This window comes from Streptomyces shenzhenensis (assembly GCF_021462265.1).
Classification (GTDB): domain Bacteria; phylum Actinomycetota; class Actinomycetes; order Streptomycetales; family Streptomycetaceae; genus Streptomyces; species Streptomyces shenzhenensis.
In genome coordinates this window covers 115,344-172,537 of sequence record NZ_JAJONF010000021.1, presented here as the reverse complement: position 1 = coordinate 172,537, position 57,194 = coordinate 115,344, and the positions used below count along the sequence as shown (strand labels likewise).

Here is a 57,194-nt window from a genome sequence, read left to right as displayed (position 1 = left end):
CAGCCCCCCACGCACCCGCAGCCGGAACGCGGCCTCAGCCCACCGTGTACTCGTCGGCCAGGCTCAGCGCAGCGTCCAGCGCAGCGAACCCTTCCTTCAACTCGGCCTCACTCACATTGCACGGCGGCACCACATGCGTCCGGTTCATGTTCACGAACGGCCACAGGCCGTGCTTCTTCGCGGCCGCCCCGAACGCGGCCATCGGCGCGTTCGCCTCCCCGGCCGCGTTGTACGGCACCAGCGGCTCCCGGGTCTCCCGGTTCCGCACCAGGTCGAGCGCCCAGAACATGCCGACCCCGCGCACCTCGCCGACGCTCGGGTGCCGCTCGGCGAGCGCGGCGAGCGTCGGCCCCACGACCTCGGCCCCCAGCCGCTTCGCGTTCTCGACGACCCCTTCCTCCGCCATCACGTTGATCGTCGCGACGGCGGCGGCACAGGCCAGCGGATGCCCCGAGTACGTGAGCCCGCCCGGGTAGGGCCGCTTGGCGAAGGTCTCGGCGATCTTCGGGCCGATGGCCACGCCGCCGAGCGGCACGTACCCGCTGTTCACACCCTTGGCGAAGGTCATCAGATCGGGTACGACCCCGAACAGGTCGGCCGCGAACCACTCCCCGGTCCGTCCGAACCCGGCCATGACCTCGTCCAGGACGAAGACGATCCCGTACTTGTCGCAGATCTCCCGGACCCCCGCGAGATACCCGGCCGGCGGAACCATGATCCCGGCGGTCCCCGGGATGGTCTCCAGCACGATGGCCGCGACCGTCCCGGGCCCCTCGAAGGCGATCGTGGTCTCCAGGTGCTCCAGCGCCCGCGCGGTCTCCTGCTCCTCCGTCTCGGCGTAGAAGCGGGAGCGGTAGAGGAACGGCGCCCAGAAGTGCACGACCCCGGCGGCGGCACCGTCGGAGGGCCAGCGGCGCGGGTCGCCGGTGATGTTGATCGCCTGCTGGGTGCCGCCGTGGTACGAGCGGTAGGCGGACAGCACCTTCGGGCGCCCGGTGTGCAGCCGGGCCATCCGCACCGCGTGCTCGATCGCGTCCGCGCCGCCGTTGGTGAAGAAGATCTTGTCCAGGTCGCCGGGCGTCCGCTCGGCGATCAGCCGGGCAGCCTCCGACCGTGCCTCGACGGCGAAGGCGGGCGCGAAGGTGGTCATCTTCGCGGCCTGCTCCTGGATGGCGGCGACGACCTTCGGGTGCTGGTACCCGATGTTGGTGAAGACGAGCCCGCTGGTGAAGTCCAGGTAGCGCCGGCCGTCGTAGTCCCAGAAGTACGACCCTTCGGCGCCGGCCACGGCGAGCGGGTCGATGAGGTCCTGCGCGGACCAGGAGTGGAAGACATGCGCACGATCGGCCGCCTTCACGGCGGCCCCGGCCTGGGCATTGGGCTGAGGGGTCATGGCCGGGAGCGTAAGAGGAACGGGCAGGGGAGCGATATCGGCGACATGTTCCGTGGTCAGGGGGATTCCGCGACAGGTTGTCCACAACCTGGGGACGCGGCCGGGGCGGCCGGCATTGGTGCCTGTTACGTAACCGTAGACATGGCGCTGCGCGATCGCCGGAACGTCCGCATTATTCTCGGCTCGATCACGAGTGTGAGCGAGGAGCGGATCTGCCATGGAGAAGCTGGGGCCGGGGGATCCGCAGCACATCGGAAGCTACCGGCTGCTGGCGCGGCTGGGCGCGGGCGGCATGGGGCACGTGTACCTCGCCCGGTCGGAGCGCGGTCGTACGGTCGCCGTGAAACTGGTGCGCGCGGAACTCGCCGAGCACGAGGAGTTCCGGGCGCGCTTCCGGCAGGAGGTCCGCAACGCCCAGCGGGTCGGCGGGTTCTGGACCGCGCCCGTCCTCGACGCCGACACCGAGGCCGCGGTGCCCTGGGTGGCCACCGGGTATGTGGCCGGGCCGAGCCTGCAGCAGGTCGTCGAGCACGACCACGGGCCACTGCCCGAGCGGTCGGTGCGCATCCTCGCCGCCGGGCTGGCGCACGCGCTCGGCAACATCCACGCGGCCGGGATCGTCCACCGTGACCTGAAGCCGTCCAACGTGATGCTCACCATAGAGGGGCCCCGGGTCATCGACTTCGGCATCGCGCGGGCCCTGGAGACGCTGCCCGGCGAACGGCTCACCCAGACCGGCTCGCTCCTCGGCTCGCCCGGGTTCATGGCCCCCGAGCAGGTGCGCGGCGACCGGATCACACCGGCCTGCGACATCTTCTGCCTCGGCTCGGTGCTCGCCTACGCGGCCACCGGCCGGCTGCCCTTCGGCTCCACGGAGAGCGGCGCACACGCCCTGATGTTCCGCATCGCCCAGGAGGACCCCGACCTCTCCGGCCTCCCCGAGGACATCGCCGACGTGGTCCACGACTGCCTGCGCAAGGACCCGGCGGCCCGCCCGTCGCTGGAGGCCATCCTGGCGCGCACGGGAGCGGGCGCCACCGTCTGGGAGGGCCGGTCCAGGGACCCCTGGCTCCCGGGCGCCCTGGTGGCCCAACTCGGCCGTCACGCGGTGGAGTTGCTGGAGGTGGAGGACCCGACGGTCCACGGGACGCCGAACGGGGCACCGGCGGCCGCGGCGGCACGTCAGTGGACGCCAGGGCCGACGCCCCCAGGGGCGCGGGGCGGTGCCGAATCCGCGGCTGCCGCCGCGGGGGCGCGGCCGGCCACCGCTCACCCGCACCCGCCCCAGAACGATCCGTCTCCCGAACACGCCCCCGCGCACCCGGCCTACGGCTACTCCCAACCGCACCCGCAGTCGTCGCCGTACAACCCGTACACCACCCCCGCCCCGGCCCCCGACCCCACCCAGATCTACCCCCCGGTCCCCCCACCCCCGCTCTACGACCCCCTTTCCGCCGACGAGCCGCGCCGTACCCCCCGCTCCACCGCCCTCCTCGTCACCGTCGCGCTGATCGTGCTGCTGGCCGCGGGCGGCTCGGTGTACGCGCTCATGAACAGCGGTGGCGGCGGCACGGACGACAAGGCGGCCGGCCGGAGCACCGCCACCCCGTCGGCCACCGCCCCCAGCACCTCGGGCGAGTCGGCGCCCTCGACGTCACCCTCTTCCTCGGCCGCCAAGGGCACCGGCACCGTCCCCGCCGGCTTCCTCGGCACCTGGGCCACGTCGATCGACAACGACACCGGCCACAACACCCGCGAACTGACCATCCGGCAGGGTGCCGTGGGCGACACGGTCCTCACGCTGGTCGCGGACGGCCCCGGCTACCACTGCGAGTTCACCGCGAAGCTCACCGGCGAGCCCGGCTCCGGCGGCCCGCTCGAGATCGGCCCGTCCAAGGTCACGTCCGGCAAGCCCCGTTCGTCGTGCACCGCCGGCGAGCCCACCGAGGTGACCCTGCTGTCCGACGGCAAGCTGAGGCGGGCCCAGCAGGGCGGCGGCGAGAGTCTCACCTACTCCAAGGAATGAGGTCCGTTCCCCGGGCCGGGGAACCCGATGCCGCGGACGTCATCCGAGGCGCACCCAGGCGCCCTGCTCGGCGGAGCGGCTCATCGCGTCGAGGGCGGTGGCGCTGTGCACGGCGTCTTCGAGGGTCGGGCCGTAGGAGGTGCCCTCGGCGACCGACCGCAGGAAGTTGGCGGCCTCGATGACCTTGAGGTCGTCGTAGCCCATGGCGTTGGCCGCGCCGGGCTGGAAGGCGGCGTACTCGCCGTGGCCGGGGCCGACGAACACCGTGCTGACGGGCTGGTCCTGGTAGGAGGTGCCGCGGCTGACGCCCAGCTCGCCCATCCGCCGGTAGTCCCAGAAGACGGCGCCCTTGGTGCCGTGCACCTCGAAACCGTAGTTGTTCTGCTCGCCGACCGAGACCCGGCAGGCCTCCAGGACACCCCGGGCGCCGGAGGCGAAGCGCAGCAGGCAGTTGACGTAGTCCTCGTTCTCGACGGGGCCGGGTTCGCCGCCGGTGGCGAGGGCGTGGCCGGCGGTGGCGCCGGCGGGACGGGCGCGCTCCGGGATGAACACGGCCGTGTCGGCGGCCAGCGAGGCGATGTCACCGAGCAGGAAGCGGGCCAGGTCGACGCCGTGCGAGGCCAGGTCGCCGAGCACTCCGCCGCCGCCCCGGGCCCGCTCGTACCGCCAGGTCAGGGCGCCGTCGGGATGGGCGGCGTAGTCGCTGAACAGCCGGACGCGGACATGTGTCACGGTCCCCAGCTCACCGGAGGCGATCAGCTCACGGGCGTACGCGACGGCGGGCGCGTTGCGGTAGTTGAAGCCGACGGTGCCCCGCACCCCCGCCTTGGCGACGGCGCCGGACACCGCGCGGGCGTCCTCGGCGGTCAGCCCGACCGGCTTCTCGATCCAGATGTGCTTGCCGGCCTCGGCCATCGCGACGCCGATCTCGCGGTGCAGGAAGTTCGGCGCGGTGATGCTGACCGCGTGCACCCGCGGGTCGGCGGCGACCTCGCGCCAGTCGCGGGTGGTGGCCGCGAACCCGAACTGGGCGGCGGCCTCCTCGGCCCGGCCCGGCACCTCCTCGGCGACGGCCACCAGCTCCGGCCGCAGGGGCAGCCGCGGGAAGTGGTGCGGAATCCGCTGGTAGGCCTGGGTGTGCACCCGCCCCATCCAGCCGAATCCGACGACGGCGACGCCGAGCGTACTCACCATGGGCTGCCCTTCCGCGACTGCTTGGACCGTTCCAACAGCTGCCGCTCACGATGCGGGGGCGCTTCTGTCGATGTCAAGACATACGGCCGTCCTTACAAATGCTGGATCACCGTCCGGAGGGTGACCACCGTGACCGGCTGCCGCGCCGTCGTGATTGGCCGCGCAGTTCCCCGCGCCCCTGAAGGGGCGCTACAGGTGACGCGTCCCAAAGGGGCGCGGGGCTGTATCGATGTGCGGCTCCGCCGCGTGGGCGCGAGCAACCCCCACCGTGCCGCGCTGGACCCACGACGCGCACCCGGCTTCTTTTCTTCGGCCCCCTCACCTGGGTTCCGGTGGCCGCTGCCTCGGCATGTTCGGCCGGGCCCCGTTGGGCCCCGGTGGCAACGGAAACCGCCCGTTCACCTGCCCCGCGTCCGCCCGGGGCACCGCCGCCACCGTCGCCTGCATGCCCAGCGGAGGCGGCCCGGTCCGGAACTCCACCATCCAGTCGGCCGTCTCCGTGCGGACCAACTCGGTCACGTCCTCCGAGAACCGCCGCAGCACCCCCAGGCACCGCTCGGCCGCCTCGCTCGCCGTACCGTCCGCCGGCCCCAGCACCTCCCGCACACTCTCCGACGCCCACTCGAACTGCAGCACCTGCAGCCGCCGCTGCACGGCCTGCGCGGTGGCCATGTCCCTTATCCAGCCGGAGGTCACTCCGAAGAACCGGTCGATGCCGACGCAGGACACCGCCATCAGCAGCGCGAGATATCCCCAGGGCGCGACCCCGCCGACCACTCCGGTCAGGTCGACAAGCGGCAGTGCCGCCCCCAGCACCGCCCCCGCCGCCGCCCCGCACCGCAGCGCCCGCGCCCCCCGCCGCTTCCACACCCGGTCCGCCAGATACCACCCGGTCGTCTCCAGCGCCCCGCGCTCCACCCACCGGTACAGCTCCTCGAGCCGTTCGGCCGGCTCACCCCAGTCCCCGAGCGGGAACGCCCGCCCGGTCAGATCACCCGGCCGCAGTCCGGCCGCACCCTCGCCGCCCCGCCCCTCCTGAGGCGGCCCCTCGGGCTGCATCTCCGGCTGACCCACCCGGCACTCCCTAACTGATCCCGACCGGTCACGTTCCGTGACTGGCGCTGGACCTGACAATGGATGCTGACGACGGCAACCCTTCCTACCGCCCAATGGGTGGCGAAGGCTGTGCTTTCGTCTCTTTTCCGCCCGGAAGGGGGGCTTGATCAGGTATAGGGTCGCCGGGATTCTCACTCGAAAGAGTGGCGGGGCGATGGCTGCGCCGACCACGTAGGCTCATGCACAACAGAGAATGTCCGGACCCGACCCAGGAGCTGATCGTGATCCCCGGTGGTGGCCAGCCCAACATGCAGCAGCTGCTCCAGCAGGCCCAGAAGATGCAGCAGGACCTGGCACGGGCCCAGGAGGAACTCGCGAACACGGAGGTCGACGGACAGGCGGGCGGCGGCCTGGTGAAGGCCACCGTGACCGGCTCCGGCGAGCTGCGCGCGCTGAAGATCGACCCGAAGGCGGTGGACCCGGAGGACACCGAGACCCTCGCCGACCTGGTCGTCGCGGCGGTCCAGGCGGCCAACGAGAACGCCCAGGCGCTCCAGCAGCAGAAGCTCGGCCCGCTGGCCCAGGGGCTGGGCGGCGGCAGCGGGATCCCCGGCCTGCCGTTCTGATGTTCGTCGTCCGGGCGTCACCCCTACCGCCTTCCTAGGACAGGCGGCGGCCAACTACGGTACGAAGCGAAAGACTCCAGGAAGGGCAGTCCGTTGTACGAAGGCGTGGTCCAGGACCTCATCGACGAGTTGGGGCGGCTGCCCGGCGTCGGTCCGAAGAGCGCGCAGCGGATCGCCTTCCACATCCTGCAGGCGGAGCCGACGGACGTACGACGTCTCGCGCAGGCTCTCCTGGAGGTGAAGGCGAAGGTCCGCTTCTGCGCGACCTGCGGCAACGTGGCACAGGAGGAACTGTGCAACATCTGCCGTGACACCCGCCGCGACCCCACCGTCATCTGCGTGGTGGAGGAGCCGAAGGACGTCGTCGCGGTCGAGCGCACGCGCGAGTTCCGCGGCCGCTACCACGTGCTCGGCGGCGCGATCAGCCCGATCGAGGGCGTCGGCCCCGACGACCTCCGGATAAGAGAGCTGCTCGCCCGCCTGGCTGACGGCACGGTCACCGAGCTGATCCTCGCCACGGACCCGAACCTGGAGGGCGAGGCGACCGCCACCTACCTCGCCCGCATGATCAAACCCATGGGCCTGAAGGTCACCCGCCTGGCCAGCGGCCTCCCGGTGGGCGGCGACCTGGAATACGCGGACGAGGTCACCCTCGGCCGCGCCTTCGAGGGGAGACGACTCCTAGATGTCTGACGCCACGCTGCACGCGACCTCGCAGAACCCGGACGACTTCGCGGTCCAGATCGCGGACCAGGTGGAGAGCTTCCTGGTGGCCGTGACGGAGGTGTCCAAGGGCGACGAGCCGGACTCGGCGGTTCCCTTCCTCCTCCTGGAGGTCTCCCAGCTCCTGCTGGCCGGCGGCCGTCTCGGCGCGCACGAGGACATCGTCCCCGACGAGCGCTACGAGCCGGACCCGGGCCCGGAGCCGGACGTCGACCAGCTCCGCGAGAACTTCGCGCGCCTCCTCGAACCCATCGACGTCTACTCCGAGGTCTTCGACCCCTACGCGCCGCGCAAGGCCCCCGTCCCGGCCCGCGTCTCGGACGACCTCGCCGACATCGTCACCGACCTCCGCCACGGCATGGCCCACTACCGCGCGGGCCGCACCTCCGAGGCCCTGTGGTGGTGGCAGTTCTCCTACTTCTCCAACTGGGGCCCCACCGCCTCCGCGGTCCTGCGCGCCCTCCAGTCCGTCCTCATCCACGTCCGCCTCAACCAGCCCCTGGAGGAGCTGGACGGCCTGGACACGGACCAGGACACGATGGGCGACGAGACGCTGGAGTTCGAGGCGGGCCAGGTCATGCAGGAGGAGATCGGCGGGGTGCTGGGGCTGGGCTCCGCCAAGTAGGACAGTCCCCGTCGCAAGCGGTCCCTACGGTCGCCGGCGCTGTTCCGACACCCCGACGCGGACGGGACGTTCGCGCGTGCCGTCGCGGCCGGCGAACGTGCCGCGGCAGCGCACCCGGCCAGGGCGCGGGTCACAGCGTCCACACCCCCTTCGTCACCGCCGTGACCCCGCCCGTCAGGGCCAGGAGGAGGACCAGGCGCCGGGCGTGGGATTCGGGCAGCCGGTCGCCCACCGTTCTTCCGATCACCCCGCCGACCACCATCGCCGCACCCACCGCCGTCCACTGTGCCGCGCCCAGTCCCGGCACCCCGTTCGCCGTCACCGAGAAGGCGTTGACCAGCACGCCGTAGAACTGCGCGTTCGGGACGAACTCCCGCACCGTCCAACCCGCGTTGAGTGCGTAGAGGGAGACCGGCGGGCCGCCCACGCCCGCCGCCGAGTTCATGAAGCCGCCCACCGCGCCCGCCGTCAGCGCGCCGGTCCGGCCGCGCAGGGCGGGCAGGCGGGCGCCCCGCATGACCAGGAGCACCGCCGCCGTCACCAGGGCGCCCATCGTCAGCAGGAGCAACGGCGGCGGGAGCCGGTGGGTCAGCCAGGTGCCCGCCGGGACCGTGCAGGCCGCCGCCGCGCAGAGGGGGACCATCGCCGCCGGCCGGACCCGGCGCCAGCCGCCTGCCAGGCCCACCACGCTGATCGCGCCCGCCGCGCAGTTCGCCAGGGCGACCCCCTGGGCCGGGCCGAGGAGCAGGATCAGCGCCGGTACGGCGACCAGGGCGAAGCCCATCCCCGTCAGCCACTGCACGCTCGCGCCGAGCAGCACGATGCCGGTCAGAGGTATCAGCGTCGTCGTCATGGGGTGACTGGCTACACCATGGGGCGAAGGCGCGCTGCGCAGCGGCCGCTGTGAGCCAGGGCACTTTTCCGCGTGGCGTCGCGTTCCCTGGGCAGGTACCGGCTGCGAGCGCGACGGCCGGACGAGTCTCACCATGCGGGAGCAGGCCGGTGGAATTCGGACGCTCGTTAAACTGAGCCGACACAAACGAACCGAGCGAGGAGCGCACGTGGGCCTTGTCGTGCAGAAGTACGGAGGCTCCTCCGTTGCCGATGCCGAGGGCATCAAGCGCGTCGCCAAGCGAATCGTGGAAGCGAAGAAGAACGGCAACCAGGTGGTTGTCGTCGTTTCCGCGATGGGCGACACGACGGACGAGCTGATCGATCTCGCCGAGCAGGTATCCCCGATGCCTGCCGGGCGTGAGTTCGACATGCTGCTGACCGCCGGAGAGCGTATCTCCATGGCACTGCTGGCCATGGCGATCAAAAACCTGGGCCACGAGGCCCAGTCGTTCACCGGCAGCCAGGCAGGCGTCATCACCGACTCGGTCCACAACAAAGCCCGGATCATCGACGTCACCCCGGGCCGGATCCGGACCGCGCTGGACGAGGGCAACATCGCCATCGTGGCCGGGTTCCAGGGCGTGAGCCAGGACAAGAAGGACATCACCACGCTGGGCCGCGGCGGGTCCGACACGACGGCCGTGGCGCTGGCCGCCGCGCTCGACGCCGAGGTCTGCGAGATCTACACCGACGTCGACGGTGTGTTCACCGCCGACCCGCGTGTGGTGAAGAAGGCGCGGAAGATCGACTGGATCGCCTTCGAGGACATGCTGGAGCTCGCCGCCTCCGGTTCCAAGGTGCTGCTCCACCGCTGTGTGGAGTACGCCCGCCGCTACAACATCCCGATCCACGTCCGGTCCAGCTTCAGCGGATTGCAGGGCACGTGGGTCAGCAGCAAGCCGATTGGGGACAAGAAGGTGGAGCAGGCCATCATCTCCGGTGTCGCGCACGACACCTCCGAGGCCAAGATCACGGTCGTCGGTGTGCCCGACAAGCCGGGCGAGGCCGCCGCCATCTTCCGGACCATCGCCGATGCCGAGATCAACATCGACATGGTCGTGCAGAACGTGTCCGCCGCCGCCACCGGCCTGACGGACATCTCCTTCACGCTCCCGAAGACCGAGGGCCGCAAGGCCATCGACGCGCTGGAGCGCAACCGGTCGGGCATCGGCTTCGACTCGCTGCGCTACGACGACCAGATCGGCAAGATCTCCCTGGTCGGCGCCGGGATGAAGACCAACCCGGGAGTCACGGCCTCGTTCTTCGAGGCGCTCAGCGACGCCGGGGTCAACATCGAGCTGATCTCGACGTCCGAGATCCGCATCTCGGTCGTGACCCGTGCCGACGACGTGCCGGAGGCCGTGCGCGCCGTGCACACCGCCTTCGGGCTGGACTCCGACAGCGACGAGGCCGTGGTCTACGGAGGCACCGGCCGATGACTGGCAAGCCGGCGCTCGCGGTCGTGGGGGCGACCGGGGCCGTCGGCACGGTCATGCTCCAGATCCTGTCCCAGCGGGCGGACGTCTGGGGCGAGATCCGCCTGCTCGCCTCCCCGCGCTCGGCCGGCCGCAAGCTGACCGTGCGCGGGGCCGAGGTCGAGGTCGTCGCGCTGTCGGAGGAGGCCTTCGACGGGATCGACGTCGCGATGTTCGACGTGCCCGACGAGGTCTCCGCGCGCTGGGCGCCGGTCGCCGCCGCCAGGGGCGTCGTCGTGGTCGACAACTCGGGGGCCTTCCGGATGGACCCGGAGGTGCCGCTGGTCGTCCCCGAGGTCAATCCGCACTGCGCCCGCAACCGGACGCGCGGGATCATCGCCAACCCCAACTGCACCACGCTGTCGATGATCGTCGCCCTCGGCGCGCTGCACGCCGAGTTCGGGCTGCGCGAGCTGGTGGTGTCGTCGTACCAGGCGGTGAGCGGGGCCGGGCGGGCCGGCGTGGAGACGCTGCGGGCCCAGCTGTCGCTGGTCGCGGGCACGGAGCTGGGCACCAAGCCCGGTGACGTACGGCGGGCGGTCGGGGATCTCACCGGGCCGTTCCCGGAGCCGGTCGCGCTCAACGTCGTACCGTGGGCCGGGTCGCTGCGGGAGGACGGCTGGTCGTCGGAGGAGATGAAGGTGCGGGACGAGTCCCGCAAGATCCTCGGGCTGCCGAAGCTGCCGGTCGCGGTGACGTGTGTGCGGGTCCCGGTGGTCACCACGCACTCCCTGACGGTGCACGCCCGCTTCCAGGGCGAGGTCACGGTCGACAAGGCCCGGGAGATCCTGGACACGGCCCCGGGCGTCGTCCTCTTCGACAACCCGGCCGCCGGTGAGTTCCCGACCCCCGCCGACGTGGTGGGCACCGACCCGACCTGGGTCGGGCGGGTACGGCGGGCGCTCGACGACCCGACCGCGCTGGAGCTCTTCGTGTGCGGGGACAACCTTCGCAAAGGGGCCGCGCTGAACACCGCGCAGATCGCCGAGCTGGTGGCGGCGGAACTGACCGGCCGTTCAGGAACGGCGGATTCCGCGTGAACGGCCGGTGACCACGGCAAATGTCCCGAAGGCGCCCTGAATGGGAGCGGGCCCACAGGTAGGGGCAACGTAAGAAAGTGTGGCCGGGAGCATGGTCCAAACCTCTTGAACCTCGACCCCTTGGCGTTCGAAGATTTTCCTCCCCGTCATCCGCAACCACGCGGGCGGCGGGGAGCGTCTTTGCGGTCGCCCGCTTACCGGGCGCTTACGCGATCGGACCTTCGGGGCGTGGGGACGCATGATCCTGGCGTGGGGACGCCGTGATCGGGGCGTGGGGACGCCCGGTTCATATGGTGCATAGGGGAAGAGCGGGACGCATGGCGGCAATTGAGGCTCCGTCCGGCAGGCTCGGCGTGCGCGCGTCCGGCATGCCCGGCGTAAAAGTGATGCCCGGCACGTACAACCCTGGCGGGGTCAGACGTGTCCAACTGGCGTGGCAGAGGTTCTCGAACTCAGTGCGCCCCGCGGCGCGACGGCCCTGCGGCCGCCCCGCGCCGGGCTGCGCCCCCGCATGCCCGGCGCGCCCGGCGGCATGCCGGTGATCGCGCCCATGCCCGCAGCGCGGCCCACCCGCATACCCAGCCAGCGTGACGGCGCCGAGGAGACCACGACGGCGGTGGCCGGCACCACCGTCGACCACCTCACCGAGACCTACCGGGCGCACTACCGCTCGCTCCTCGGCCTCGCGGCTCTCCTCCTCGACGACACCGCCTCCTGCGAGGACGTCGTCCAGGAGGCGTTCATCCGCGTCCACTCCGCCCGCAAACGCGTCCGGGACCCCGAGAAGACCCTGGCCTACCTGCGCCAGACGGTCGTCAACCTCTCCCGTTCCGCGCTGCGCCGCCGCATCCTCGGCCTCAAGCTCCTCTCCAAGCCGATGCCGGACGCAGCCAGCGCCGAGGAAGGCGCCTACGACCAGCTGGAGCGGCGCGATCTGATCAAGGCGATGAAGGGCCTCCAGCGCCGCCAGCGCGAGGTCCTCGTCCTGCGCTACTTCGCCGACATGACCGAGGCCCAGGTCGCCGAGACCCTCGGTATCTCGCTGGGCTCGGTGAAGGCGTATGGTTCGCGCGGCATCGCGGCCCTGCGGGTGGCGATGGGGTCGCAGGCATGACGGACAGCCCTCGGGGAGGCGACTCGCATGATCGCCACGAGCCCTACGCCTGGCACGAGCCGACGCGTGGTCACGAGCCCGGTCCGGGGCACGGTTCGGGGGAGCCGACGGAGCCTGGTTCGGGGGAACCTGGGCGGTCCGGTCCGGGGGAGCCGATGCGGTCCGGTTCGGGGGAGCCGACGTCACGGCAGCACGAGCAAGAGCACACGCAATCGCACGCTGGGAACGGAACTGTGAACCACGGCCCCGACGAAAAGGACCCCGAGGGCCTGGGACCGGGCCCTGAAGGGCTCCGGAGCGGCTTCGGCGCCGGCCTCGGTGCCGCCTTCGGTGCCGAAGCCGAAGGCACCGGCGGCGGCGTGGACGGGCTCGACGCGGACGAGCTGGCCCTGCGCCGGCTGCTGCACTCCGCGGTCGACGACGTCGCGCCGCGCGACGGCGCCCTCGACCACCTGCGCCGCGCGGTGCCCGCCCGCCGGGCCCGCAAGCGCCAGGCCGCCGTCGGCATGGCGGCCGCGGCCCTGTTCATCGGGACCGCGATCCCCGCCCTCGTGCACGTCTCCAACTCCGGCGGCACCAACCCCGACACCTCCATGGCCGGCCAGGCCTCCCAGGCGCAGGGCGGTGCCACCGGCGGCAAGAACCCGGACGGCGGCGCCAGCACGGCGGGCGGCACCAGCGGCCAGGCCACCGGCGGGGGCCCCGGCGGCGGCCAGGGGGGCGGCAAGGGCGGGAGCACCGGGGCCGGCCCCGGTACCAAGGGCGTGCCCACCGCCAGCGCCGCCAGCAGCGCCCCGGTCTGCACCTCGGCGCAGCTCGGCACCCCGACGTCCACCGTCGACGCCCCCGACTCGACGGGCGTCGTCTACGGCACCTTCCGCGTCGTCAACGTCTCGACGACGAGCTGCACCGTCGGCGGCCCCGGCAGCGTGGGTCTCCTCGCGCAGGGCGCGGCCGACAGCACCAAGCTCAACACCGTCCGGCACACCTCCGGCGACGCGGCGGCCGGGCTGCCCGACCCGGCCACCGAACTCACCGGCCTGGTCCTGGCGCCCGGCGCGGCCTACGAGGAGAAGTTCGGTTTCGTCCCCTCGGAGACCTGCCCGACCAGCGGCGCCGGCACCGGCGGCTCCACCGACACCGGGGGCACCGGCGGCCCCACGGCCTCCCCGAGCCCTTCGGAGGGCGCCAGCAGCAGCGCCAGTACGACCACGTCCGGGTCGAGCGGCGTCACCACCCAGCTGCTCACCGTGGACGGTACGGCCGACGGAGGCATCGCGGTCTCCTACACCCCGGAGGCGGGGTCCCCGACCGGTTCGGCGACGGTGACGAACGCGTGCGCCGGCACGGTCTACTGGACCGGGGTCCTGCCGGCGGTGTGACCGGCGGGGTCCGGCGGAGTGACGTCCGGCGGCGCGGGGTCCGTCATACGGCCGTCGGCTGCTGGGCTTCCTCGTCCGGGACCAGGCCGAGCGCCGCGTCCCGGGCGAACTCCACCTCGCGGCGCAGCAGCCGGAACCACATGAACACCACGAAGCCCGCGAAGACGAACCACTCACCGGTGTAACCGAGGTTCTGGAACGCCTTCAGGTCGAGCCCCGAGTTGTCCGGCGCGGTCGCCGGTACGGCCGTCATCCCCGAGTCGGCCTTGTCCAGGGTGATCCACGCGTCGTACACCGGGTACGGCACCAGGTTCACCAGTGTGGCCGCGCTGATCGCCGCCGTCTGCCCCGCCGGCAGCCCGCCCTGGTTGCTGACGCCGTTGTCCCCCGGCGTCTCGGAGGCCTGCAGCGCGCCGGTGACGGTGACCTCCCCGGTGGGCGCGGCGGGCGCCTTGGCGGCATCCGCCTTGCCGGGCAGCCAGCCGCGTACGACGGGAAGGGCCTTGCCGGAGTCGGTGCGCAGCAGGGTCAGGACGTAGAAGCCGTCCTTCCCGTCGACCTGACGGCCGGGCACGAGCAGCTGCTTGCCGTACCGCCCGCCGGCGGTGGCCCGCTTGCCCGACGTCGACTGGTCGACGGGGAGGAGGTCGGCCAGTGGCCGGGCCGCCTCCGTCTTCGCCGTCTCGGCCTGCTTGTCCGCGCTGCGATGCGCCTCGACCCGCGCCTCGAACCGGCTCAGCTGCCACGACCCCATGAAGACGCAGAACGGGATGGCGAGCAGCACGAAGACGTTGATGCCCCACCAGCGGGGTGTCAGCAGAAAGCGGTACACCCTGTCCACGGTACGGGGCGGTTCATGACGGTTTACGGGCGGGGTGGGAGGACACGGCGGCATTCGACCGGCCTGCCGAACGGCCTGTCGAACTACCTGTCGAACCGCCTGTCGAACGGGCGGGTGTCGGTCCGGACCGCTGCCCGGAGGTTCGCAAAGTTATCCACAGGCTGCGGGACTCCTCGACGCGTCGTGGGCGGGGACAGGCACTATGGGGCCATGACTGCGGCCATGAGTGAGAGCGACATGCCGGACTGGGAGAAGCGCTTCCGCGCCCCTCGGGTCTCCCTGCCGGACTGGGCGGAAGACGCCTGCGACCGTTCCCTGTTCGTGTCGAACGCGACGGGGACGTACGAGCTGTACGCCTGGGACCGTGCGAGCGGTGAGCAGCGCCAGGCGACGAACCGGCCCAACGGCACGACGGACGGCCTGCTCTCCCCGGACGGCGCGTGGATCTGGTGGTTCGACGACAAGGACGGTGACGAGTTCGGCGTCTGGCGCCGCCAGTCCTTCGGCGGTGGCGCGGACGAGGAGGCGACGCCGGGCCTGGAGCCGTCGTACCCCTCGGGCCTGGCGCTCGGCCGGGACGGCCGCACGGCGGTCGTGGGCCGGTCCACGGATGCCGAAGGTACGACGATCTACCTGGTCAGAACGGGCGAGGAGCCCCTGGAGATCTACCGGCACGTCGAGTCGGCCGGAGTCGGCGACCTCTCCCACGACGGCTTGCTGATCGCCATCGAGCACACCGAGCACGGCGACGCGATGCACTCGGCGCTGCGCGTGGTCCGCCCGGACGGCACGACGGTCGCCGAGCTCGACGACACCGACGGCGGCACGGTGGAGCTGGGCCTGGAGGTGCTGGGTTTCGCCCCGGTCGACGGCGACCCGCGCCTGCTCATCGGCCACCAGCGGCGCGGTCGCTGGGAGCCCCTGGTCTGGGACGTCGTCACCGGCGAGCAGGCGGACCTGACCCTCGACCTGCCGGGTGACGTGAGCGCGGAGTGGTATCCGGACGGCGGGGCGCTGCTCATCGTGCACAGCCACAAGGCCCGCAGCGACCTGTTCCGCTACGACCTGGCCACGCGCGAGCTGGAGCGCATCCCGACCCCGCCGGGCTCCGTCTCCGGGGCCACGGCCCGCCCCGACGGCACCGTCGAGTACCTGTGGTCGTCGGCGGAGGAGCCGCCGGTGGTCCGCTCGACGACCGGCGAGGTGGTCCTGGACCCGCCCGGCATGAAGTGCCCGCCGTCGGTCCCGGTCTCGGACGCGTGGGTGGAGGGCCCCGGCGGTGTCATCCACGCCCTGATCCAGAAGCCGGCCGGAGCGACGGGCCCCCTGCCCACCGTCTTCGACCTGCACGGCGGCCCGACCTGGCACGACAGCGACAGCTTCGCGGCCGGCCCGGCGGCCTGGGTCGACCACGGGTACGCGGTGGTCCGCATCAACTACCGCGGCTCCACGGGCTACGGCCGGGCCTGGACGGACGCGCTGAAGCACCGGGTGGGCCTGATCGAGCTGGAGGACGTCGCGGCGGTCCGGGACTGGGCGATCGAGTCCGGTCTCGCCGACCCCGCCCGCCTCGTCCTGACCGGCGGCTCCTGGGGCGGCTACCTCACCCTCCTCGGCCTGGGCACCCAGCCCGAGTCCTGGACGGTGGGCATCGCCGTCGTGCCCGTCGCCGACTACGTCACGGCGTACCACGACGAGATGGAGTCACTGAAGGCGATGGACCGCACGCTGCTGGGCGGCACCCCGGAGGAGGTCCCGGAGCGCTTCGCCGCGTCCTCACCGCTGACCTACGTGGACGACGTCAAGGCCCCCGTGTACATCTCGGCCGGCCTCAACGACCCCCGCTGCCCGATCCGCCAGATCGACAACTACGTCAGCCGCCTCGCAGCCCGCTCGGCCCCCCACGAGGTCTACCGCTACGACGCGGGCCACGGCTCCCTGGTGGTCGACGAACGCATCAAGCAACTTCGCCTGGAAATGGACTTCGCCGAGCGCCACCTGGCGCCTACGGCGACAGCGCCGACAGACTGACCGCGCCTTCTCTCTCCCGCCCATCCACCCGACTCGGTCCGTGAAGGAGCGAGGCCCACAGGCGAGCAGCGGCCCGCACCCGTATCTCTACCAGGGACGCGGGACGCGGGGCGCATGGGGGGTGCGGGCGCCCCGTCAGGGGCGCGGGGCTGTGTCGATCTGCGGCTCCGCCGCGGGGCGCGACCAGCCCCCACCCGCCCGCGCGCATCCGCACCACCTCAACCGACCCCACCCGACTCGGTCTGTGAAGAAGCGAGGCCGTCACCCGCGGTGGGCCCTGTCAGGGGGTGCGGGGCTGTCTCCGAGGTGCGGTTCCGTCGCGGGGGCGCGGGTGGCCGCGGCGGAGCGGCGCCGGGTTGCGGTGCGGTGGGCCCCGTCAGGGGCGCGGGGCTGTGTCGATCTGCGGCTCCGCCGCGGGGCGCGACCGGCCACGGCGCACCCGCACGCACTCCACCGCCGCAACCCGCCCATCCCCGCCTCTCAACCGGGCGAGTCGGATGGGTGGGCGGGCGGCACCCGGCCGGACAGCTCCGCCAGCCCTCTCCGCGTGGCGACCACCACCACCCGGTCCCCACCCCGCAACACGTACTCCCCGTCCGCAATCCCTTGCCGGCCCTCAAGCGCCAGCACCCGCCACGCCCCCGCCCGGAACGCCCCCTCCACCGTCCGCCCTTCCAGCTGCGGATGCCCGCCCACCTCCACCACCGCCACCAGCAACACCTTCCGCTCCACCGGAATCGCCCCGAGGATCTGCCGCCCCAGCATCGCCCCCGCGAAGGACGGCGCCGCCAGATAGGACACGCTCCGGCTCCGGGTGACGGCCCGCGGATGCGCCGCCCGCAGGGTCCGGTACACGGCGGTCGCGAAGTCGTCGTCGTACAGCCGCAGCACCGCCGTCAGATCGGGCCGCACGGACCGCGCGTACAGCACGGCCTCCAGATTCGTCGTGTCCGCGCTGGTCACCGCGAGCAGCGCCTGCGCCCGATGGATCTTGGCGGCCTCCAGGACACCCTCGTGGGTGACGTCCCCGAGCACCACCGGCACCCGCAGCCGCCGCGCCACCGCCAGCCCGCGCGCCTCGGGATCCGACTCGACGCACACCACGGGGACGTGCAGTTCCCGCAGTCGCGTCAGCACCCGCGTACCGATCTTCCCCAGCCCGAGGAGCACCACATGCCCGCTCAGTCCCCGTGGCGGCTTGCGCAGCGCGGAGGCGGTCCGGAAGGTGCCGAGCGCCTCCAGTACCGCCGCCAGCAGCACCGGCAGCAGCAGCAGCCCGACGAGCCCCGACAGCAACTGCAGGATCTGCCGGCCGACCGGAGCCCCGAGCGCGGGGTTGTCGATGGCGAACAGGTCGAGGAGCGTGTAGTAGAAGGCCCGTACCGGATGGATGCCCGTCACCACCGACAACGCGACCGCGAGCGCGACCACACACGCCATGCTTCCGGCCAGCGACCACCTGAGCCGCCGGGAGAAGAGCGAGGCGAGCGGCGGTACGACCCCGCGCCCGGCCGGCTCCGCCGCCCCCGCCGACGACGACACGTGCTCCAGCACCATCACGCCACGCTCGCCCGCGGCCCGCATCTGTTCCGCGTCCGGCAGCAGCCGCGGCCCCCGCTCGCGCTCGCCCTCGGCCGACTGGGACCCGGTGCCGTTCAGCGAGAACAACGCCAGTGGGAACAGGCCCCGCTCGGTGGCGTCCTGCCCGGCGACGGCACCCGGCGGCAGGTCCACCGCCCGCAGCACCAGGCCCTGCGTGTGGATGACCTTGCCACGCCCGGCGAGCGCGGTGGCGGCGAGCGCCGGTGCGACGGTGTCGGCGTCGGACAGCACGGTCGTGGAGGCGTCCCCCACCGCACCGGCCTCGGCGCCCTCCACGTCCCCGATGGCCAACGCGGCCGCCTGGTCGAGGAGTTCCTCGATGTGCTGCCCCAACCGGCGGTTGTAGAGCCGCAGGACGAGCCGCAGCCGCGGATTCAGCCGGCGGGCGGTGAGGGCGGCCCGGATGTTGGTCTCGTCGTCGTCGTACACGAGCGCGAGCGCGGCGGCCCGCTCCACGCCCGCCTCGGCGAGCACCGCCTCACTGGCCTCGGCGGCCTCCAGCACCCGCTCCCCACGCGGCCCGTCACCGGCACCGGCGACCGAACCACCCGCACCGGAACCACCGTTGCCACCAGCACCACCACTACTGCCGCCGCCACCGTTCCCGCCTGCCGCCGCCCGTCCGACGGCCGCACTGACCATCCGGTCGAACAGCGCGGCCGAGGCGGCCCGGGCACGTCCGACGACCGGCGGCCGGGCGATGCGCACGTCCGGCGGCACCACAAGGGTGACCTGTTCGTTGTAGACCGTGCGCAACTCGGCGGCCAGCCGGTGCGCGAGCCCGTCGTCCCCGCACACCACCATGGGGGCCCGGGCCCCACCACCCTGATACGGAACGCTCGCCACGAGGGAAAAGACTGCCTCAACGGGACGCATGGTTCCAGCAACGAGATGAACAGCCGCCCCTGACCGCCCGTAGGGAAGGTGAGGGAGCATAATCCCCGGATCTGACCGAAGTGCCGGAGGTATCCGACCCGTGGCCGTCACCGAGAAAGCCGCCCTGCCCGGCGCCGTGCCCGAGGGCGCGCCCCCCGGCGGCGACGGCACCCGCACCCCGCCCGACCGGGAGGGCGAGTGGCACTTCAGCTCCCCCCTGGCCCTGACCCTGCTCCTCCTCCTGGTCGTGGTGTTCCAGGGGCCGGTCCGCGGCGCGCTGTCGAAGCCGGTGATGCAGAGCTGGATGACGGTGTTCGTGGCGGTGGTCGTCCAGGCGCTCCCGTTCCTCGTCCTCGGCGTGCTGCTGTCCGCGGCGATCGCGGTCTTCGTCCCGCCGTCCTTCTTCGCCCGCGCCCTGCCCGGCCATCCCGCTCTGGCGGTGCCGGTCGCGGGTCTGGCCGGGGTGATCCTGCCGGGCTGCGAGTGCGCGTCCGTCCCGGTGGCCGGCGCCCTGGTCCGCCGGGGCGTCACCCCGGCCGCGGCGATCGCCTTCCTGCTCTCCGCGCCCGCGATCAACCCGATCGTGCTGACGGCGACGGCGGTGGCGTTCCCGCGCGACCCCGAGATGGTGGTGGGCCGGTTCGCGGGCAGCCTGCTGGTGGCGTGCGCGATGGGCTGGCTGTGGCAGCGGCTCGGCCGCACCGACTGGCTGCGCCTGCCGGCGCACGCGCATCACGAGGGCGAGACCAGGGGGGAGGCGTTCTGGTCCTCGGTCCGGCACGACACGATGCAGGCGGGCGGCTTCCTGGTGCTCGGCGCGATGGCGGCGGCGACGCTGAAGGCGGTGGCCCCGGCGGAGTGGCTGCGCACGGCGGCCGCCGACCCGGTGGTCGCGATCCTCGCGCTGTCGGTCCTGGCCGTACTGCTGTCCATCTGCTCGGAGGCGGACGCGTTCGTGGCGGCCTCCCTGACCCAGTTCTCGCTCACCGCGAAGCTGGCCTTCCTGATCGTGGGCCCGATGATCGACCTCAAGCTCTTCGCGATGCAGGCGGGCACCTTCGGCCGCGGCTTCGCCCTGCGCTTCGCCCCGGCCACCTTCGTGGCGGCGATCGCGGGCGCGGTCCTGACCGGGGCGGTGCTGCTGTGAACCGGCAGGCACAGGCGGCCGTGATGTTCCTGGTGGGCGCGGCCCTGCTGCACGCGGGCGGGACCAATCTCTACCTGCGCTACGTCAAGGCGGGCCTCCAGTGGCTGGTGCTGACCGCGGGCGCCGTCCTGATCGTCGCGGCACTGGCGACGGCGTGGTACGAGTGGAAGCGCGCCCGCACCCGAAAGGCCACGCAGGAAGCCGCCCAGGCAGCCGCGTCCGAGGCCGCGTCTGAGGCGACGCCCGAGGCCGCGTCCGAGGCGACGCCCGAGGTCGCGCCCGAGGCGCATGCTCACCCGGAGCCCCGTATCTCCTGGCTGCTGGTCCTCCCGATCCTCGCCCTGATCCTCATCGCCCCGCCCGCGCTCGGCTCCTACAGCGCGATGCGCACCGGAACGGCCCTGCAGCATCCGTACGGCTACATGAAGTTGCCCAAGGCCGACCCGATCCCGATCAACCTGGTCGACTACGCGGGCCGCGCGGTGTACGACCACGGCCGCTCGTTCGGCGGCAGGAGCGTGCGCCTCTCGGGTTTCGTGGCCCTGGACAAGAACGGTGCCCCCTACCTGGTCCGCATGGCCCTCAACTGCTGCGCGGCGGACGCCCAGCCGGTGAAGGTGGCCCTGACCGGCAAGATCCCCCCGGTCCTCCAGCCGGACGCCTGGCTCCAGGTGACCGGCACCTACACCGCCCGCGTGACACACGACCCGGTGAACAACGGCCCGATCCCCTACCTCAAGGTGACCGAGGCCAAACCGATCCCGGTACCGTCCGACCCGTACGACGAGAGCTGGAACAACTGACGGGCCGATGTGCAGGCGGTGCTACTCGGTTCAGGGCCAGGTGCGCTCGATACGGTCGTGCCGCACGGCGTACGCCGCTGGGCCGCCCTTCTCGACGGCCCGGTGGATCGCGTCGACGCGTGTGACGAGCCGTTCGACCATCTCGCTGCTGCGAAGCTGCTGGTTGTCGAGGTAGAACAGCACTGCTTCGCGCTCCAGCACAGGTCGGATCTCCAGGTCTCGGGTCTTGATCCGTCCGTCCTTCGAGAGCGGGACCCAGGATCGGTCGAGACCGTGGGTGATCCACTCCTCGTCGGGAACGTCCTGCCCGTCGTACGGGAAGACGTCTCCGATCCGGTGCACTGTCCACCCGCAGGCCCTCGGGCCCTCGGCGACACGGCGACCGAGATTCCGGTCGAGGAAGAACTCAGGCGGCAAGGTGCACCACTGCCTGGCAGAGGGCGTCCACCTGGTCAGGCGTCATGTCGTAGTCGTAGGCGATGTCCTCGACGGTTTCCCCGGCTTCCCAGAGGTCGGTGATGGCCTTCACCGTGACTCGGTTGGCGGCCACCACGGGGAGGCCGTGGCCGAACCGCGGGTCGATCACGACGGGTACGGATTCCGGGTACTGACGCAGCCGCAAGCTGGAGGGGAAGTCGTCGCCGGGCTCCCAGGTGAGGTAGCGGAGGTAGTCGGAGACCACCTCCTTGATGGGGACCTGGCCGTCCCGGGCTCTTCGGAGGTCCCCCCAGCCATGCTCGATGAAGATGTCCACGCCGTCCGTGGCGATCCGCTTCGACACGAGACCGTACGGGGTGTCGAAGGCATCCCGTACGGCGGCAGCCGCTTCCCTGATCTCGCTCATGCGGAGACCGAGCGACCGCAGAGACCGAAGAACGTGCGCCTCGGCCACCGCGATGAACGGCACCGAGGGCTGTCCCCTCCGGACCGGCTCCACCTGGTGGACCAGCGGTGCTCCGGCGGCCTGGCCTTTCAGCCAGGTGGTGAGAGTCGACTGCGGAATCTCAAGGTAGGAGGCCGTTTCCGTGGGCGTCAGAAGCCCGTCTTTGAATCTGTCGACCATGCCCCACCTCCTCCTGATGACGCGTCTTGCATCGTCGCACACCGAGCCTCCCACCTGCCGGTGGACCGCACACCCGGTCACCGGCTCAACCAGCCGCACGGAGAACGTTCCCGGACCGGCAGTCCCGGCAGCGTCCGGGGTCCGGCGCTCGGAACGCCCGCTCGCAGCCGTCGCAGGTCTGGAAGCGCGCGACCTTCGGGCGGTCTGTCCCGCGCTCCGATCGGAGTGGACGTGGATCACGCCGGAGGTCGCAGCTCCGGCGTCGGCGCGCGAGGGCGCGTTAGACTGCGGGTCAACCATCGGGAAGCGATCTCTTCCTGATCGGTCAGGCCCTCGTTCGGGATTGCCGTCCCGGCCGGGGGCCGTATCTGTTTGCGGTTGTCGCGGTGAACGTACGGCCCGCATCCCGCGCCTGCAAGCCGGTCACCCGGACGGGTGACGCGGGCCGCGTGGCCGGGGAGGGCGGGTGGGCGGGCAGTTCTTTCCCCCGGCTCTTCGGGAAGGTCAGCGGCCCGCCGGGCCCTCGCGGACAAGGGTCCGGCGGACCGGGGAGGCGGGCCGGGACCGGGGTCCGGCGGACTCAGCCGCGGTGGCGCCGACCGGCCTTCAACTCACCTATGAACGCCGCCCAGGGACCGGCCTCGAAGATCAGTGCGGGTCCGTCAGGGGCCTTGCTGTCACGGACGGGAACGGTGCCGGGGAACGCGTCGGCCACCTCCACGCAGTTGCCGCCCTCCTGATTGCTGTAGCTGCTCTTGCGCCAGGCGGCGCCGTTCAGATCGGGACGGGACCTTCGCTCCACGGTGGTTGTCCTCCATCACGGATCGGATCATGTCGAGCGACATGAGCGGGGGCAGAGCTGCCGCCCGCAGCCGATCGTAGGTCAGCGCGAAACTCCTGACCTCGTCCGGATCCTCGACGAGTTGGCCGTAATGCGCACCCTCCGTGTAGGCGGCTTCCGAGCCGTCCGGCATCGTCAGAACCGTGAGCGAGCCGCCCATCACGTCGTGCTCGCCCTGGTCGAACGGCAGTACCTGTACGGTGACTTGGCGCTCCACAGCGGCATCGAGCAGCCGTCCCAACTGCTCACGCATGACCTCCGGGCCGCCGACCGGACGCCTCAGCACGGCCTCGTCGAGAACGACCCACAGCTCAGGCCGGTCGGACGCGTTGAGCCGTTCCTGGCGGCCCATACGAGCGGTGACCCTCTCCTCCAACTGCTCCTTGCTGCCAAGTGTTCGACCGACACTCAGCACCGCCCGCGCGTATGCCTCGGTCTGCAGCAAGCCCGGGACCACGTGCGCCGCGTACTCGCGGATGACCACCGCCCGCTCCGAGTACGCCATGAACTTCCGCGACCAGTCCGGAAACGCCTCCCTGTACACGTACGGCCACAGCTCGACCAGCAACTCGTCCGCGACCAGCGCCGCGTCCAGCGCCCGCGCAAGCTCCAGTGTCGGTCTCGCCCCGGAGGCCCGTTCGATCTGGGTGATCCGGGTGCTCACCACGTGTACGGCGGCGCCGAGTTCGGCCTGGGTCAGGCCGGCGGCCGTACGCAGTCTCCGTACCCGCGAACCGAACAGCGCCGCCATCGACGTACTGGGGTCGATTCCGTTGGCCAAGGCGTCACTTCCATCCCTTACGAACCGAGAAGTAAGACTGCGTCACCTTTCGAGCGTAGGGCGCCGGGACGACTCTTGGACACGGAACGTGATGTCTCGCGCACAGGGCGGGACATCCAGGCTCGACAGGCAAGGACGGGCAGGCAGTGCTGACAGCGATGGTCGAACCACACTTTTCCGCGGGGCAGTTCGCGTCCTCACCGCGGGGCGCCCGGCACGCTCGGCGCCACGCAGTCCGTTGCCTTGAGGGGTGGGGATTTCCGCCGGCGTCGGACGCGTCGTCCACGGTCGCCCTCGTGGTGGGCGAACTCGCCGCGAACGCGGTGCGGCACGGCAGGGTGCCGGGGCGCGAGTTCGGACTGCGGCTCGCCCTCGACACCGCGGCGGGCCTGGTCCGGGTCGAGGTCGCGGACGCCGCGTCCGGGAAGAGGCCGCCCGCCGCCGCGCCCTCGTCCTTTCCCGAGGGGGAGTCGGGCCGCGGTCTGTTCCTGGTGGACGCCCTGGCCCTGCGGTGGGGTGTGACGCCTCGTCACCCCGTGGGCAAGACGGTCTGGGCGGAGGTGCCCGTCGCCTCGCCGTGACCGGGGTGGCCGCCGGGCCCGGTCACGCCCGTCCGACCGTGTCCTGGTCCTCCACCGCGGTCCCCTGCGCCGGAAGCGGGACCGGGCGGTCGGCCGGGGCGGGCTCCGGCGACGCGGACCGTCGGGTCAGGCGGCGGGCCACCGGTTCGGTGTAGCGGGCGGTGAGGGGGCCGAGGATGACGAGGATGAGGACGTAGGCGGTGGCCAGGGGGCCCAGGGAAGGTTCGATGCCGGCGGTGACGGCGAGGCCGGCGATGACGATGGAGAACTCGCCGCGGGCGACCAGGGTGCCGCCGGCCCGCCAGCGGCCCCTGGCCGAGATCCCGGCGCGTTTCGCGGCCCAGTAGCCGGTGGCGATCTTCGTGAGCGCGGTGACGGCCGCCAGGGCGAGCGCGGGCAGCAGGACCGGCGGGATGCTCGACGGGTCGGTGTGCAGGCCGAAGAAGACGAAGAAGACGGCGGCGAACAGGTCGCGCAGGGGAGCGAGGAGGAGGTGGGCGCCCTCGGCCACCTCGCCGGAGAGGGCTATGCCGACCAGGAACGCGCCCACGGCCGCGGAGACCTGGAGCTTCTGTGCGATGCCCGCGACCAGGAGGGTCAGGCCCAGGACCACCAGGAGCAGTTTCTCGGGGTCGTCGCTGGAGACGAAACGGGAGATGTGCCGGCCGTAGCGGACGGCGATCAGCAGGACCAGTCCGGCGGCCCCGAGCGCGACCGCCAGGGTGAGGCTGCCCGCCGCGAGGCCGACGCCGGCTAGCAGCGCGGTGATGATCGGCAGGTAGACGGCCATGGAGAGGTCCTCCAGGACCAGGATGCTCAGGATCACCGGCGTCTCCCGGTTGCCGAGCCGCCCCAGGTCCCCGAGGACCTTGGCTATGACACCGGAGGAGGAGATCCAGGTGACGCCGGCCAGCACCACGGCCGCCACCGGTCCCCAGCCCAGCAGCAGGGCCATCGCGGCGCCGGGCAGCGCGTTCAGCGCCGCGTCCACCAGGCCCGCCCGGTACTGCGTCCTGAGGTTGGAGACGAGATCGCTGGCCGTGTACTCCAGGCCGAGCATGAGGAGCAGGAGTACGACGCCGATCTCGGCGCCGATCGCGACGAACTCCTCGCTGGTGCCGAGCGGGTAGAGCCCGCCCTTGCCGAAGGCGAGCCCGGCCAGCAGGTAGAGGGGGATGGGTGAGAAGCGGAGGCGCCCGGCGAGCCGGCCGAGCAGACCCAGACCGAGGATGATCGCACCGAACTCGATCAGGAAGACGGCGGAGTCGTGCACGGCGGCCTCACTCCCGCCCGAGTATGGCGGCGGCCGCGTCGACGCCCTCACGGGTGCCGATCACGATGAGCGTGTCGCCGCCGGCGAGGCGGAAGCCGGGCGTGGGGGAGGGGACCGCCTCGGCGCGGCGCAGCACGGCGACGATGGACACGCCGGTCTCGGTCCGCATCCGCGTCTCGCCCAGCAGCCGGCCGTTCCAGTACGACGTGGCGGAGAGTTCGATCCGCTCGGCCACCAGCCCGAGGTCGGTGGTGGACAGCAGGTTCGGGCTGTGGTGCGTCGGCATCAGCGCGTCGATGAGCGCCGCCGCCTCCCCGGAGGACAGCCGCAGCGACAGGGCGCAGGCGTCGGGATCGTCCTGTTGATAGGCGCTCAGAATCCGTGAACCGTCCCGGTGCGCGACCACGGACACCCGGCCCTGGGCCCGCGTGGCGAGGTCGTAACGGACCCCGATTCCCGGCAACGGTGTCCTGCTCAGGCGTGGCGCCCCCAAGGCTGTCTCCCCTGTCTCGTCGTCTCGTCCCGCTGATTCTTTGCGCTTTCTTTAACAGCAGCCTAGCCTGGCGGGGAGCCGGGGAGCGGGCCCGGGAGGGCGGTCAGGACGGGTAGGGGACGTAACAGTCCAGGGCCGGGTGGTACAGCACGTGCCAGGTGCGGCCCTCGATCACGCCGCTGGCCGGCAGGCCGTGGCAGGTCTGGATCCACTCGACCTTCTTCTGCATGACCGTGCCGTAGACCCCGTCCAGGGCGAGCTTGGGCGGCTGTCCGCCCCACGCGTTGCTGAGGCACTGCGCCTGTCTGACCGCCGCTCCGGTGTCGCCGTAGGCGAGCGTCGGCTGTTGGCCCGAGGCCACGTAGGAGCAGTTCTGACCGGAAGCGGCCGCCGTGTGGGGCACCGCCGGGCCCAGGGCGACGGCCGCGCCCAGTACCGCGGCCGAGGTGAGAAGCCGGTTTCGTCTCATGCCCGCTCCTTCAAGAGCGACTCGACTTCTGTCCATGGTCGCGCGCGAGCGGGAGCACCCGCGAGTCGAGCGGACGCGGGCCCGGCGGCGAGGGGGCCGCGGCCGCCCGCCGGCCGCGTACCGCGGTGAGCGTGCCCAGCAGGGCCATGGCCAGGCAGCCGAGCAGGACGGCGGTGGACGACGCCTTCAGCATCGACAGCCCGGACCCGGTGAGCAGCACGACCAGGGCCCAGCGCACCGCGGCTCCCGAGACCCGGCTGGAGACGAGGGAGCCGGCCACGACCCCCGGAACGGCGCCGATCAGGAGCGTCGCCGCGAGTCCCAGGTCGGCGTCGCCGACGAGCAGGTGGCCCAGGGCGGCGGCGGCCACCATGGGGACGGCCTGCACCAGGTCCGTGCCGACGAGGTGGTTGGCCTTGAGGCGCGGGTGGGCCAGCATCAGCATCACGATGATCAGGGAACCCGAGCCGACCGAGGTCATCCCGACGATCACCCCGCCCGCCAGTCCGATGAGCAGCGTGGCCACGGGCCGTACGGGAACGTGGGTGTCCTCGCCGGCAGCACCGGCAGCACCGGCAGCGCCCGTATCGCCGTTCCCGCCGTCGGCGGTGGTGCGGCGGCGGTCGAGCCACATGCGGGCGAGCATGCCGACGACGGCCAGCATCAACGCGGCACCGACGACGTACTTGACGCGCTGTTGCAGTGCGTCGCCGTCGCCGAGCGCACGGAGCAGGAACACACCGCCGAAGGCGGCCGGGACGGCGGTCGGCAGCAGCCAGCGCACGATGTCCCAGCGCACGGTGCCGGCCCGCTGGTGGACCAGCGCGCCGAACGGCTTCATGAACACGGACGCGGCCAGGTCGCTGCCGATGGCCGCGGTGGGGTTCACCCCGAACACCATGACCATGATCGGCGTCATGAGCGCTCCGCCACCCATGCCGGTGAGCCCTACGGCGAAGCCGACGAGGGCTCCCGCGATGACGATCGGAACGGTGGAGTCCATGGGGCGGAACCTTAGCCACCATTCCTATGGGAAACGTAGGGAACGGGTGCGATCCCCGGTTTCAGCGTCCTGAAGCCGCTCCGCCCGGCTGAAACCGCCCTGAAGCCCGCTTGAATCCCGGTGGCCGCACGCTCTGCGGCATGACGACGACGAACACACAAGAACCCGAACCCGAGCGCGAATCCGAATCCGCACTCGCGATCGCGGCCACCGGGCTGCGCAAGGCCTACGGGGACAAGACCGTCCTCGACGGCATCGACATCCGCGTCCCCGCCGGCACGGTCTTCTCGCTCCTCGGGCCGAACGGCGCCGGCAAGACCACCGCGGTCAACATCCTGTCCACGCTCATCGCCGCCGACGGCGGTGAGGCCCGGATCGCCGGGCACGACCTCACCGCCGAGGCCCAGAAGGTACGGGCCGCGATCGGGGTCACCGGCCAGTTCTCCGCCGTGGACGGACTGATCACCGGCGAGGAGAACATGCTCCTCATGGCCGACCTGCACCACCTGTCCAAGCGGGACGGACGGCAGGTCACCGCCGACCTGCTGGAGCGGTTCGACCTCACCGAGGCCGCGAAGAAGCCCGCCGCCACCTACTCCGGCGGCATGAAGCGCCGGCTGGACATCGCCATGACCCTGGTCGGCAGCCCGCGGATCATCTTCCTCGACGAGCCGACCACCGGCCTCGACCCGCGCTCCCGCCACACCATGTGGCAGATCATCCGCGAGCTGGTCTCCGGCGGCACCACCGTCTTCCTCACCACCCAGTACCTGGAGGAGGCCGACCAGCTCGCCGACCGCATCGCGGTGCTCGACGGCGGCCGGCTCGTCGCCGAGGGCAGCGCCGAGGAGCTCAAGCGGCTGGTCCCGGGCGGCCACGTCCGGCTGCGGTTCTCCGACCCGGGGTCGTACGAGCAGGCAGCGACCGCGCTGCGCGAGGCCACTCGCGACGACCAGGCCCTCACCCTGCAGATCCCCAGCGGCGGCACCCAGCGCGAACTGCGGGCCATCCTCGACTGGCTGGACGCCGCCGGCATCGAGGCCGACGAACTCTCCGTGCACACCCCGGACCTGGACGACGTGTTCTTCGCCCTGACCGCCACCACCGCTACCGGCGCCACTGCCACGGCCGCTACCGGCACCGCCGCCACCGGCAACCAGAACTCCGGCAACCAGAACGCCGACAAGGAGACCGTCCGATGAGCACCGCCGGTTACGCCTTCCGCGACAACCTCACCATGCTGCGGCGCAACCTCCTGCACGCCCGCCGCTACCCCTCCCTCACCCTGAACCTCCTGCTCACCCCGGTCATCCTGCTGCTCCTGTTCGTGTACGTCTTCGGCAACGTGATGAGCGCCGGCATCACCGGCGGCCACGCCGACCGGTCCGAGTACGTCGCCTACCTCGTCCCCGGCATCCTCTTCCTGACCGTGGCCATGACCTCGCTCGGCACCGCCGTCGCCGTGTGCACCGACATGACCGAGGGCATCATGGCCCGGTTCCGCACGATGGCGATCTCCCGCGCCTCGGTGCTCACCGGCCACGTGATCGGCAGCGTGATCCAGACGATGACGGCGCTGGTCCTGGTCCTGGGCATCGGACTCGCCATCGGATTCCGGCCCGACGCGTCGCCGGTGGAGTGGCTCGCGGCGGCCGGCCTGATGGCCCTGGTCAGCCTCGCCCTGACCTGGCTCGCCGTCGGCATCGGCCTGATCAGCCCCAACCCCGAGGGCGCCAGCAACATCGGGACGCCGCTGGTGATGCTGCCGTTCCTGTCCAGCGCGTTCGTGCCGGTGGACGCCATGCCGGGCTGGTTCCGCTGGTTCGCCGAGTACCAGCCGTTCTCACCCTTCATCGAGACCCTGCGCGGTCTGCTGCTGGGCAGCGGGATCGGCACGCAGAACGCGGTGCTGGCCCTCGGCTGGGGCGTCGCGCTGACCGTGCTCGGCTACCTGTGGTCCAAGGCGCGGTTCAGCCGTGAGCACCGGCAGTGAGCCCGTGCAGAGCCTGCCGGGCCGCCGCCCGCAACTGGTCCCGCCCCAGGGCCGCGTACTCCGACCTCGCGTCGGCGTACGCGGCCCGGTCCGCGTTCTCGGCCGCCTGCCGGGCCCGGCCCGAGGAGAAGGTCGGCAGGTCCCGCATCACCGGCAGCACCTCCGCCAGCGCCAGCAGCCGTACCCCCGTGGTGTCGCCCCGGGCCAGCCCGGCGTAGCCGAGCGCGAGCAGCACCGAGCCGTAGACCGGCAGTTCCAGCAGGTCCCCGGCGGCGGGGCCGTCGCCGGACAGCATCCCGAGCAGCCGGTCCCGCAGGTGTCCGGCCAGTTCGGCCACCGGTTCCAGCCGGTCGTGCTGCGCGTGCGCGGCGAGCGCCGCCGCCTGCACCTGGAGGGACCAGGAGTCGAGGTAAGGGTCGTCCGCGGCCAGCGCGCCGGCCTCCCGGATCCCGGCCGCCGCCTGCCGCCACAGGCCGAGGCCGACCTCGGTCAGCCCCCGGGCCAGCGCGATCTCCGCCCGCGACTGGAGCAGTTCGGGGGCGGCCTGCGCGGACTCCGGCCGCGGGTCGGGAGCGGCGCGGCCCAGCCAGTACTCCGCCTCCGCGACCTCCCCGCGCTGCAGACAGGCGGACACCAGCCCGTAGCGGACGCCGATCGCGTCCGACCAGCTGCCGGCCTCGCCGAGCGCGTCGGCGGCCCGGAGATGGTCGTACGCCTCCGCACCGCGCTCCGTCTTGAGGCACAGGTCGGCGATCCGGCCATGGCTGAGCAGCATCGTGATCGGGTTGCCGAGCGGCGCCACCGCGGCGAGCATCCGCCGGGCGTAACCGAGCGCGCGTTCCGTCTCGTACGCGGATTCCCACAGGTAGCTGGCGACGCCCGCCGCGAGGCCCGCCAGCAGGGGCTCGTCGGCCTCGCACAGCTCCTCCAGCCGCGCGTACCGCGGCGGGCGCATCTCCGGGACCGCGCACAGCACGGCGGCCAGGGCCCGCGGCACGGTGTCCGCCGGGGCGGGCGGCAGGCGGCGCAGCGTGACGAGCTGGCGTACGGCGTGCGGGCCGTAGCCCATGAAGAGGCCGGCCGCGCACACCGCCGCCGCGCTCCGGGCCGTCTCCACGTCGTCGGAACACTCCGGTCCCGGGCGGAAACGGGACAGCGGCCCGCCGGTCTCGGCGGCGAGGGTGACGAACCGGGTGTAGCTGTTGCCGACGGACCACAGGGAGGCCAGTACGGCGGTCACGGCGGCGGTGGCCGGACCGTCGGCGCGGGCCAGGGCGTGCCGCAGCGCGAGGACGAGGTTGTCCTGCTCGGCACGGATGCGGTCGAACGCGGCCGACGCGTCGGTGCCGTACATCCCGCCGTGGTGGGCTCGCCCGAAGTCCCGGGCCCAGGCGAGGAACCGGCCCGTCACGGCCTCCGTCTCCCCCGCCTCCTCACGCCGGGCGGCGCCGAACTCCCGCAGCGTCTCCAGCATGTGGAAGCGCACCCCGGCGGGGCCCTCCCCCACCTTGATCAGGGACTGTCCGGCCAGCTGCTCCAGCAGGTCCATCGCGTCCCCGTCCCCGTGCCCGTGCGCGTCCCCGTTTCCGGCGCCGGTGCCGCCCAGCACGTACTCCGCCGCGGTCACGTCGAAGCCGCCGGGGAACACCGACAGCGCGCGGAGCGCCGCCCTTCCCTCGGGTTCCAGCAGGTTCCAGCTCCACTCGACCACGGCCCGCAGCGTGCGGTGCCGTTCGGGGGCGTCCCGGGCGCCGCCGCGCAGCAGCGCGAAACGGTCCCGCAGCCGGTGCGCGATGTCGGCCACGGAGAGCACCCGGACCCGGGCCGCGGCCAGTTCCACGGCCAGCGGCAGGCCGTCCAGATGCCGGCAGATCTCGGCGACCCGGTCGGCCGGCAGGTCCGCACCGGGCCGCGCGGCCCGCGCCCGCTGCGTGAAGAGCTCGACGGAGGTGGCCAGGGACAGCTCCGGCAGGGTGTACACCGACTCCGAGGTCAGGCCGAGCGGGGCCCGGCTGGTGGCCAGCACCCGCAGCTCCTTCGACCGTGACACCAGCGCCTGGACGAGGGCGGACGCGGCGGCGATCACGTGCTCGCAGTTGTCGAGGACCAGCAGCGCCGGCCGCGGACCCAGCGCGGCGACGATCGCGCTCACCGTGTCCTTGCCCCCGCCCGGGAGCTGGCGGCCCTCACCGCCGCCGACGGCCGAGGCGACCTCGTCGGCCACGTCGTCGTGGGTGACACCGGCCAGGGTGACGAAGTGGACGACGGGCTGTTCGGCCGCCCGGCTCACCGCGTGCGAGAGACGGGTCTTGCCGAGCCCGCCCGGACCGACGACGGTGACCACCCGGGCGCCGCGCAGCAGCCCGGCCACGGCGGCGATGTCGGCGTCCCGCCCCAGCAGCGGGTTCGGGTCGTGCGGCACCCCGTGCCGGACGGGCGCCACGTCGGCACTCAGCAACTCCTGGTACACGGCCCGGAGTCCGGCCCCCGGATCACTTCCCAGCTCGTCCCGGAGGCGGCGCCGGTAACCGTCGTACCGGGTCAGCGCCGCGGCCCGCCCGGCGCCGGCGGCCTCGCAGCGCAGCAGCTCCGCCAGCACCTCCTCGTCCCGGGGCAGCTCCCGGTGCAGCTCGGCCAGCGGCGCGGTGGCCTCCGCCCGCCGTTCCAGCCGGGCGAGCGCGAGGGCGTGGGAGCGCACCAGCGCCCGGTACGCCCGCAGCCGCCCGGCCCGCAGCGCCACCACCGGGTCGTGCAGTTGCTCGTCCGCCCCGGCGGCCACGCTCCCGTCCCACAGCGCCAGCCCGGCGGCGGCCCGCGCCAGGGAGCCCTCGTGGTCCCCGGCCCTGGCGCGTTCGGCGGCGGCCGCCTCGTGCGCGAGGAGCGCGGAGCTGTCGACCTGGGTCTCGTCCAGCCCCAGCCGGTACCCCGTCGGCGTGCTCAGGATCAGCTCGGCGCCCAGCTGCGACCTGAGCCGGGAGACCAGGACCTGCACCGCCTTGCCCGGCCGCTCCGGCAGCTCGTCCGGCCACAGCCCCTCCACCAGCCGCCCGGTGCTGCAGCCGGTGCGCGGATCCTGCGCGAGCAGCGCCAGCAGCCCGCGCAGCCGGGGCGCGGTGATCTCCCGTCCACGGCAGGCGACTCGGGACAGCAGGGTCAGCTCGGGGGGCTCGGTGGTCACCCGTGCAGACTAGGCGTGTTCGGGCAGCACCCTGAAGGGGCGGGCGCGGGGCTGTGCCGATGTGCGGCTCCGCGGCGTGGGCGCGGCCGGCCACGACGGCGCCGCGGTCGGCACACTGCATGTCGTGGCACTTCCAGCGGGGTGCTCTGCCGGTTGGCCGGGGGCCGGACGTAGGTGTTTCTCAACGTCGAGGCGCGGCTCCGGCGACGGTCCGCTCGAAGTCCGCGGAGGCGGCTTCCTCGCGCCACTGGACGGCGGCCTTCGGGCTCGCGTCGATCAGCCGCCGGCACCGCGCCCCCGGCGGACGGCCGCTGCCGGGGAGCTGTCCGGCGCAGGCGGCGACCGGACGGTAGCCGGCGCGGGCGGGGTCGCCCCGCCACAGGCTCCGGCCGGGCAGGAAGGCGTACTGCACGGAGGCGCGGGCCAGGTCCTTGAGCTCCGGGTACGTCAGGCCGTAGGTCTCGGCGGCGTACTGGTACTCGTGGCTGATGTCGGTGCGCGAGACACCGGGGTCGTCGGTGGCCAGGACGACCGGCACCCCGTACGCCCGGTAGGTGGCGAAGGGGTGGGCGGCGCCGCGCACCCCGAGGATCTGCGCGTTGCTGGTGAAGGGCACCTCCACGGCGATCCGCCGGGCGGCCATCGTCCGGGCCGTGCGCTGCCAGTCGGCCTCGTGACGGAGGTCGACGCCGTGCCCGACGCGCTCGGCGCCGGCGATGTCCACGGCCTGCCGGACGTGGAACCGCAGATCCTCGGGCGGCACCAGCCCCGGCCGCAACTCGCCCGCGTGCAGGGTGACACGGGCTTTCGGATAGACCGTGTGCAGGAACCTCACCATGCGCATCTGCGGGGTGTAGCCGGCCAGCGCGGTGGGCCCGTCCTCGGGCTGGACGAGATCGACGGCGAGGAAACGGGGATCGCGCTCGGCGAGCCGCATGCCGAGGGCCAGTTCGGTGAAGACGCGTTCGCGGGACTCGCCGCGGAAGGCCTGGTAGACGAAGCGCACGGTGAGCCGGCAGCCGGGTCGGGGGTGATCGGTGCCGCAGCGGGCGGCGGCCCGGAACCCGGCGTCGGTGTCGTCCGTCGCCCTGCGCGCCGCCGCGACCACGTCGTCGAGCCGGCCGCCCGCGACGAGCCGGGCGTGCAGGGCGGCGAGGTCGGGGTCCCAGCCGACCTCGTCGGCGAGTTGTCCGGCGCGGTCGGAGGCCGGGTTGACCATGGTCTCCAGATAGAACTGGTGCTGCACGGCGACCGAGTCGGCGACCTCGGCGAGCACCTCGCCGGGGTGCCGCGCGGGCACCAGCCCGAACTTGTCGAACGTGGCGAAGAAGTGGTCGTGGCCGCTCCGGTCCGCCGGGAACCGGTCCATGGACCAGGCCCGCAGGATCGCCTCGCGGAAGCCGGGGTCGGTGCGGGCGTCGGCGGCCGGCCGGGTGCCGGGGCCGCAGGGCGGTACGACGGCGGTCAGCGTCGCCGTGACGACACACAGCCCGTCCCCGGCGGCGAGCGCGATCAGGTACTCGGTCCTGACCGCGCCGAAGAGGTGGTTGTGCAGGTCGCCGCCCTTGGGCAGCTTCAGGAAGAAGCCGCGGAGCGCCCGGGGGTCGTGCGGGGACGCCGTGCGCAGCGACGTCAGGTACGCGTCGGTGCGGGCTTCGGCGTCCGTCGACGGGCGGGGGACGGCGCGGGGCCGGGGGAGCGCGGCCGCGGGCGGCGCGGTCGCCAGGCAGGCCAGCAGGGTCAGCAGGCAGCAGCAGAGCAGGGGCAGGGCGGCGGCGAGGGGGCGGTCGAGGGGGGTGCCGAGAGGGGTGCGGTGGCGAGCGGCTGCTACGGCGGGTGCCGTGCGGCGGGGGTGGCCGGCGGTGCGGGCGCCGTCGTAGGTCGTCACGGACCGATGATCATCAAGTCGGCCCGGTCACGGCCGGACAGCCACGCGGCACGCACGCGGTGCCACCCGAGCGGGCGCAGCGGGGCGGCGGTTCTCGGTGCCGTGTCCTGGGTGCCGTGTCCTGGGTGCCGCGCCCGCAAGGCCGTGTACGGGTCGGGCGCCGGTCGGCGGACGGTCCGTCGCGACGTCGTAGTAGTCCAGCGGGCCGTCACGGTAGGCCGACGGGACGTCGCGCGGCCACCGCGACGGGTTCAGTCCGCGCGGGGTCGGCTCTCGCGGCGTCGGTCCACGCGGGCTCAGGGGCTGTGTTCGCCGTGCATGTGCTCGTGCCCGTGCATGTGCTCGTGTCCGTGCCCGTGGCCCTCCTGCCGGTCCCCGCCGTCGTCGGGCGAACCGCCCATCATCCGCAGCATCGCCGGGCCGCCGGTGCGCAGGAACCGTACGACCAGCGCGGCGGCCAGCAGCAGGAAGGCGATGTTGAGCCAGGTGGTGTAGTTCCAGCTGATCCCCTCGTCGGGGATCTTCGCGTCGGCCTGGTCGGGGACCAGCCCCAGGCCCCCGAAGACGAGCTCCACGGCGTAGCCGGCCACCACCATCGAGGCGTAGAAGGTGCCCAGCAGGAACGCGGTCATCCGGGCGCCGTAGTACTTCCGGTAGATGTTGAGGATCGGCAGGATCAGCAGGTCGGCGTAGATGAAGGCGATGACGCCGCCGAAGCTGATCCCGCCCTTCCAGAGCACCACGGCCAGCGGCACGTTGCCGATGGAGCAGACGAACGAGGCGATGGCCACCAGCGGTCCGATCAGCGGCCCGGTCAGCTTGGCCGCGAGCGGGTGGCCGGTCAGGAAGAGGCTCTGCCAGAAGTCGTCCGGCACCCAGGCGGCGATCGCCCCGGCGATCAGCAGCCCGGCCACCAGATCGCGCAGGATCGCCGCCCACTCCATGACGAAGATGTGGGAGACGGACGTGAACCCGTTCCGGGAGAGCAGCCGGCGGACGAAACCGCCCTCGCCGCCGACGGACATGTCCATCGCCGCGTGCCCCTCCATGGAGCCCGCCACGCCGCGCTCGGCCTGCTCCCGGGCCCGGCGCAGCAGCCGCTCCCGCAGCAGCACCCGGAACAGCACGGCGAGGACGACGATCATGATCGGACCGCCGACGAACTCCGCGGCGGTGAACTGCCAGCCCATCAGCAGGGCGAGGATCACGCCCAGTTCGATCACGAGGTTGGTGGAGGCGATCTCGAAGGCCATGGCCGCGGTGAAGTCCGCGCCCTTGCGGAACAGGGAGCGGGCGAGGGCGACGGCGGCGTAGGAACAGGACGAGGAGGCGGCGCCGAGCCCCGCGGACAGCGCGAGCGTACGGGGCCGGTCGTCCCCGAGCAGCCGTACGACCGTCTCCCGGCGCACCACGGCCTGCACGATCGCGGAGAGCGTGAAGCCGAGGATCAGCGCCCAGGTGATCTCCCAGGTCATCGACCCGGCGATGGAGAGCGCGTGCCCGATCGCATGCATGGTTCCCACCCTTCACAGCCGGCCGCGACCCTCAGTTTATATACCCCCATGGGGTATGAAGGCCAGTGGTGCCACGGTATCCGGGTGGTACCCGTTTTCCGCCACTCGGCTCTCCTGCCCGCGCCGGCGGCGCTGAACTCCGCCCGCCGCCCGGCCGACGCCGCCTCTGCCGAGCGGGGCGCCGGCTGCCCGAGGCTCCGAGGGGCTTCGGGCGCCTTCGGGGTCTTCGGGGTCTTTGGATGTCATCGCCTCGGCCGCCGTGCCCGGAGCGCAGCGCAGGCACAGGCCCCGGGCCGCGCTCCAGCAGCGGCCGCACGAGCCCGAGCGGCGCGCGGCTCGACCGGTGCGCGGCTCGACCGGTGCGACCGCAGGCGCAGCGGCGCGTAGTACCGCGGTACCACCCGGCGGGCGCGGATCAGTCCCCGGTACCACCGGATCGGGGCGTTTCGGCTCCTAGCGTTGTCAGTGAGGCGTCGAGGGGCGACGGACGGGCGCCGGTTCCGACAGGGAGAGGCGCGCATGATCGACGCACAGCAGCTGACCAAGAGGTACGGCGAGAAGACGGCCGTCGACGGGCTGGACTTCGCCGTGCGGCCAGGCACGGTGACCGGGTTCCTGGGGCCCAACGGCGCGGGGAAGTCCACGACCATGCGCATGATCGTCGGGCTCGACGCCCCGACCAGCGGGTCGGTGACGGTCAACGGGCGGACCTACGCCCGCCACCAGGCGCCGCTGCAGGAGGTGGGCGCGCTTCTGGAGGCGAAGTCGGTCCACCCGGGCCGCTCCGCCTACAACCACCTGCTGGCGCTCGCGCTGACCCACGGCATTCCGCGCCGCCGGGTCGACGAGGTGATCGAACTGGCCGGCCTCGGCAGCGTGGCGAGGAAGCGGGCCGGCGCGTTCTCGCTCGGCATGGGGCAGCGGCTCGGCATCGCGGCGGCGCTGCTGGGCGATCCGCAGACGGTGATGCTGGACGAGCCGGTCAACGGGCTCGACCCGGAGGGCGTGCTCTGGATCCGCAACCTGCTCACGGCCCTCGCCGACGAGGGCCGGACGGTGTTCGTGTCCTCGCACCTGATGAGCGAGATGGCGCTGGTCGCGGACCATCTGATCATCGTGGGACGCGGACGGCTGCTCGCCGACACCACCGTGACGGACCTCGTCAGGGAGGCGGGCGGCGACACGGTGCGGGTGGCCACCCAGGAGCCGGCCCGGCTGCGGGAGGCACTGGCCGGTCCCGGCGTCGGCATCACCGGCCGGGCCGGCTCCGAGGAGCTTCAGGTGACCGGGCTCAGCGCCCGGGAGATCGGTCTGAAGGCGGCCGAGCACGGGATCGCGCTGTTCGAACTGACCGCGCGGACGGTGTCGTTGGAGGAGGCGTTCATGAACCTGACCAGGGATGCCGTGGAGTACCACGGCTCGACGACCGGTATCGAGACCCGCGTGGCCGAGGGGAGTGCGGCATGAGCACCCTCACCGCGCCCGTCGAGGCGTCCCCGGCCACCCCGGCCCGCCCCGCCTACCGGGTGACCGGCCGGCGCGTGCTCGCCTCGGAGTGGGCCAAGCTGTGGTCGCTGCGCTCGACCTGGATCACCCTGGGCCTCGGCCTGCTCTTCCTCGTCGCCTTCGGCCTGATCGCCGCGGACCACTACAAGTCCGGTATCGGCTCCGGACAGCAGGAGCGCGACTTCGCCACCGCGACGGCCGTGAGCCTGTCCCTCTTCGGCACCAACTTCGCCCAGCTCGCCCTCGGCGTGCTCGGCGTGCTGGTCACGGCCGGCGAGTACTCCACCGGAATGATCCGCTCCACGCTCACGGCCGTACCGCGCCGGCTGCCCGTGCTGTGGTCCAAGGCGGCCGTGTTCGGGCTGGTCGCGCTGGTGGTGGCAACGCTGGGCGTGTTCGTCGCCTTCCTGTCCGGCAGCCACATCGTGTCGGGCACGCCCGCGGCGATGGGCCTCTCGCACGCGGGCGTCGTGCGCAGCCTGCTGGGCGCCGGGCTCTACCTCGGCCTGGTCGGCGTCATCGGCACCGCCCTGGGCGCCCTGCTGCGGTCGGTGGCCGGCGGCATCTCCGTGCTGGTCGCCGCCCTGATGCTGGTCCCGGGCCTGATATCCCTGCTGCCGAGCTCCTGGCAGGACAACATCAGCCCCTACCTGCCGTCCAACGCGGGCGAGTCGATGTTCGCCCTCACGCACGACTCCACGACCCTCGCGCCGGGCGCCGGACTGCTGGTCTTCCTCGGCTGGACGGTGCTCGCGCTGGCGGGGGCGGCGTACCGGCTGGTGCGCAGCGACGTCTGACGGCCTGCACCATGGGCGGGTGACCACCTTGACGACCACCTCCGCCGCGGACGTCGGCGTGACGGGACCGCTGGCCGCCCGGCTCGCCCGGGCCGGCCAGCGGCTGCGGCAGGCGGACCGCGCCCGTCCGTGGGTGCTGGACACCGCGGTGGCGGCGCTGGTCTTCCTCGTGTTCTGCCTGCCGGACCTGGTGCACCACGGTGGCGTGGGGCACGGGGGCGGCGACAGCCGGAGCAGGTTCCAGTTCGCCTTCACCCGGCTCCCCCTGGCGGCCGTGCTGGCCCTGCAGGCCGGTCTGGTGCTGCCGCTGCTGTGGCGGCGGCGCCGGCCCATGGCGGTCTTCGCCGCCATCGCCGCCGTCTTCTTCCTGCAGTGGGCGCTGGGCGCCGCGCTGCGCGCGGACGCCGCCCTGTTCGTCGCGCTGTACAGCCTGGCCCTGCACGGGCGGCTGCGCCGGCTGCCGTGGGCCGGCGCGGTGATGGCGGCGGGGATGGTGCTGGTCGCGGTGCGCGTCTCGCCGGTCGTGTCCGTCTGGGACGCCCTGTTCTTCCTGCTCAGCACGGCCACCGCGGCCCTGGCCGTGGGCCTGACGGTGCGGGCCCGGCGGGCGCAGCTCGCCGGGCTGCGGGAGCGGGCGGCACGGCTGGAGACGGAACGCGACCAGCGCATCAGACTCGCGACCGCCACGGAACGCGCCCGGGTGGCCCGCGAGATGCACGACATCGTCGGCCACAACCTGTCCGTCATCATCACCCTCGCCGACGCCGGCGCGTACGCCGCCGACACCGCGCCCCAGCACGGCAAGGAGGCCCTGCGGCTCATCGGCGACACCGGCCGCACCGCCCTCGGCGAGCTGCGCCGCGTGCTCGGCGTCCTGCGCGAGGCGTCGGACGGCGCCCGCCAGGCGCCCGAACTCAGCCCGCAGCCCGGCCTCGCGGACATCGGGGCGCTGTGCGACGGCGTACGCACCGCCGGCCTGGACATCGTCTACCGGACCGTCGGCGAGGTGGACGCCCTGGACCGGGGCGTGCAGCTGACGGTCTACCGCATCGTCCAGGAAGCCCTGACCAACACCCTGAAGCACGCCGGTGCCGGCACCCGGGTGAACCTGTCGGTCGCCGCCGCGGACGAACGGCTCGTCATCCGGATCCGCGACAACGGCCCGGCCAGCGGACCCGGACCATGGAACGAGGAAGGACACGGACTGGTGGGCATGCGCGAACGAGCGGCGCTGTACGGAGGGACCGTGAGCGCCGGACCGGCGGCCGACGGAGGGTGGGCCGTGGAGGCCGCCCTCGACCTGAGACCGCGGGGAGGCACCCGGTGACCACGGTGCTCGTCGTCGACGACCAGCAGCTGCAGCGCTACGGCTTCCGGGTGCTGCTCGACTCCATGCCCGAGACGGAGGTGGTCGGTGAGGCCGCGAACGGCGCCGAGGCCGTCCGCAGGACCGCCGAACTGCGTCCCGACGTCGTGCTGATGGATGTGCGCATGCCCGGCGTGGACGGTATCGAGGCGACCCGCCGGATCGTGGAGGCCGGGGGGCGCTCCCGGGTCCTCGTGCTGACCACCTTCGACGTCGACGAGTACGTGCACGCCGCCCTGCGGGCCGGAGCCAGCGGCTTCCTCCTCAAGGACGCGCGTCCCGAGGAACTGCTCGCCGGGATCCGCGCGGTCGCCGGGGGCGACGCGGTGATCGCGCCGGCCCTCACCCGCCGCATCCTGGACGAGTACGCCCGGTACGTGCCCACCGGAAGAAATGCCCCGGACGAGGACCCGCGACTGGCCTCCCTCACCGAACGTGAGCGCGAGATCCTCGTCGCCATCGGCAAGGGCTGGACCAACGGCGAGATCGCCGCCCGCTTCGTCGTGTCCGAGTCCACCGTGAAGACGCACGTCGGCCGGGTCCTGGCCAAGATCGGCGCCCGCGACCGCGTGCAGGCCGTGATCTTCGCCTACGACCGGGGACTCGCCCGCCCCGGCGCCGGCTGAGCGGAACCGGACGCCTCCTTGCCCGCCTCTCACCATGAGAGCCGTAGGGTGGGACATCCCCCTACAAGCTGTAGGAGCGGTCGGCTCCGTGGCGCACGACGACGAGAGGGGCGAGATGTCCGACGGCTCGAACGCCGCGACGACCGGTGTGCCCCGCACTGGCCCTTCCCCGCGGGCCCTGCGGCCCCGGCGCGCGTGGGGCGAGCCCCGGCTCGCGGCGGTCGCGGCCGCCTTCACGCTCGCCCAGCTCCTCCTCGTACGGCCGGATCTCGGTCTCGGCTGGGACGAGACCGTCTACGTCAGCCAGGTCAGCGGTCACGTGCCCGCCGCCTACTTCAGCGCGCCCCGCTCCCGCGGCATCTCGCTCCTGGTCGCCCCGATCGCGTCGTGGTCCGACTCCACCGCCCTGCTCCGGAGCTATCTGGCCGTCCTCTCCGGCCTCGCCCTCTACCTCGCGCTGCGCGTCTGGCGCGGCCACTTCCGGCCCGGCGTCCTGGCCCTGGCCGGCGCCCTGTTCGCCTCGTTGTGGGTGACGCTGTTCTACGGCCCCGAGGCCATGCCCAACTACTGGGTCGCCATCGGCGCCCTGGTCTGCGTGGGCTGCTTCCTGCGCGCCCGCGCGAACGCGAAGGACCGGGCGGCCTGGTGGGGGGTGTTCGCGGGCGCGGCGCTGATGGCTGGGATGCGCCCGATGGACGCGGTCTACGTCGTGCTGCCCCTGCTCGCGCTCTGCCTGCTCTCCTGGCGCCGCCCCCGTCTCCTCCTCGTGCTGGCCGGAGGGCTGGCGGCGGGTGCCGGCGAGTGGGTGGTCGAGGCTTTCACGAGCTACGGCGGTCTCGGGCAGCGCCTGTCCGCCGCCTCCGACGTTCAGGGCGGCCTCGGCTGGCACCTCGCCGTCGTCGACCAGTTGCGCAGCCTCGGCGGCCGTACCCTGTGCCGGCCCTGCACGGGTTCGGCCCCCAGCCCCCTGGTGACCCTGTGGTGGTTCGCGCTGCCCGTCCTCGCCGTCCTCGGTGCGGTGGTCGCCGTCCGCGCCCGGCGCGCCCTGCCCGTCCTCCTCCCGGGGGCCTGCGCCGTCACGGCCGCGGTCCCCTACCTCTTTCTCATCGGCTACGCGGCCCCCCGCTTCCTGCTGCCCGCCTACGCCCTGCTCGCCCTCCCCGTCGCCCACGGCCTCGTCCACCTGGTGACCGCCCCGGCGCACCGGGCCGGGCGCATCCTGGCGACCGCCTTCCTGGCGATCGGCCTGGCGGGCCATCTGGCCGTGCAGTACGTCGTCCTGGAACACACCGTGCACAGCTCCGCCGCCTCCCGCGCCGAGTGGGCCCGCACCGCCGCCGCCCTGAACGCGCGTGGGGTACGGCCGCCGTGCCTGCTCAGCGGCCACGACGCGGTCCCCGTCGCCTTCTACGCAGGCTGCGGCTCCGCCCAGCCGAAAGGGCATGACGCCAGCACCACCGTGGCCGAGCTGAAGCGCGCCGCCCAGCGCACCTCCCTCGCCGTCCTGGTGCCGCCGCACGGCCGTCCGCCCGCTTACGCCCGTGCCTGGCCCGAGGAGCGGGTCGGCAGCCTGCGGGCGTACCTGGCACCCGGGGTACGGCAGGAGAGGTGACCGCCATGACCGAGGCCGAGAGCCCGCCCCTCACGCTGATCCCCCTGGGCAGGCGCCTGTACGTCCAGCTGGGCGTCACCCTGGTGGTGCTCGCCGCCGCCGGCGGGATGCTCGCCGCGCACCGGGCCACGCTGGACAGCGGCACCGACCGGCTGGCCGCCGCCGACGGGGAGTGGCTGGTGCTCGCCTGCCTCGCCGCCCTGGCCACCTGGGTGTGCGCGGCCGTGGCGCAGCAGGGCGCGGTGGTCGAACCGCTGCCCAAGGGCCGGCTGGTGGCGGCGCAGTTCGCGGCCGGCGCCGCCAACCACGTCCTTCCGGCGGGAGCCGGAGCGACGCTGGTCAACCTGCGGTTCCTGACGCGGTGCGGGCTGTCCACCCGGCGCTCGGCGACCGCGCTGGCGGTGAAGGCGGCCGTCGGCGGGATCGTCCGGTGCGCGCTGGGCGTGGCCCTGCTGGCCGCCTCGCCCGGCACGGTGCGGCTGTCCGCGCGGGTCCCGTACGTCCTGGTCCTGCTGCCGGTGGCGGCCGTGACCGTCGCCCTGGCGGTCGCGGCCAGCGGCCGCCTCAGACGAGTGGTGAGCCAGGCCTTCACCGACGTACGCGAGGTGCACCGGTGCCGGGCGCGGGCCTGCGCGCTGTGGGGCGGGTCGGTGGCGTTCGCCCTGCTGCACGCCGGGGTGGTCGTCGCCGTGGTCCACGCGATCGGCCTCGGCCTCCCCGCGAGCCGGGTGGTCATGGCCTACCTGGTCGCCAGCGGCGCGGCGGCGCTGCTGCCCACGCCGGGCGGACTGGGGTCGCTGGACGCCGCGCTCGCCCTCGCGCTCACGGCGGCCGGCGCGCCGGGCCCGGCTGCGGTCTCGGCGGTCCTCGGCTACCGCCTGCTGACCGGGTGGCTGCCGATGGCCCCCGGGCTGCTGGTCCTGGCACTGCTGGTCCGCCGCTCGGCCCTGTGAACCGGCCCGGCCCCTGCCTTCTCCGGCCTCTTCGGCCGATCCGGTCGCCGCCTGGCGGGCGGTGCGCGTGCTGTGCGCGAGGGAGGCCGGAGTCGGCGTGGTCGCCGACTCCGGCCCGGTGGCGCAGGTCCGGGAGTACCGACGTGGTTACCTCATGGGGCCGTTCAGCCGGTGAAGGCGGTGGTCCCGTTCGGGACGCCGAGCCCGGACGGGCCGTCGTACCCGGTGGTGCCGGTGCAGAGGTAGGAACCGCCGCAGCTGCCGTTGGAGCCGCTGCTGACGTCGTACAGGGCGGTGGTGTGGGCGTACGGGAAGGACGCCGGGTAGGAGCCGGCGGACGGGGCGCCGCCCAGGGCGTAGGTCGCCGCGATCAGGGGTGAGGAGGCGCTGGTGCCGCCGAAGACCATCCAGCCGGTGGCCGAGCGGTAGCTGTCGTAGACCGCGACGCCGGTGTTCGGGTCGGCGACCGCGGAGACGTCCGCCACGGTGCGGTCGGCGCAGACGGTGTCCTTCTGCCAGCTGGGTTTGGCGTCGTACGTGGAGCAGCCGGAGCCCGCCCCGCTCCAGACCGTGTCGGTCCAGCCGCGGGAGTTGGACGCGGTGTTCAGGGACGTACCGCCCACCGCCGTCACGTACTTGGAGGCGGCCGGGTACTCGACGCCGTAGCCGCCGTCACCGGAGGAGACGGTGATGGCGACGCCGGGGTGGTTGAAGTAGCTGGAGTCGTAGGTCGCGTCGCTGGAGGACTCGGAGCCGCCGTAGCTGTTGGAGACGAACTTCGCGCCCAGCCTGACGGCGGTGTTCACGGCCGTCCCGAGGTTGGTCATGGACGCGGTCTTGGCCTCGACGAGCAGGATCTTGCAGTTCGGGCAGGCCGCGCTGACCATGTCGAGGTCGAGGGAGATCTCCTCGGCCCAGCCGGAGTCGCCGCGCGGGTAGCCGGTGCCGCCGTTCTGGTCGGTCTTCGTGAAGCAGCCGTTGGCCGTGGTGCAGGCGGGCAGACCGTACTGGGAGCGGTAGACGGCGAGGTCGGACTCGGCGGTGGGGTCGTCGTAGGCGTCGACGATCGCCACCGTCTGGCCCGAACCGCTTGCGGCGGACGGCAGGTTGTATGCCGACTGGAGCGAGGCGGGGCCGTAGCCGGAGGGCGCGGCGGCCGTGGACAGGCCGCTCTCGGCGCGCGCCGACTTCGGGGTGCCCGCGGTGACCTGCAGGGCGTTGCAGGCCATCTGGTTCTGCTTCGTCGGAGCGGTGCAGGCGCGGGCGACGGTGACGCCATGCGCTGGGGAGGCCGCGCCCTGGGCCGCCTGGCCGACAGGGGCGGCCAGGGCGAGGGCGGCCGTGGCGAGTGTCGCCAGGGCGGGGAAAGAAACGATTCTGCGCAACGTACGTCCTCCACATGGTGGATGAACCGGGAAGGGCTGTGGGGGGTGCGCGGTACGACCTCGGCGCTGGGTGCGCGCCGTGACCGGGCAGACTGTACGGATGTCGCGGCCACGTCAACAAGGTGAATGGTGAAGCGGGTGGCATTCCTTTGCCTTGACTGTGTTTCTCATGTGCATTTCCTGGGCGGGCCATGGTTGGAATTCGGGCTGGCCGCGACTCGGGCGGCCCGGGGGGCGGTTGGCGGCGGCCGTCAGGCCCGCGCCGCACACACGCTTCGCGCCCCGGTTCCGCCTCCGCCCGGCGCGGTGAGCACCCGAGGGGCTCGCGAGGCCGATCCCCCGGACCGTCGCCGCGCCGCCCGCGCCTTCCTGGTCGCGCTCTTCAGAACACGCTCGCGCGAGCCAACCCATGGACCGCGAAAGCCGTCAGTAAGCATGTACGCATCATCCGATCGGGGGAAGGCAGCCCGTGCTCTCATTGGCGCGCATACGACGGCCGCGCATACTCATCCCGCTCGTGACGGTCGTGGCCGTGGCCCTGGCCGTCACGCTGACCATTGCCCTGACGGTCACGACGTACGACCACACGTCGCCGCGCGCGGCCCGTGACAAGGCGTCAGGGTCGGTGGCCGGGCCGGTCGACTGCCGCAAGGCGAAATGCGTGGCCCTCACCTTCGACGGCGGGCCCAGCCCGACGACCCCTCGGCTCCTGGACATCCTGAAGCAGGAGCATCTGCACGCGACGTTCTTCGTGCAGGGCGCCGGCCACATCGCGAAGTATCCCGGGATCCTCCGGCGCATCTCGGACGAGGGCCACGAGATCGGCAACCACACCTGGACGCACAAGATCCTGACCCAGATCGACACGGACGAAGCCCGTCAGGAACTGACCCGCACCCAGGACGCCATCGAGAGGATCACCGGCACCAGGCCCGTCCTGATGCGACCGCCCCAGGGCCGCACCAGCCGCAAAGTGGCCAAGATCTGCAAGGAGCTGGGCCTGGCGCAGGTGCTGTGGAGCGTCACGGCCAAGGACTACGAGACGACCGACTCGGCGCTGATCACCAAGCGGGTGCTCGAGCAGACCCACCGCGACGGCATCATCCTGCTGCACGACCTGCACAAGGGCACCGTGCCCGCCGTCCCGGGAATCCTCAAGGCGCTCCAGCAGCGCGGCTACACGATCGTCACCGTGTCGCAGCTGCTCGCCCCTGCCAAGGCCCGGCCGGGGATGGTCTACCGGCCCTGAGCCCGGTCGTCCGGTCCGGGCCCGAAGTCCGCCGGCGGCCCTTGGGGAACCGCCGTCCTGTACTGCCCGCTCCGGGCGACTCCCGGTGCCGCGAGGACAGGGGGCGCGCAACGCGTTCGCCTGCCGGCCCCGCCCTGCGCGAGAGGTACCGGGTCCTGCGGCCCGGCGGCCGGGGAGCTCGGGCTGTTGAAGAGCCGCCCGGGACGGCACCTGGTGCGCGGCGGAGCAGGGCCGCCATGGCGCACGACCGCGTGGATCTCCTGGACGGTCTCCTCGGGACGCCGGCTCCGAGGTGTGCGGGAGCCGGACGTACGCCCCTGGCCGCGCCACGCGCGCACGGCGCGTACGGGGTGGTGACACGGGGCCGACCCGCCCTCGCCAAAGTGGCGTCCTGTGATCGAGTCGATACGCTGCGTATGTGATCCGTATGGCAGTCGGCAGGCGCGCCCAGCGGCGCCCCCTGCCGACCGCCCTGCTCCTCGGACTGATGCTGCTGGTGGCGGCCCATCTGGTGGGCGCCCTGCACGGGCCGGGATTCCTCGGCCCGCACCACTCGGTCGCCGGCACGCACGTCCGGGTGCCGACGGCGAAGGAGCAGGTGGCGTCCGCGACCGATCGCGATCACGAGCAGGGTCGAGGCCACCGTCACGGCGACGCCTCCGAGGACGCCCTGCAGCACGCGGTCGACCGGGTGCGGGACTCCGCCGACCTTCCGGTCCGCGTCCCCCACCTCGCCGACCCGGCCCTCGACCGCCCCGACACGCACCCCTGGCTCGGCCGCGCCGGTCCGACGGCCGGCGATTCCGCACCGGACGGCGGCAGATCCGCGTGCGTACGGCACTGCCTCTGGCGGCAATAGGCGCGCCCCGCACGCCGTCCCGACCGGTTCCGCGCCGCACAGGCGCCGGATCGCGGCTCGGCGTGCCCACGCGCCCCCCGCACCGTCTGCACCGCGCCCGCCCGAGAGCGGGTGCGAAGGAGCCGTACCACCATGGATCTCACCTTGCTCGAATCCGCCCTGTCCGACAGGGCCGCCACCCCCGTCCCCCTGATCGCCCGCCGCCCCGCCGACCTGGTCGGCAGCACACCCGCGCTGTGGATCGAGAAGCCGTTCGCCCCGCCGGGACGCGGCTTCTACGCCAAGCTGGAAGGCGCCAACCCCGGCGGCATCAAGGACCGCCCGGGCCTGCACATGGTCCGGGAAGCGCGTCGGCGCGGCGAACTCCTGCCCGGTGCACCCGTCGTCGAGTCCTCCAGCGGCACCCTCGGTCTGGGCCTCGTCCTGGCCGGACTGACCTACGGCCATCCGGTCACCGTCGTCACCGACCCCGGCATGGAGCCGTCGATGGTCCGGCTGCTCACCGCCCTGGGCGCGCACGTCGACCAGGTCGCCGCGCCGCATGCCGACGGCGGCTGGCAGCGGGCCCGCCGCGAGCGCGTGGCCGAACTCCTGGACCGGGCCCCCGACGCCTACTGCCCCGACCAGTACCACAACCCCGACAACAGGGCCGCCTACCGGCCGCTGGCCGCCGAACTCGTCGCCCAGATCGGCCGGATCGACGTCCTGGTGGCCGCCGTGGGCACCGGCGGCCACTCCGCCGGGGTCGCGGCGGGGCTGCGTGAGTCCTTCCCCGGCCTGCGGCTCATCGGCGTGGACGCGACCGGCTCGACGATCTTCGGGCAACCCGCGCGCCCACGCCTCATGCGCGGGCTCGGCTCCAGCATCCATCCCTCCAACGTCGACTACGGAGCCTTCAGCGAGGTCCACTGGGTGGGCCCGGCCGAGGCGGTGTGGGCCTGCCGGCGACTGGCCCGGCTGCACTACGCGTCCGGAGGCTGGAGCGTCGGGGCGGTGGCGCTGGTGGCCGGGTGGGCGGCACGGACGTACCCCGCCGGGACGCGCATCGCCGCGATCTTCCCCGACGGCCCGCACCGCTACCTGGAGACGGTCTACAACGACGCCTGGTGCCGCGAGCACCGGCTGCTCGGCCAGGAACCGCCGGTGGAGCCGGACGAGATCGCCGAACCGGACGAGTGCGAGGTGACGGCGTGGACACGGTGCGGTCAGGTACGTGATCCGCTCGGGCGCGACGTGACGACGGCGGGTGCGCGATGAGGGGGCTGCGGGCCCAGGTGGCCTCCTTCGACCGGCCGGCCCGGCTGCTGATGGTGAACCAGTTCGCCATCAACCTCGGCTTCTACATGCTGATGCCCTACCTCGCCGACCACCTCGCCCACGGCCTCGGCCTCGCCGCCTGGGCCGTCGGCCTGGTGCTGGGCGTGCGCAACCTCTCCCAGCAGGGCATGTTCCTGGTCGGCGGCACGCTCGCCGACCGGTACGGCTGCAAGCCGATGATCCTGGCCGGATGCGTGCTGCGGACGGTCGCCTTCGGACTGCTCGCGGTGGCGAGCAGCCTGCCCGCGCTGATCGTGGCGTCCGCGCTCACGGGCCTGGCGGGCGCCCTGTTCAACCCGGCCGTACGGGCGTACCTCGCGGCGGACGCGGGCGAGGAACGGCGCGTGGAGGCGTTCGCCGCCTTCAACGTCTTCTACCAGGCCGGGGTCCTGGTCGGCCCGCTCGCCGGACTCGCCCTGCTGACGTGGGACTTCGGCGCGGTGTGCGCGGTCGCCGCGCTCGTCTTCGGCGCGCTGGCCGTACTCCAGGCCCGCGCCCTGCCCGCACGCCCCCCGGCCGACCGGGGCGCCGAACCCGCATGGCGAGCGGTGGCCGCCGACTGGCGCACCGTCGCCGCCAACCGGCCCTTCCTCCGCTTCGCCGCCGCGATGAGCGGCTCGTACCTTCTGGCCTTCCAGGTCTACCTGGCGCTCCCGCTCCAGGCCCGCGAACTCTTCGGGGAGCGGACCGGGATGGTGACCGGAGCGGTCTTCGCCGTCTCGGCACTGGCCGCGCTCTCGGGCCAGCTGAAACTGACGGCCTGGGCGAAGCGGAACCTGCCCGGACCGAGGGCGATCGTGTGCGGGCTGGTGGTGATGGGGGCGGCCTTCCTGCCGATGCTGCGCGGCTCCCACGGCGCCGTGGCCGGGGTGGCGGCCCTGACGGTGTGCGCGGCGCTGCTGGCCTGGGGCGGTGCGCTGCTCTATCCGTTCGAGATGGACACCGTGGTACGCCTGTCCGGCGACCGCCTGGTCGCGACGTACTACGGCGCCTACAACACCGCCTCCGGCATCGCGATCTCGCTCGGCAACCTGGCCGTCGGCGCACTGTTCGACACGGGTGTGCGCTGGCTGCCGTGGGCGGCGCTGGGCGGCACGGGACTCGTGTGCGCCGTGCTGGTGGCCCAGCTCCATCGCGCCGGGCATCTCACCGCGGAGCCGGCCGCGGCGGCCGTGCCGGTGTGAGGTTCGGCGAGCCCCGGCCACCGCGCAGGCCGCCGCGCGCGGCTTGCCGCGGACGGCGGTGGCCGCGTCGGGATCCGGGACGCGGAGGGCGAGCTGTACGCGGGCTGTCCGGGGCATCCGGCGGGCCGCCGCACGGGCGGCGATGGCGCGGCTCGGCCACCGCCACACGCCGCGCGGGCCCGTCGCCCGGCAGCCCGGCCGGTCGCGAACCGACCTGGCGCGGCGAGGAGTTCAGCAGCCGCCGCCGGAGGCGGCGGCCGGGGCTCCGATGCCGATCTGCAGGGTGGCGGGCGCGGCACAGCAGCCGCCGCCGGACTGCTCGGCGTTCGCCGGCTCGTCGAAGAGGCCCGCGCCGCCGCAGACGCCGGTCTCCGGGAGGGTCAGTTCGACGCGCGCGGCGGCCTCGTGGTCGCCCGCGATGGCGGCGGCGACCGAGCGGACCTGCTCGTAGCCGGTCATGGCGAGGAAGGTCGGGGCGCGGCCGTAGGACTTCATGCCGACCAGGTAGACGCCCTGCTCGGGGTGGGAGAGCTCGGCCACGCCGTGCGGGTAGACGGTGCCGCAGGAGTGGACGTTCGGGTCGATGAGCGGGGCGAGGGCGGTCGGGGCCTGGAGGCGTTCGTCGAGGCCGAGGCGGAGTTCGGAGAGGAAGGACAGGTCTGGGCGGAGGCCGGTCAGCACGATGACCTCGTCGACCGGATCGAGGCGACGGCCGTCCTCGGCGACGAGGACGAGCCGGTCGCCGTCGGGTTCCACGGCCTGGGTGCGGAAGCCGGTGACCGCGCTCGCGTGACCGGCCTCGACCGCTTCCTTGGCGCGCAGGCCCAGGGCGCCTCGGGCGGGGAGCTGGTCGGCCTCGCCGCCGCCGTACGTGTTCGCGCCGATGCCGCGCCGCAGGATCCACACCGCGTGCGTGCCGTCTTCCTCCTTCGCCAGGTCGGCGAGGAGCGCGAGGGCGGTGAAGGCGGAGGCCCCGGACCCGACGACCGCGGTGCGCCTGCCCGCGTAACGGGCGCGTACGGCCGGGTCCTTCAGGTCCGGGACGCGGTAGGAGACGCGGCCGGCGGCCGACTTCTCGCCGAGGGCGGGCAGGCCGTCCGCTCCCATCGGGCCCGGGACGGACCAGGTGCCGGAGGCGTCGATGACGGCGCGGGCGGTGATCCGCTCCTCGTGGCCGTCGGTGTGCCGGACGTGCACGGTGAAGGGCTGCTCGGCGCGGCCGGCGTCGACGACGCGGTCGCGGCCGGCGCGGGCGACACCGGTCACCGTGGCGCCGTAGCGGACCTTGTCGCCCAGGGCGTCGGCGAGGGGCTGGAGGTAGCGCTCGGCCCAGTCGCCGCCGGTCGGGTAGGCCGTGCTGTCGGGGCGGAGCCAGCCGGTCGGGGCGAGGAGCTTCTCGGCGGCCGGGTCGATGACCTCGCCCCAGGTCGAGAAGAGGCGGACATGGGACCAGTCGCGTACGGCGCTGCCCCCGGCGGGGCCGGCCTCCAGGACGAGGGGTTCGATGCCGCGCTCGACGAGACGGGCCGCGGCGGCCAGGCCGACCGGTCCGGCTCCGACGACCACGACGGGCAGCCGGCCGGTGGTGAGCGCGCTGTTGGTGGACGCAGCCACGAGGTTCCCCTTTGCTTCGACATTCGTCGATCTCTTGCGGGCCCAGGATGACACCTGCATCGATAAGCGTCAACATAGACATCTATCGAATCCGCGAGCCGGGCGGGGCGGGTGCGCGACGCGTCGCCGCGTACGGCTCGCAGTCCGGGATGCCCTTCGGCGGAGCCCCGGGCCGCTGTCGCCGCCGCTCGCGCCAGGACGAGGCCGTCGCCCGTCTGCCCCCGCCGGGAACTCTCGGCGGCGCGGCCTGTCGTCGAACTCCCCGTGTCGGCGCGGGGTCGGCCGGGGTGCGGAACGGATCGCGCGTCGCCTGGCCGCCCGCACCCCCCGAACCTGGGGCCGGGCGGCCCTCGTGCACTGGTTCGACATGTGTCAACATAGACGTATGTCGAATACGAAGGCGCTGCCGCTGCTGGAACCCGCCTCCGGCGAGGCAGCGGCGCCGTGCTGCCCGCCGCTCACCGAGCGTCCGTTCACCGCGGAGGAAGCCGACGTGGCGGCGCGGATGTTCAAGGCGCTCGGGGACCCGGTGCGCCTGCGGCTCTTCTCCGCGGTCGCCTCCCACGAGGGCGGCGAGGCGTGCGTGTGCGACATCTCGGACGTCGGTGTCTCCCAGCCGACCGTCTCCCACCACCTGAAGAAGCTCAAGGACGCCGGTCTGCTGACCTCCGAGCGGCGTGGCACGTGGGTGTACTACCGGGTCGAGCCGTCGGTGTTCGCCGCGATGGGGCAGCTGCTCGCCCCACGCTGATTTCGCGGGTCACGCACGAGGAGGCAGCCCGCCGCCTCGCCGTCACGCGCCCGCCTCCCGCCGCCACCTGTGCGTCAGGTCCGTGCCGTGGTGGCGAATGCGCACTTCGCCTCAGCGCGATCGACCGGGTAGACCGGGTGGACGGATGTCAGAACGGTCCGTGCAGGCTGCCCAGTCTGTCGGTCAGGCGCAGGTTCTCGGAGTAGTCGACGGGACAGGCGATCACGGAGACCGCGTCGTCGTCGAGAGCACGGCGCAGCACGGGCAGCAGCTGGTCGGCGGCCTCGACAGCGTAGCCGCGTGCGCCGAAGCTCTCGGCGTAGGCGACCAGGTCGGGGTTGGTGAACCGGGTGTGGCTGTGCCGGCCGAGTTCGAGTTCCATCTTCCAGGTGATCAGGCCGTACTCCTCGTCCACCAGGACGAGCACGACGAGCGGGACGCGTTCGCGGACGGCGGTCTCCAGTTCCTGGGAGTTCATCAGGAAGGAGCCGTCACCCATCATCGCCAGGACCCGTCGGTCCGGCCGGGCGAGCTTGGCGGCGATGGCGCCCGGCAGCGCGAAACCCATCGTGGACAGGCCGTTGGAGACCAGACAGGTGTCCGGTTCGTAGGTCGGGTAGAGGCGGGACATCCACATTTTCCCCGCGCCGGTGTCGGCGAGGACGATGTCGTGGCGGTCAAGGGCGGTGCGGACATCGGTGACCACGCGCTGCGGTACTACGGGGAACGCGTCGTTGTCGCGTCCGTACTGGAGTTCTTCGTCGAGCAGCGTGCGGATCTTCTCGCTGCTTCCGCAGTCGTAGGCGAGTCCCTCGGGCAGTGCCGCCGCGAGTGCGTCCAGCGCCTGTGAGGGGTCCCCTCTGACGCCCACCGCCACCGGGTAGTGGGCGTCCACCTCGGCGGGGAAGCGGTGCACGTGAAGGATCCGTTTGTCGCCGTTCGGGTTGATCTTGACCGGGTCGAACTCCTGGATCTCGTAGCCCACACAGATCAGTACGTCGGCCGCGTCGAAGCCGAAGTTGCCGTAGTCGTGGCGCATGAAGCCGACCGCACCGAGGGCGTTCGGGTGGTCGTCGGGGAAGACGCCCTTGCCGTGGAACGTGGTCGCGACCGGGATGTTCAGCCGTTCGGCGAACCGCACCAGGGCAGCGGAGGCCCCGGCTCTGGCGGCGCCGTGGCCCGCCAGCACGATGGGGTGCCGAGCCGGGGCAAGCACCTCGACCGCCCGCGCGATCTGGGCGGGGGACGGCGCGTCGGCTCGCACCTTGTCGATCTGCAGGGGTGCCAGCGGCCGGGCGGGACGCCCCGCCTCGATGTCCTCCGGCACGGCCAGGAACACGGCACCGGGGCGCTCGCTCTGCGCGGTCTTGAACGCCTTGCGAGTCATCTCCGGCACCGCGTCCGGACACACGATCTGGGCCGCCCACTGGGTGACCGGGGCGAACATCGACACCAGGTCGATGACCTGGTGCGACTCCTTGTGCGTACGGCGCAGGGAGCCCTGGGCGGCCAGGGCGACCATCGGGGAGCTGTTGGTCATGGCGTCCGCGGTGCCGAGGAGCAGGTTGATCGCACCGGGTCCCAGCGTGGCCGAGCACACCCCGGCCCGGCCGGTCAGCCGCCCGTAGATCTCCGCCATGAACGAGGCGGCCTGCTCGTGGCGCACCAGGACGTACCGGATCCCGGAGCCGTTCAGCGCGTCGACGAAGCGGATGTTCTCCTCGCCGGGAATCCCGAAGACGTACTCCACGCCCTCGGCCCGCAGGCACCGCACCAACAGGTGCGCGACGTCCTCCACGGCAGCCGTGTCCTGCGGGCCGTTCGCGCCTTCGGTATCCATGAGACGAACGTAGGCACGCCCCGCCTGCCCCGGCCACCCGTCCGCCGCCGACCGGGGCGGCCCCGCCGCCCTGTCCGTCAGTGGCGAGTCGACCCGGTGACGCGGCCGGGTCCCAGCCGGAGCGGGAGCCGAAGCGTAAGCCGGAGCCGAAGCGGGAGCCGAAGCCGAAGCCGGAGCGGGAGCCGGAGCCGGAGCGGGAGCCGGACCTGCAGCAGACCCGGAGCCGCAGGACAGCGGACGGACACGGTCGGGGCCATTCGGAGGTACTGCGGTGGCACCCTGCCGTGGCCGACTCGCACGCTGGACCTCGGAGATGGACGACTCGCCACGCGCCCCACGTGATGGCAGGGCTTTCAGGAGGAACGAGTGACCGCTTCGTCGCCCACCGACGGGCCGCCGTCCCGGTACGACGACCTGCGCGCCCTGGTGATCAACTGCACCCTCAAGCGTTCCCCCGAGACGAGCAACACCCAGGGGCTGATCGACCGCAGTACCGCCATCATGGACGCGCAAGGCGTGCGGGTCGACGTGGTGCGGGCGGTGGACCACGACATCGCCACCGGGGTCTGGCCCGACATGCGGGAGCACGGCTGGGAGACGGACGCCTGGCCCGAGCTGTACCGGCAGGTGACGGCGGCGGACATCCTCGTGCTCGCCGGCCCCATCTGGCTGGGCGACAACAGCTCCGTGATGAAGCAGGTGATCGAACGGCTCTACGCGTGCTCCAGCCTGCTCAACGAGGCTGGGCAGTACGCCTACTACGGCCGGGTGGGCGGCTGCCTGATCACCGGCAACGAGGACGGCGTCAAGCACTGCGCCATGAACGTCCTCTACAGCCTCCAGCACCTCGGATACACCATCCCTCCGCAGGCGGACGCCGGATGGATCGGCGAGGCGGGCCCCGGCCCCTCCTACCTCGACCCGGGTTCGGGCGGCCCGGAGAACGACTTCACCAACCGCAACACCACCTTCATGACCTGGAACCTGCTCCACCTGGCCCGCGCGCTGAAGGACCTGGGCGGCATTCCCGCCTACGGCAACCAGCGCACCGCCTGGGACGCCGGCTGCCGCCGCGACTACGAGAACCCGGAACACCGTTAGACACGACGATCACTGCCGGACGCCCTCCGTGTGGCCACTTCTCCGTCCTGGCCATGGCCCGGTGTGCGCGCAATAGTCAGGCGAGGCGAGGAGGGCCACCGCCCTAGAATGGCCGTCGTGACCGACAACACTCAGCGCCCCGCCGGCGGGCCGAACAGCGCCCCCGAACTGCCGACCCAGTACGCGCCGGCCGAGGTAGAGGGGACGCTGTACGAGCGTTGGGTAGAGCGCGGTTACTTCGAGGCCGACGCGAAGAGCGACAAGCCCGCGTACACCGTCGTCATCCCGCCGCCGAACGTCACCGGTTCCCTTCACCTGGGCCACGCCTTCGAGCACACGCTGATCGACGCCCTCACCCGCCGCAAGCGCATGCAGGGCTACGAGACGCTGTGGCAGCCCGGCATGGACCACGCGGGCATCGCGACGCAGAACGTCGTCGAGCGGGAGCTCGCCAAGGAGGGCAAGTCCCGTCACGACCTGGGCCGTGAGGCGTTCGTCGAGCGGGTCTGGCAGTGGAAGGCCGAGTCCGGCGGGAAGATCGCCGGCCAGATGAGGCGGCTGGGCAACGGCGTCGCGTGGAGCCGTGACCGGTTCACCATGGACGAGGGCCTGTCCCGTGCCGTCCAGACCGTCTTCAAGAAGATGTTCGACGACGGCCTGATCTACCGCGCCGAGCGCATCATCAACTGGTGTCCGCGCTGTCTGACGGCGATCTCGGACATCGAGGTCGACTACCAGGACGACGACGGCGAACTCGTCTCCCTGAAGTACGGCGAGGGGGACGACACGGTCGTCGTCGCCACCACCCGTGCGGAGACCATGCTCGGTGACACGGCCGTCGCCGTTCACCCGGACGACGAGCGCTACAAGCACCTCGTCGGCCGGCGCATCAGGCTGCCGCTGACAGACCGTACGATTCCGGTCGTCGCCGACACGCACGTCGACCCCGAGTTCGGCACCGGTGCCGTCAAGGTCACGCCCGCCCATGACCCCAACGACTTCGCCATCGGCCAGCGGCACGGCCTGGAGTCGCTGACCGTCATGGACGAGCGCGGTGTCATCACCGTCCACGGGCCTTTCGAGGGGCTCGACCGCTTCGAGGCCCGTTCCGCGATCGTCGCCGCGCTGCGCGCCGAGGGCCGGATCGTCGCGGAGAAGCGGCCGTACGTCCACTCGGTGGGCCACTGCTCGCGCTGCAAGACGACGCTGGAACCGCGACTGTCCCTGCAGTGGTGGGTGAAGGTCGAGACGCTCGCCGAGGCCGCGGGCGACGCGGTCCGCGACGGCCGGGTGAACATCCACCCCGCGGACCTGTCGCAGCGGTACTTCGACTGGGTCGACCACCTCAACGACTGGTGCATCTCACGGCAGTTGTGGTGGGGCCACCGCATCCCCGTCTGGCACGGCCCGAACGGGGAGACCGTGTGCGTCGGCCCCGACGAGCAGCCGCCGACCGGCGAGGGCTGGGAGCAGGACACCGACGTCCTCGACACCTGGTTCTCGTCCGGCCTGTGGCCCTTCTCCACGCTGGGCTGGCCCGAGGAGACCGCGGACCTGGCCAAGTTCTATCCGAACTCGGTCATGGTCACCGGGTACGACCTGATGTTCTTCTGGGTCGCCCGGATGATGATGTTCGGCCTGTACGTGATGGACGGCGAGATCCCCTTCCCCACCATCGCGTTCCACGGCATGGTCCGTGACGAGCACGGCAAGAAGATGTCGAAGTCGTACGGCAACACGGTCAATCCGCTGGACTGGATGGACGAGTACGGCTCCGACGCCCTGCGGTTCACGCTCGCGCGGGGTGCCAACCCCGGTACCGACGTGCCGATCGGCGAGGACTGGGTCCAGGCGTCCCGCAACTTCGCCAACAAGATCTGGAACGCGACGCGGTTCGCGCTGATGAACGGCGCCACGACCGAGGGCGAGCTGCCTCCGGCCGAGCAGCTCTCGGCCGCGGACCGCTGGATCCTGTCCCGGCTGAACACCGTCGTGGCCGAGGCGGACGCGTACTACGACGACTACCAGTTCGCCAAGCTCGCCGACGCCCTGTACCACTTCGCGTGGGACGAGGTCTTCGACTGGTACGTCGAGCTGTCCAAGACGACGTTCATGGCCGGCGGCGACGCGGCCAAGGTCTCGGCACGGGTCCTGGGCGAGGTCCTGGACGTGACGCTGAAGCTGCTCCACCCGATCGTCCCGTTCGTGACGGAGACGCTGTGGACCACGCTCACCGGCCGCGAGTCCGTCGTGATCGCCGACTGGCCGTCCGACAGCGGGTTCCGCGATGCCGCAGCCGAGGCGGAGATCGAGAGCCTCCAGCAGGTGATCACCGAGGTGCGCCGCTTCCGCTCGGACCAGGGCCTCCAGCCCGGTCAGAAGGTCCCGGCCCGCCTGGACCTGTCGGGTACGCGGCTCGCCGCTCACGAGGCCGCCATCCGTCAGCTGCTGCGGCTGCAGCCGGAGGGCGACGGCTTCAGCGCCACGGCGACCCTCCCGGTCGCCGGTGCCACGGTCGCGCTCGACCTCTCGGGCACGATCGACGTCGCGGCCGAGCGCAAGCGGCTGGCCAAGGACCTGGCTTCGGCGGAGAAGGAGAAGGCCCAGGCGGAGGCCAAGCTCGGCAACGAGGCGTTCCTCGCGAAGGCACCGGACAACGTGGTCGAGAAGATCCGGACGCGTCTCGCGAAGGCCGAAGGGGACATCGTCCGGCTGCAGAACCAGATCGACAACCTGCCGCCTGCCTGACAGCCAGCCCAGCGAGGCGGGCACCGCTACGGACCGACGAGCCGGGACGGCTTCGAGGCGAGGACGAGGCGCGTGATGTCCTCGGCCGAGTCGTCGCGGCACCTTGGCGAGACAGCACCTCAGAGGTGCTGCTTCGCTGAGCCGACGAGTCGGCTGATGTCGTCACGTGTCCGTGCTCTCAGCTCGTCCAGCGCGGCCCTGGCATCCGCCTTGGGCAGCTCCGTGATGTCCGCAAGCACGTCTTCCGCGGTCCCGCTCAGCCTGTCGTCATCCGTCAGCATCTGCACCCGGAACAGGGCCTCCTGGGCGCTGGAACGCAAGTCGTAGGCGCGGATGCGCACCGCGTCGGGGTCGCCGGCCT

General features: G+C 72.7%; 48 protein-coding genes (1 of these 48 only partly in view). 27 read left to right on the top strand and 21 right to left on the bottom strand.

Annotation, left to right across the window (positions count from 1 at the left end):
* Positions 1-34 precede the first annotated feature (34 nt).
* Positions 35-1,393 (bottom strand): aspartate aminotransferase family protein, encoded by a 1,359-nt coding sequence (locus LQ326_RS26085; protein ID WP_234540211.1) that lies wholly within the window; start codon positions 1,391-1,393, stop codon positions 35-37.
* Positions 1,394-1,610: 217 nt separating this feature from the next.
* Between LQ326_RS26085 and LQ326_RS26080 the strand changes: the two genes are divergently transcribed.
* Positions 1,611-3,419, top strand: a complete 1,809-nt coding sequence (locus LQ326_RS26080; RefSeq protein ID WP_234540208.1) for a serine/threonine-protein kinase — start codon at positions 1,611-1,613, stop codon at positions 3,417-3,419.
* Positions 3,420-3,458: 39 nt separating this feature from the next.
* On the opposite strand, the gene LQ326_RS26075 is transcribed toward LQ326_RS26080, so the two are convergent.
* Both LQ326_RS26075 and LQ326_RS26070 read right to left on the bottom strand, forming a co-directional pair.
* Entirely contained in the window at positions 3,459-4,613 is a 1,155-nt protein-coding gene (locus LQ326_RS26075; protein ID WP_234540206.1) for a Gfo/Idh/MocA family protein, read from the bottom strand.
* Between the two features lie 318 nt (positions 4,614-4,931).
* Positions 4,932-5,687: an SLATT domain-containing protein gene (locus LQ326_RS26070; RefSeq protein WP_234540204.1), complete on the bottom strand. Its 756-nt coding sequence runs from the start codon at positions 5,685-5,687 to the stop codon at positions 4,932-4,934.
* 263 nt (positions 5,688-5,950) lie between these two features.
* On the opposite strand from LQ326_RS26070, the gene LQ326_RS26065 reads away from it, so the two are divergent.
* From LQ326_RS26065 to LQ326_RS26055, 3 genes are all read left to right on the top strand, one after another.
* A complete protein-coding gene (locus LQ326_RS26065; RefSeq protein WP_181805269.1) occupies positions 5,951-6,295 on the top strand; it encodes a YbaB/EbfC family nucleoid-associated protein in 345 nt (114 codons plus the stop codon).
* 93 nt (positions 6,296-6,388) lie between these two features.
* A complete protein-coding gene (gene recR / locus LQ326_RS26060; protein WP_189263277.1) occupies positions 6,389-6,988 on the top strand; it encodes a recombination mediator RecR in 600 nt (199 codons plus the stop codon).
* Positions 6,981-7,643, top strand: a complete 663-nt coding sequence (locus LQ326_RS26055) for a DUF5063 domain-containing protein (RefSeq protein ID WP_234540202.1) — start codon at positions 6,981-6,983, stop codon at positions 7,641-7,643. Before recR ends, LQ326_RS26055 begins: the two co-directional genes overlap by 8 nt.
* Positions 7,644-7,773: 130 nt before the next feature.
* On the opposite strand, the gene LQ326_RS26050 is transcribed toward LQ326_RS26055, so the two are convergent.
* The gene (locus LQ326_RS26050) at positions 7,774-8,496 is read right to left on the bottom strand and encodes a sulfite exporter TauE/SafE family protein (protein ID WP_234540200.1); all 723 of its coding nucleotides are present in this window, start codon (positions 8,494-8,496) and stop codon (positions 7,774-7,776) included.
* Positions 8,497-8,704: 208 nt separating this feature from the next.
* Between LQ326_RS26050 and LQ326_RS26045 the strand changes: the two genes are divergently transcribed.
* The 4 genes from LQ326_RS26045 (at position 8,705) to LQ326_RS26030 (ending at position 13,548) form a co-directional block, all read left to right on the top strand.
* Positions 8,705-9,976: an aspartate kinase gene (locus tag LQ326_RS26045; RefSeq protein ID WP_234540198.1), complete on the top strand. Its 1,272-nt coding sequence runs from the start codon at positions 8,705-8,707 to the stop codon at positions 9,974-9,976.
* The gene (locus tag LQ326_RS26040; RefSeq protein ID WP_234540196.1) at positions 9,973-11,052 is read left to right on the top strand and encodes an aspartate-semialdehyde dehydrogenase; all 1,080 of its coding nucleotides are present in this window, start codon (positions 9,973-9,975) and stop codon (positions 11,050-11,052) included. The genes LQ326_RS26045 and LQ326_RS26040 overlap by 4 nt, the downstream gene beginning before the upstream one ends.
* 433 nt (positions 11,053-11,485) lie before the next feature.
* Positions 11,486-12,166, top strand: a complete 681-nt coding sequence (locus LQ326_RS26035) for a SigE family RNA polymerase sigma factor (RefSeq protein ID WP_234540194.1) — start codon at positions 11,486-11,488, stop codon at positions 12,164-12,166.
* A 233-nt stretch (positions 12,167-12,399) separates the two neighbouring features.
* Positions 12,400-13,548 carry a hypothetical protein gene (locus LQ326_RS26030; protein ID WP_308402023.1) on the top strand — a complete coding sequence of 383 codons (1,149 nt, stop codon included), beginning with the start codon at positions 12,400-12,402 and terminating at the stop codon, positions 13,546-13,548.
* Positions 13,549-13,591: 43 nt separating this feature from the next.
* Here the strand turns inward: LQ326_RS26030 and LQ326_RS26025 are convergent, their stop codons facing one another.
* Positions 13,592-14,380, bottom strand: a complete 789-nt coding sequence (locus LQ326_RS26025; RefSeq protein ID WP_234540191.1) for an SURF1 family protein — start codon at positions 14,378-14,380, stop codon at positions 13,592-13,594.
* 231 nt (positions 14,381-14,611) lie between these two features.
* Here LQ326_RS26025 and LQ326_RS26020 point away from each other — a divergent pair, with 231 nt between their 5' ends.
* Entirely contained in the window at positions 14,612-16,420 is a 1,809-nt protein-coding gene (locus LQ326_RS26020) for a S9 family peptidase (protein WP_234540189.1), read from the top strand.
* A 480-nt stretch (positions 16,421-16,900) separates the two neighbouring features.
* Here the strand turns inward: LQ326_RS26020 and LQ326_RS26015 are convergent, their stop codons facing one another.
* Positions 16,901-18,826, bottom strand: a complete 1,926-nt coding sequence (locus tag LQ326_RS26015) for an NAD-binding protein (protein ID WP_234540235.1) — start codon at positions 18,824-18,826, stop codon at positions 16,901-16,903.
* A 172-nt stretch (positions 18,827-18,998) separates the two neighbouring features.
* Between LQ326_RS26015 and LQ326_RS26010 the strand changes: the two genes are divergently transcribed.
* Positions 18,999-20,045, top strand: coding sequence for a permease (locus tag LQ326_RS26010; RefSeq protein WP_372496953.1), 1,047 nt, complete (start codon positions 18,999-19,001; stop codon positions 20,043-20,045).
* Positions 20,042-20,848 (top strand): TIGR03943 family putative permease subunit, encoded by an 807-nt coding sequence (locus LQ326_RS26005; protein WP_234540187.1) that lies wholly within the window; start codon positions 20,042-20,044, stop codon positions 20,846-20,848. The genes LQ326_RS26010 and LQ326_RS26005 overlap by 4 nt, the downstream gene beginning before the upstream one ends.
* A gap of 30 nt (positions 20,849-20,878) precedes the next feature.
* Here LQ326_RS26005 and LQ326_RS26000 read toward each other — a convergent pair whose 3' ends face one another.
* The 4 genes from LQ326_RS26000 to LQ326_RS25985 form a co-directional block, all read right to left on the bottom strand.
* Positions 20,879-21,265, bottom strand: coding sequence for a PIN-like domain-containing protein (locus LQ326_RS26000; protein ID WP_234540185.1), 387 nt, complete (start codon positions 21,263-21,265; stop codon positions 20,879-20,881).
* Positions 21,255-21,911, bottom strand: a complete 657-nt coding sequence (locus LQ326_RS25995; RefSeq protein WP_234540183.1) for a DUF433 domain-containing protein — start codon at positions 21,909-21,911, stop codon at positions 21,255-21,257. The genes LQ326_RS26000 and LQ326_RS25995 overlap by 11 nt, the downstream gene beginning before the upstream one ends.
* Positions 21,912-22,491: 580 nt before the next feature.
* A complete protein-coding gene (locus LQ326_RS25990; RefSeq protein WP_234540231.1) occupies positions 22,492-22,626 on the bottom strand; it encodes a DUF397 domain-containing protein in 135 nt (44 codons plus the stop codon).
* A complete protein-coding gene (locus LQ326_RS25985; protein WP_234540229.1) occupies positions 22,589-23,503 on the bottom strand; it encodes a helix-turn-helix domain-containing protein in 915 nt (304 codons plus the stop codon). The genes LQ326_RS25990 and LQ326_RS25985 overlap by 38 nt, the downstream gene beginning before the upstream one ends.
* Positions 23,504-23,691: 188 nt before the next feature.
* On the opposite strand from LQ326_RS25985, the gene LQ326_RS25980 reads away from it, so the two are divergent.
* Positions 23,692-24,114 carry an ATP-binding protein gene (locus LQ326_RS25980; protein WP_234540181.1) on the top strand — a complete coding sequence of 141 codons (423 nt, stop codon included), beginning with the start codon at positions 23,692-23,694 and terminating at the stop codon, positions 24,112-24,114.
* Positions 24,115-24,136: 22 nt separating this feature from the next.
* On the opposite strand, the gene LQ326_RS25975 is transcribed toward LQ326_RS25980, so the two are convergent.
* The 4 genes from LQ326_RS25975 to LQ326_RS25960 form a co-directional block, all read right to left on the bottom strand.
* Positions 24,137-25,387: a cation:proton antiporter gene (locus tag LQ326_RS25975; RefSeq protein WP_234540179.1), complete on the bottom strand. Its 1,251-nt coding sequence runs from the start codon at positions 25,385-25,387 to the stop codon at positions 24,137-24,139.
* Between the two features lie 7 nt (positions 25,388-25,394).
* Positions 25,395-25,880, bottom strand: a complete 486-nt coding sequence (locus LQ326_RS25970) for a cation:proton antiporter regulatory subunit (protein WP_234540177.1) — start codon at positions 25,878-25,880, stop codon at positions 25,395-25,397.
* 103 nt (positions 25,881-25,983) lie between these two features.
* Positions 25,984-26,349 (bottom strand): peptidoglycan-binding domain-containing protein, encoded by a 366-nt coding sequence (locus LQ326_RS25965; RefSeq protein WP_234540175.1) that lies wholly within the window; start codon positions 26,347-26,349, stop codon positions 25,984-25,986.
* Positions 26,350-26,359: 10 nt separating this feature from the next.
* Entirely contained in the window at positions 26,360-27,352 is a 993-nt protein-coding gene (locus tag LQ326_RS25960; RefSeq protein ID WP_234540173.1) for a sulfite exporter TauE/SafE family protein, read from the bottom strand.
* Positions 27,353-27,492: 140 nt separating this feature from the next.
* On the opposite strand from LQ326_RS25960, the gene LQ326_RS25955 reads away from it, so the two are divergent.
* Positions 27,493-28,554, top strand: a complete 1,062-nt coding sequence (locus tag LQ326_RS25955; protein ID WP_234540171.1) for an ATP-binding cassette domain-containing protein — start codon at positions 27,493-27,495, stop codon at positions 28,552-28,554.
* Positions 28,551-29,345 (top strand): ABC transporter permease, encoded by a 795-nt coding sequence (locus LQ326_RS25950; protein ID WP_234540169.1) that lies wholly within the window; start codon positions 28,551-28,553, stop codon positions 29,343-29,345. Before LQ326_RS25955 ends, LQ326_RS25950 begins: the two co-directional genes overlap by 4 nt.
* Here LQ326_RS25950 and LQ326_RS25945 read toward each other — a convergent pair.
* The 3 genes from LQ326_RS25945 to LQ326_RS25935 all read right to left on the bottom strand — a co-directional run bounded on the left by LQ326_RS25945 (position 29,323) and on the right by LQ326_RS25935 (position 35,925).
* Entirely contained in the window at positions 29,323-32,523 is a 3,201-nt protein-coding gene (locus tag LQ326_RS25945; protein WP_234540167.1) for an ATP-binding protein, read from the bottom strand. The genes LQ326_RS25950 and LQ326_RS25945 overlap by 23 nt on opposite strands.
* A 181-nt stretch (positions 32,524-32,704) precedes the next feature.
* On the bottom strand, positions 32,705-34,291 hold the full coding sequence (locus LQ326_RS25940; RefSeq protein WP_372496956.1) for an adenosine deaminase family protein: 1,587 nt from the start codon (positions 34,289-34,291) through the stop codon (positions 32,705-32,707).
* Between the two features lie 416 nt (positions 34,292-34,707).
* Complete coding sequence (locus LQ326_RS25935; RefSeq protein WP_234540166.1) at positions 34,708-35,925, bottom strand: permease; 1,218 nt, start codon at positions 35,923-35,925, stop codon at positions 34,708-34,710.
* A gap of 519 nt (positions 35,926-36,444) precedes the next feature.
* Here LQ326_RS25935 and LQ326_RS25930 point away from each other — a divergent pair.
* The 6 genes from LQ326_RS25930 to LQ326_RS25905 all read left to right on the top strand — a co-directional run bounded on the left by LQ326_RS25930 (position 36,445) and on the right by LQ326_RS25905 (position 42,785).
* Entirely contained in the window at positions 36,445-37,392 is a 948-nt protein-coding gene (locus tag LQ326_RS25930) for an ABC transporter ATP-binding protein (protein ID WP_234540164.1), read from the top strand.
* Positions 37,389-38,228: an ABC transporter permease gene (locus tag LQ326_RS25925; RefSeq protein ID WP_234540162.1), complete on the top strand. Its 840-nt coding sequence runs from the start codon at positions 37,389-37,391 to the stop codon at positions 38,226-38,228. The genes LQ326_RS25930 and LQ326_RS25925 overlap by 4 nt, the downstream gene beginning before the upstream one ends.
* A 28-nt stretch (positions 38,229-38,256) precedes the next feature.
* A complete protein-coding gene (locus LQ326_RS25920; RefSeq protein WP_234540225.1) occupies positions 38,257-39,555 on the top strand; it encodes a sensor histidine kinase in 1,299 nt (432 codons plus the stop codon).
* A complete protein-coding gene (locus tag LQ326_RS25915) occupies positions 39,552-40,220 on the top strand; it encodes a response regulator (protein ID WP_234540160.1) in 669 nt (222 codons plus the stop codon). The genes LQ326_RS25920 and LQ326_RS25915 overlap by 4 nt, the downstream gene beginning before the upstream one ends.
* A 115-nt stretch (positions 40,221-40,335) precedes the next feature.
* The gene (locus LQ326_RS25910) at positions 40,336-41,832 is read left to right on the top strand and encodes a hypothetical protein (RefSeq protein ID WP_234540223.1); all 1,497 of its coding nucleotides are present in this window, start codon (positions 40,336-40,338) and stop codon (positions 41,830-41,832) included.
* 5 nt (positions 41,833-41,837) lie between these two features.
* A complete protein-coding gene (locus LQ326_RS25905) occupies positions 41,838-42,785 on the top strand; it encodes a lysylphosphatidylglycerol synthase domain-containing protein (protein WP_234540159.1) in 948 nt (315 codons plus the stop codon).
* Positions 42,786-42,949: 164 nt separating this feature from the next.
* Here the strand turns inward: LQ326_RS25905 and LQ326_RS25900 are convergent, their stop codons facing one another.
* On the bottom strand, positions 42,950-44,170 hold the full coding sequence (locus LQ326_RS25900; protein WP_234540158.1) for a S53 family peptidase: 1,221 nt from the start codon (positions 44,168-44,170) through the stop codon (positions 42,950-42,952).
* A 508-nt stretch (positions 44,171-44,678) separates the two neighbouring features.
* Here LQ326_RS25900 and LQ326_RS25895 point away from each other — a divergent pair.
* The 4 genes from LQ326_RS25895 (at position 44,679) to LQ326_RS25880 (ending at position 48,779) form a co-directional block, all read left to right on the top strand.
* On the top strand, positions 44,679-45,419 hold the full coding sequence (locus tag LQ326_RS25895) for a polysaccharide deacetylase family protein (protein ID WP_372496955.1): 741 nt from the start codon (positions 44,679-44,681) through the stop codon (positions 45,417-45,419).
* 418 nt (positions 45,420-45,837) lie between these two features.
* A complete protein-coding gene (locus LQ326_RS25890; protein WP_234540155.1) occupies positions 45,838-46,278 on the top strand; it encodes a hypothetical protein in 441 nt (146 codons plus the stop codon).
* 132 nt (positions 46,279-46,410) lie between these two features.
* On the top strand, positions 46,411-47,535 hold the full coding sequence (locus tag LQ326_RS25885) for a PLP-dependent cysteine synthase family protein (protein ID WP_234540153.1): 1,125 nt from the start codon (positions 46,411-46,413) through the stop codon (positions 47,533-47,535).
* Positions 47,532-48,779 (top strand): MDR family MFS transporter, encoded by a 1,248-nt coding sequence (locus LQ326_RS25880; protein WP_234540152.1) that lies wholly within the window; start codon positions 47,532-47,534, stop codon positions 48,777-48,779. The genes LQ326_RS25885 and LQ326_RS25880 overlap by 4 nt, the downstream gene beginning before the upstream one ends.
* Positions 48,780-49,010: 231 nt before the next feature.
* On the opposite strand, the gene LQ326_RS25875 is transcribed toward LQ326_RS25880, so the two are convergent.
* A complete protein-coding gene (locus tag LQ326_RS25875; protein ID WP_234540151.1) occupies positions 49,011-50,393 on the bottom strand; it encodes an NAD(P)-binding domain-containing protein in 1,383 nt (460 codons plus the stop codon).
* Between the two features lie 385 nt (positions 50,394-50,778).
* Here LQ326_RS25875 and LQ326_RS25870 point away from each other — a divergent pair, with 385 nt between their 5' ends.
* Complete coding sequence (locus LQ326_RS25870; RefSeq protein WP_234540149.1) at positions 50,779-51,144, top strand: ArsR/SmtB family transcription factor; 366 nt, start codon at positions 50,779-50,781, stop codon at positions 51,142-51,144.
* A 148-nt stretch (positions 51,145-51,292) separates the two neighbouring features.
* Here the strand turns inward: LQ326_RS25870 and LQ326_RS25865 are convergent, their stop codons facing one another.
* The gene (locus tag LQ326_RS25865) at positions 51,293-52,984 is read right to left on the bottom strand and encodes an acetolactate synthase large subunit (RefSeq protein WP_234540148.1); all 1,692 of its coding nucleotides are present in this window, start codon (positions 52,982-52,984) and stop codon (positions 51,293-51,295) included.
* Positions 52,985-53,350: 366 nt separating this feature from the next.
* Between LQ326_RS25865 and LQ326_RS25860 the strand changes: the two genes are divergently transcribed.
* On the top strand, positions 53,351-54,085 hold the full coding sequence (locus tag LQ326_RS25860) for a flavodoxin family protein (protein WP_234540146.1): 735 nt from the start codon (positions 53,351-53,353) through the stop codon (positions 54,083-54,085).
* Between the two features lie 117 nt (positions 54,086-54,202).
* Positions 54,203-56,833, top strand: a complete 2,631-nt coding sequence (locus tag LQ326_RS25855) for a valine--tRNA ligase (protein ID WP_234540145.1) — start codon at positions 54,203-54,205, stop codon at positions 56,831-56,833.
* Between the two features lie 119 nt (positions 56,834-56,952).
* On the opposite strand, the gene LQ326_RS25850 is transcribed toward LQ326_RS25855, so the two are convergent.
* Positions 56,953-57,194, bottom strand: partial view of an SMI1/KNR4 family protein gene (locus LQ326_RS25850; protein ID WP_234540143.1) — the 3' portion only. The gene runs 256 nt beyond the window's last position; only the last 242 of its 498 coding nucleotides appear in the window; the start codon falls outside the window, past its right edge; its stop codon occupies positions 56,953-56,955.

Bases quoted from the DNA above. Each gene is read 5' to 3' on its own strand.
- LQ326_RS26080 (WP_234540208.1), top strand. From the start codon at position 1,611: ATGGAGAAGCTGGGGCCGGGGGATCCGCAGCACATCGGAAGCTACCGG.
- LQ326_RS25960 (WP_234540173.1), bottom strand. From the start codon at position 27,352: ATGGACTCCACCGTTCCGATCGTCATCGCGGGAGCCCTCGTCGGCTTC.
- LQ326_RS25905 (WP_234540159.1), top strand. From the start codon at position 41,838: ATGACCGAGGCCGAGAGCCCGCCCCTCACGCTGATCCCCCTGGGCAGG.
- LQ326_RS25870 (WP_234540149.1), top strand. From the start codon at position 50,779: ATGTCGAATACGAAGGCGCTGCCGCTGCTGGAACCCGCCTCCGGCGAG.
- LQ326_RS26015 (WP_234540235.1), bottom strand. From the start codon at position 18,826: ATGGTGGTGTGCGGGGACGACGGGCTCGCGCACCGGCTGGCCGCCGAG.
- LQ326_RS25980 (WP_234540181.1), top strand. From the start codon at position 23,692: ATGGTCGAACCACACTTTTCCGCGGGGCAGTTCGCGTCCTCACCGCGG.
- LQ326_RS25865 (WP_234540148.1), bottom strand. From the start codon at position 52,984: ATGGATACCGAAGGCGCGAACGGCCCGCAGGACACGGCTGCCGTGGAG.
- LQ326_RS25910 (WP_234540223.1), top strand. From the start codon at position 40,336: ATGTCCGACGGCTCGAACGCCGCGACGACCGGTGTGCCCCGCACTGGC.
- LQ326_RS26020 (WP_234540189.1), top strand. From the start codon at position 14,612: ATGAGTGAGAGCGACATGCCGGACTGGGAGAAGCGCTTCCGCGCCCCT.
- LQ326_RS25985 (WP_234540229.1), bottom strand. From the start codon at position 23,503: ATGGCGGCGCTGTTCGGTTCGCGGGTACGGAGACTGCGTACGGCCGCC.
- LQ326_RS25955 (WP_234540171.1), top strand. From the start codon at position 27,493: ATGACGACGACGAACACACAAGAACCCGAACCCGAGCGCGAATCCGAA.
- LQ326_RS25885 (WP_234540153.1), top strand. From the start codon at position 46,411: ATGGATCTCACCTTGCTCGAATCCGCCCTGTCCGACAGGGCCGCCACC.
- LQ326_RS25930 (WP_234540164.1), top strand. From the start codon at position 36,445: ATGATCGACGCACAGCAGCTGACCAAGAGGTACGGCGAGAAGACGGCC.
- LQ326_RS26040 (WP_234540196.1), top strand. From the start codon at position 9,973: ATGACTGGCAAGCCGGCGCTCGCGGTCGTGGGGGCGACCGGGGCCGTC.
- LQ326_RS25935 (WP_234540166.1), bottom strand. From the start codon at position 35,925: ATGCATGCGATCGGGCACGCGCTCTCCATCGCCGGGTCGATGACCTGG.
- LQ326_RS26050 (WP_234540200.1), bottom strand. From the start codon at position 8,496: ATGACGACGACGCTGATACCTCTGACCGGCATCGTGCTGCTCGGCGCG.
- LQ326_RS25995 (WP_234540183.1), bottom strand. From the start codon at position 21,911: ATGGTCGACAGATTCAAAGACGGGCTTCTGACGCCCACGGAAACGGCC.
- LQ326_RS25925 (WP_234540162.1), top strand. From the start codon at position 37,389: ATGAGCACCCTCACCGCGCCCGTCGAGGCGTCCCCGGCCACCCCGGCC.
- LQ326_RS26075 (WP_234540206.1), bottom strand. From the start codon at position 4,613: ATGGTGAGTACGCTCGGCGTCGCCGTCGTCGGATTCGGCTGGATGGGG.
- LQ326_RS25880 (WP_234540152.1), top strand. From the start codon at position 47,532: ATGAGGGGGCTGCGGGCCCAGGTGGCCTCCTTCGACCGGCCGGCCCGG.
- LQ326_RS26055 (WP_234540202.1), top strand. From the start codon at position 6,981: ATGTCTGACGCCACGCTGCACGCGACCTCGCAGAACCCGGACGACTTC.
- LQ326_RS25965 (WP_234540175.1), bottom strand. From the start codon at position 26,349: ATGAGACGAAACCGGCTTCTCACCTCGGCCGCGGTACTGGGCGCGGCC.
- LQ326_RS25950 (WP_234540169.1), top strand. From the start codon at position 28,551: ATGAGCACCGCCGGTTACGCCTTCCGCGACAACCTCACCATGCTGCGG.
- LQ326_RS26085 (WP_234540211.1), bottom strand. From the start codon at position 1,393: ATGACCCCTCAGCCCAATGCCCAGGCCGGGGCCGCCGTGAAGGCGGCC.